The following is a 55914-nucleotide window of genomic DNA, read 5'->3' on the forward strand; positions in this document are numbered from 1 at the left end:
GCCCGATACACCAAAGCGGAACCGGAGATCAGCGCCTGGCTCAAGCGGGCCGATCAGCCGCCTGACTATGAGACGTCCGGGGTCAAGTACCACTACCTGGCCAACCAGCAAGACACCGCCGGCGACTACGGTCTCTACCGCGTCGACATCGCCCCGGCCGGCGGCGGACCCCCGGCGCACTTCCACCGCGCCATGTCCGAGGCGTTCTTCGTCTTGTCCGGAACGATGAAGCTCTACGACGGCACACAGTGGGCGGACGGCCACCAGGGCGACTTCCTGTACGTCCCGCCCGGCGGCGTGCACGGTTTCCGCAACGAGGCGGACGAACCGGCGTCGATTCTGATGTTGTTCGCACCCGGCGCACCCCGCGAGGCCTACTTCGAGGGCTTCGCGGCGCTGGCCAACATGACCGACGACGAGCGCCGGGAATGGTTCATCCGCCACGATAATTTCTGGGTGCAATAAGCTCATTACCCGTCGCGGAAGCGAGGGGCGTAAGTGCTCCGGTGGCGGCCAAGGGCGCGGGCTACGGGCGTAGCAGATAGTCCTCGGCGACCATGCTGCGCGTGCGCTCGAAGAACGTCCGGCCGCTATAGGGCAATTGGGTGACGACCTTCCCGCTGGCATGCCGAAAGTAGTTGGTACAGGCCAGCCAGACCTTGCCCACCATCGCGGCCTGAATCTCGTCGTTGTAGCGGCGCTGCGCCTCGGCCGTCACCTCGACGGTGCGCGCCCCGCGGCCGCCCATCACCTCGAGGATGTGCCGGATGAAGGTCGTCTGCGCCTCGTGGATATAGATGATCGAGTTGACGCCGTTGGTGTTGGGGCCATACAGCACAAAGAAATTCGGATATCCGGTCACCAGCGTGCCCAGGTACGCCTCGGCACCGTCACTCCAATCGTCGCGAAGGCGGCGACCACCGGATCCGTAGACGTCGATGCTGGCCAGGTAGTCGGCGGCGGTGTATCCGGTGCCGTAGATGATGGTGTCGACGCGGTGTTCGACGCCGTCAACGGTACGCACCCCACGCGCGGTCAGTTCCGCGATCGGGGTCGTTTCCAGGCTGACGTTGGGCAGCGCGAACGTCGGGTACCACTCGCGCGACATCAGGGGCCGCTTACATCCGGCGGGATAGTTCGGTGTCAGCTTCGCCCGCAACTCGGGGTCGGCCACCTTGCGGGCCAAATAACTGCGAGCAAGCTCGGTGGCTTCGAGGGTCTGTGGGTGGTCGACGTCGAAGCTGGCCGACTCGTAAGCGTCGAAGGCCTCGTCGCGCAGCTTCTGCGCCGTTGCCGGTTCGCGTTCGAACAGCTCGTGCTGATCGGGGGTGAACGGGAAGTCGAATCGCGGCGCGATCCATATCGGGGTGCGCTGAAACACCGTCAGGTGGGCGGTCTTTCGCGCTATCGCCGGCACGTATTGGATCGCGCTGGCACCCGTGCCGATGGAAGCGACGCGCTCTCCGTCCGTCGACTTGCTGTGATCCCAGCGTGACGAATGAAACCGGCGCCCACGAAAGCGCTTCGCTCCCGCAATGTTCGGGATGTACGGCAGGTCGAGCATGCCGACAGCACTGACCACCACATCGAAGTCGTGCTGCCGACCGTCGTCACTGGTCAGCGTCCAGCGGCGTTGCGAGTCCGACCAGCGCGCGGTGGTGATCGTGGTGTTGGCCCGCAGGTGCCCGGCCAGCTTGTGCTCGGCGGCCACCCTCTCGAGGTAGGCGAGAATCTCGGGCTGGTTGGCATAGGTCTTGCTCCAACGAGGGTTGGGCGCAAAGGAATACGAGTAAAGGTGGGAGGGGACGTCGCAGGCCGCGCCCGGAAAAGTGTTGTGGCGCCACGTCCCGCCGAATCCGTCGGCCCGGTCGAAGATCGTGAACTCGTGGCCGGCGTCGGCGAGCTGGATGCCCATCGCGATGCCGCCGGCCCCGGCGCCGATGATCCCGACCGACGGCTTCGGGGCCACTATGCCCATTGCGCAAAGTACGGTCGCGCGGGCCGGCTCTTTTCCACCAGGATGAACACCACGCCCCAGGGATCGACGAACCAGGTGGTACGAACCCGCGCCACGTCCGCGACTCCGCTGACCAGGAAGCGCACCCCCTTGGACTCCAGTTCCGCTCGGGTGGCGTCGATGTCCGCACAAATCAGTCCGACGTGCGAGAGGCCGGGATCGGTCAGCCTCCGGCCGTCACCGGGAGGCCCGCCTTCGACTCCGAGGTATTCGATCACCTCGAGCACCCTGTCACCGTCGTCGTCGAATCCCAGGATCGCCGCTTTCATGCTGGGATCGGCCACCAACTCGCCCATATCGTCGCGAATGTCGTTGCCAGACATGACATATGGTGGCGACAGGACACGCAGGCCCAACACATCGCGGTAGAACGCCACCGCGGCCTCGCAATCCGGAACGCACACCCCGGTGTGAGCCAGACCGGTTATCACGTTCTCACCTTACGTCGCCGGACCCAACCGCCCATCCGGCGCCAGCAGAAGCGAATGAGTATGTTTTGGGCCATGCCTTCCAACGACGAAGAGACCCGCTCATGGTCGGAGGGTGACGTCCCGGATCAGAGCGGCCGCGTCGTCGTCGTCACCGGCGCCAACACCGGCATCGGTTACGAGACGGCCGCCGTACTGGCCTACCGCGGCGCCCATGTCGTGCTCGCGGTGCGCAACCTGGAGAAGGGCAACGCGGCGCTGTCGCGCATCGTCGCCGCCAGTCCGCGCGCGGATGTCACGTTGCAGCAGCTGGATCTGACCTCACTGGACGCGATCCGCTCGGCCGCCGACGCGCTGCGCGCGGCCTATCCGCGCATCGATCTGCTGATCAACAACGCCGGGGTGATGTGGACGCCCAAGCAGGTCACCCAGGACGGGTTCGAATTGCAGTTCGGCACCAACCATCTGGGGCACTTCGCGCTGACCGGGCTGTTGCTGGAAAGCCTGCTGGTGGTGCGGGATTCGCGGGTGGTGACGGTCAGCAGCCTCGGGCACCGGCTGCGCGCCGCGATCCACTTCGACGACCTGCAGGCCGAACACGGCTACGACCGGATCGCCGCCTACGGGCAATCCAAGCTGGCCAACCTGTTGTTCACCTATGAGCTGCAGCGCCGGCTGGCGGCGAGGGCCGACGCGAAGACCATTGCCGTCGCGGCGCATCCGGGCGGTTCCAACACCGAGCTGGCCCGCAACCTGCCGGGCGTCTTCCGGCCGGTGAAGGCCGTGCTGGCCCCGGTGCTGTTCCAGAGCCCGGCCATGGGCGCGCTGCCCACGTTGCGCGCCGCCACCGATCCGGCCGTCGAGGGCGGCCAGTACTACGGCCCGTCCGGCTTCCTCGAGCAGCGTGGCCGCCCGAAGCTGGTCAAATCCAGTGCCCAGTCCCACGACGAGGAGCTGCAACGCCGGCTGTGGGCCGTCTCCGAAGAACTCACCGGTGTCAGCTTCCCCGTCTGACGCGCGGATAATGGCTTCGATGCGCTCAGTCGCCGAACATCAGCGGGTCGTCACCGAGTTGATTCGTGCGCGCCCGCCGGTCGCGGTCCCGCTGACCGATGCCCAGGGCCTGGTTCTGGCCGAGGACGTGGTGGCGCAGCTGGCGTTACCGGTCTTCGACAACTCCGCGATGGATGGCTACGCGGTGCTCGCGGAAGATACGACGGGGGCCACATCCGAGAATCCGGTGGTATTGCGCGTCGCCGAGGACATTCCGGCCGGCCGCACCGACGAACTGACGCTGCAGCCAGGCACGGCGCACCGGATCATGACCGGCGCTCCGCTGCCGGCCGGGGCGACGGCCGTCGTGCCGGTGGAGGACACCGACGGCGGCGTGGACGTGGTGTCGATCCGCGCGCCCCGCACGGCCGGCAAGCACATCCGCCGCGCGGGTGAGGACGTCTCCCCCGGCACCACGGTCTTGCGCCAGGGTCAGGTCGTGACGCCGGCCGTGCTCGGCTTGGTGGCGGCGCTGGGCATCGCCGAGTTGCGGGTGATCCCGCGCCAGCGCGTGCTGGTGATCTCGACCGGATCGGAGCTGGTGACGCCGGGCACGGCGCTGCTGCCGGGGCAGATCTACGAATCCAACTCGATCATGCTGGCCGGTGCGGTCCGGGATGCGGGTGCCGATCTGGTCGCCGTCGCGACCGAGGAAGACGAGGTGGCTCAATTCAGTTCGATCATCGACCGATATGCCGCCGAGACCGACCTGATCATCACCAGCGGCGGCGTCAGCGCCGGCGCCTACGAGGTGGTCAAGGACGCTTTCGGGCGCGAGGGCGACCAGGGCGTCGAATTCGTGAAGGTCGCCATGCAGCCGGGCATGCCGCAAGGCGTGGGACGGGTGGCCGGCGCGACGATCGTCACACTGCCGGGTAACCCGGTCAGCGCGCTGGTGTCCTTCGAGGTGTTCATCCGGCCCGCGCTGCGAAAGGCGATGGGCCTGCCGGACCCGGAACGCCCGCGCCGCACGGCCGTCCTCGCCGAGTCGCTGACGTCGCCGCGCGGCAAGCGGCAATTCCGGCGCGCGGTGCTCAACGACGACGCCAGCACCGTCACCAGTTACGGACCGCCGGCGTCGCACCACCTGCGCTGGCTGGCGTCGGCGAACGGGCTGCTCGACATCCCCGAGGACGTCGTCGAGGTGCCCGAGGGAACCAAGCTTCAGGTGTGGGATCTGCGTTAGCCGGCGGGCGTGGCCACGTCCCGATGGAACTCGTCGGCCTTGTCGAAAGCCGGGGTGCAACGGATCGCGACGCCGACGATCGCCATCATCACCGGGATGGTGACCAGCGCCGCCGCCAGCCCCACCCGGCCCGACAGGTGGCCGATCAACGGCGGCCCGAGCAGGTAGCCGAGCCAACCGGTCGCGGCCACGAGGGCGATCGCCGATCCGGCGCCGCTCGCCCCGTAGGCCGCGCTGAAGGCGGTGGGCACCAGCAGCGCCACGCCGACGCCCAGCGCGGCGAAACCGAACACGCTGACCCAGGAGTTGGTGACCGACAGCATCACGCTCATGCCCACGACGGCCACCACCGCCAGCGCCGGCAGCAGCCGGCGGCTGGGCACCCGGGCGTGCAGCCGGGGTGCGCCGAACCGGGTGACGACCATCGCACACGTGTATGCGGCGTAGCTCAGCGCGGCGACGCTCGGTCCGGCGCCGACGACGTTGCGCAGGTAGTTGGCCGACCAGTCGGTGGCCGCGCCTTCGCACAGGAACGACGCGAATGACACCGCGGCGAGGATCGCCACCGCCGGCGTCATCCAGGCGGGCCTACCCCGCGCGGGTGCCGACGACGCGGCGGCGTCGGCCGCATCCGGGATCAGGCGACGGGTCAGCGGTTCCACCACGATCAGAACGACCAGCCCAAGGCCCGTGAGCTGGGCAGTCAGGCCGGCGCCCACGCTGACACCCGCCGCGCCGACCAGGGCCCCCACCAACGCCCCGACGCTCCACATGCCGTGGAACCGCGCCATGATCGGAGCCCCGGCGAGCCGCTCGACCGTGCCGGCCTGGGTGTTCATCGCGACATCCAGCGCCCCCTGAAACAGACCCCACAGCGCCAACGCACCGAACAGAGCGGCCGCGGATCCGGCCAGGCCCACCGTCGTTCCGGCCGCGACATAGCCCGCGACCGTGACCGGGATCAGCCGATGGCTGCCCCAGCGGGGCAGCGCCCAGTGGCTGAGCAGCGTGGCCACCACCGATCCGACCGGCGCGCCGAACAGCGCCGTTCCGAGTGCCGCGTCGGACAGGCCGAGCTCGGCCTTGACGTGGGGAATGTGAGCGGCCCAAGAGGAGAACACCAGACCGTGCGCGATGAAAACGGCGGTGACCGCGACTTTCGCGCGGGGCAACTGTGCTACTCGACGATCGTCCGATTGCATGTCGAAGGTGGGCGTTCCCCCTGCCGGCGGCTACGAATCAGCCGCGGGCTCCGTAAGATGGCCGCGTGGCACGACGCCCCCGCACTATCGGCCCCTCTGCTCAGGACCCAGGCTTCAGCCCGCAACACGCGTTGGACCTGGTGCGCTCCGCGATCCCGCCGGTGCATCCGGCCGGGCGGCCGTTCATCGGCGCCGGACTCGGGCTGGCCCTCGTCGGCCGCAAGCATCGATGGGTGCGACGGGCGGGCCTGCTGGCCGCGGGCGCCTGCGCGGGCTTCTTCCGTCATCCACCGCGGGTGCCGCCCACCCGGCCCGGCGCGATCGTCGCACCCGCCGACGGTGAGATCTGCGTGATCGACTTCGCCGCCCCGCCGGCCGAACTGAGCATGGGCGACGCGCCCCTGCCGCGAGTCAGCATCTTCCTGTCGCTGTTGGACGCCCATGTGCAGCGCGCCCCGGTCAGCGGCGAGGTGATCGCCGTGCAGCACCGACCGGGCCGCTTCGGCTCGGCCGACCTGGCCAACGCGAGCACCGAGAACGAACGCACCAGCCTGCACCTGCGCACCGCCAGCGGCGCGGACGTCGTCGCCGTGCAGGTCGCAGGGTTGCTGGCCCGGCGCATCATCTGCGATGCGCACGCCGGGGACAAGCTGTCGATCGGCGACACCTACGGTCTGATCCGGTTCGGCTCCCGGCTGGACACCTACCTCCCGGCGGGTGCCGAACCGCTGGTAAAAGTCGGCCAGCGCGCGATCGCCGGCGAGACCGTCTTGGCCGAGCTGCGATGATCAGCAAGCCGCGCGGGCGCCCGGCGGTCAACCTGCAGATCCTGCCGAGCGCCATGACGGTGCTCTCCGTCTGTGCGGGACTGACGTCGATCCGGTTCGCTCTCGAACACCAGCCCAAGGCCGCGATGGCGCTGATTGCCGCGGCCGCCATCCTGGACGGGCTCGACGGGCGAGTGGCCCGCATCCTGGACGCCCAGTCGCGGATGGGCGAAGAGATCGACTCGCTGGCCGACGCGGTGAACTTCGGCGTGACTCCGGCGATCGTGCTGTACGTGACGCTGCTGACCACGTCGCCGGCCGGGTGGGTGGTGATCCTGCTGTACGCGGTCTGCGTGGTATTGCGTTTGGCGCGATTCAACGCCTTGCAAGACGACGGCAGCCAGCCCTCCTACGCGCACGAGTTCTTCGTCGGCATGCCCGCGCCGGCCGGCGCGATCTCGATGATCGGCCTTATCGGGCTCAAGCTGCAGTTCGGCGACGGCTGGTGGACGTCGCCGCTGTTCCTGTGCATCTGGATCACCGGGACCTCGATCCTGATGGTCAGCAAGATCCCGATGCGCAAGATGCACGCGGTCGCGGTGCCGCCGAGTTGGGCGGCGCCCTTGCTGGCGGTCCTGGCGATCTGCGCGGCCGCCGCGGTCCTGGCGCCCTATCTCTTGATCTGGGTGATCATCGTCGCCTACCTGTGCCACGTGCCGTTCGCCATCCGCAACTCGCGCTGGCTGGCCGCGCACCCCGAGGCGTGGGCTGACGAACCCCGGCAGCGCCGCGCCGCGCGACGGGCGAACCGCCGCGCACAACCCAACCGCCGGTCGGTGGCGCGGCTGGGCCTGCGCAAGCCGGGCAGGCGCTTGCCGTGAGTCGCTCCGGCGACGACGCGGACCGCTCGCGTCAGCTCACCCTGATAGCCCGGCTGAACACCTCCGCCGTCGACTCCCGCCGCGGCGTCATTCGGTTACACCCGAATGCCATTGCCGCACTGGGGATTCGGGAATGGGACGCGGTGTCGCTCATCGGGTCGCGCACCACGGCGGCGGTCGCGGGCCTGGCCGGCCCGGGCACGCCGGTGAGCACCGTGCTGCTCGACGACGTGACGCTGTCCAACGCGGGACTGCGCGAGGGAACCGCGGTGGTCGTCGGCACGGTCACCGTCTACGGCGCGCGGTCGGTGACGCTGTCCGGCTCGGCACTGGCCACCCAGTCGGTCACGCCGGTCACGCTGCGACAAGCGTTGTTGGGCAAGGTGATCACCGTCGGCGACGCCGTGTCGCTGCTGCCCCGTGACCTGGGTCCCGGCACCTCGGCGTCGGATGCCACCCGCGCGCTGGCCACCGCGGTGGGCATCAGCTGGACCTCGGAGCTACTCACCGTCACCGGCGTCGACCCCGAGGGGCCGGTGAGCGTGCAGCCCAACTCGCTGGTCACCTGGGGCGCCGGTGTGCCGTCCGGCGCCGGTGCCCCGCCGCAGATTTCGGTCGAGATCGCCAGGCCGGAGATGGTCGTCGAGGAACTGAAGGGCACTCAGCCGCAGGCGGCCAAGCTCGTCGAATGGCTCAAGCTGGCGCTCGATGAACCGCACCTGCTCAAGACGTTGGGTGCCGGCGCCAACCTCGGCGTGCTGGTCTCGGGCCCGGCAGGCGTGGGCAAGGTGACGCTGGTGCGCGCGGTGTGCGGCGACCGCAGGCTCGTCACGCTGGACGGCCCGGAGGTTGGCGCGCTGGGCGCCGAGGATCGGCTCAAGGCCGTCGCTTCGGCGGTGCAGACCGTCCGCGACGGGGGCGGCGTGCTGTTGATCACCGATGTCGACGCCCTGCTGCCGGCCACCGCCGAGCCCGTGGCCTCGCTGATCCTGAGCGAGTTACGTACCGCGGTGGCCAGCGAGGGCGTCGCCCTGATCGCCACGTCAGCGCGGCCCGACCAGCTCGATGCCCGGCTGCGGGCCCCCGATCTGTGCGACCGCGAGCTGGGCCTGCCGCTTCCCGACGCCGGCACCCGCAAAGCGCTGCTGGAGTCGCTGCTGCGAAACGTGCCCACTGGTGATCTCAAGCTCGACGAGATCACTTCTCGTACACCGGGTTTCGTCGTCGCCGACCTGGCCGCGCTGGTGCGCGAGGCGGCGCTGCGGGCCGCGTCACGGGCCAGTGCCGACGGCCGGCCGCCCGAGCTGAAACAGGAGGACCTGGTCGGTGCGCTGACCGTCATCCGGCCGTTGTCCCGCTCGGGGAGTGAGGAAGTCAGCGTCGGCAACATCACCCTCGACGACGTCGGCGACATGGCCGAGGCCAGACAGGCGCTGACCGAGGCCGTGTTGTGGCCGTTGCAACATCCGGACACGTTCGCGCGGCTGGGTGTGGAGCCGCCGCGCGGGGTGCTGCTGTACGGGCCGCCGGGCTGCGGCAAGACATTCATCGTGCGGGCGCTGGCCAGCACCGGGCAGCTGTCCGTGCACGCCGTGAAGGGCTCCGAACTGATGGACAAATGGGTCGGCAGCTCGGAAAAGGCTGTGCGCGAGCTGTTTCGGCGGGCCCGGGATTCGGCGCCGTCGCTGGTCTTCCTCGACGAGGTGGACGCGCTGGCGCCGCGGCGCGGGCAGAGCTTCGATTCGGGCGTGACCGATCGCGTGGTGGCCGCGCTGCTCACCGAGCTCGACGGTGTCGACCCGCTGCGCGACGTGGTCGTGCTGGGCGCAACCAACCGGCCGGACCTGATCGACCCCGCGCTACTGCGCCCGGGCCGGCTGGAACGGCTGGTCTTCATCGAACCGCCCGACGCCGCGGCCCGCGGCGAAATCCTGCGCACGGCAGGCAAATCCATTCCGCTGAGCGCCGACGTCGCCCTGGACCAGGTGGCGGCCGGGCTCGACGGCTACAGCGCCGCCGACTGCGTGGCGCTGCTGCGAGAGGCCGCACTGACCGCCATGCGCCGATCCATCGACGCCACCGACGTGACGGCCGACGACCTCGCGGCCGCGCACGAAAACGTCCGTCCCTCTTTGGATCCCATGCAAGTCGAGTCGCTACGGGCGTTCGCCAAAGCTCTGTAGCACGGCCCGTGCCGATACCGCCACGTCCCTTTCCAGCCAAGACGGCATCGGATCATCGTGGGCGTGGCGCCGCACCACCGCATAGGGCAGGTCGGCGATTGCCCGCGCGACTGCGTCGATCGATCGCGCCTTGGCGTTCCCATACAGCTGCCGGGCCAGCTCCGCGACGCGCTGGGTCAGCGGGGCGTTCATCGCGGCGAGCGTCTGCTGGAACGCCGTGTCCGGCTCGTCGTCGAGCAGGTCACCGGGCCGGATCGTCAACAACAGCCGGGCATCCTCGGGAAGGGCGCGTGCGAAGCCGACGGCGGACACGGCCATCGCCACTGCGGCGTCCGTCGGGGTGTCGCCGTCGGCGGCCAGCGCCCTGGTCTGAAAGCGTTCCAGCGCGCGCAGCCACGCCGCGGTCAGGATGCCGTCCCGGTTGCCAAATCGGTGATACAGCGTGCCCGCGGGCGCGCCACTGGCTTTCGCGATTGCGGCCACACTGGCCGCGCGCGGACCGCCGTCGAGCACCAGCGCTCGGGCGGCGTCGAGGATCACATCGGTTTCATGCTTCCGCGGAGGTGCCACAATCTAGTACATTCCTTCTATATGGAACGATTACCCTATATCGATGAGCATGCCATAACCATCGGCGCCGGCCGTGAAGACACGTGGGCGGCCCTGCTGCGGGTGATGTGTCGCGATCCGCACGATCCGTCGAGCGTGCCGTTCGGCTTCACCCTGGACGAAGCCCGACCGCCGGCGCGTTTCGCGCTCAAGGGCCGCCACTGGTTCGCGGTCTACCGATGGGTGTTCGAGCTGGACGCACTCGAGGGCCCCGCGCGCACCCGGCTGCGGGCGGCCACCTGGGCGGACTTCCCCGGTATCCATGGCAAGGCGTACCGGGCGCTGGTGATCGGCTCGGGCGGGCACCGCATCGTTGTGCGGCGGACCCTGAAACGCGTTGCGGCAGCGGTGCTCGACGAGCGGGCGCAGACCGGTGAGGCCGCGGCCGATTACGTGGACGTCTTCGAGGTGCCCATCGCCGCCGGCGACGCGCGCACCGCCGAGCAAGCCTTTCGCGACGGGCTCGGCGACAAGCCGGGCGCGGGCGGGAAGCTCGTGTTGTGGATCCACCGCAACGTGCTGAGGTTGCGGCTGGGTCCGCCGCGCTCGGCCGGTCACCTCATCGGCTGGCCGATCGTTCGTTCGGACCCCGACGAGCTGGTGTTGGCGACCCGCGGGCCGCTGATGCGCGGCGAGCTGACGCTGCGCCGCCAGGACGGTCAGCGGGCGGTGCTCACCACCCGGCTGCACTATCGCCGCCGGGTCGCCGCCCGGGCGGTCTGGGCGTTGATCGGTCCGCTGCATCGGGCGGTGGCGCCACGGCTGATGCGGCGCAGCGCGAGCCGGGGCCGCGCCATGGCGGCGATAAGTTAGTCGGCATGACCAAACGAGCGACCGCTGAGCACCGCCACGCCCGAATCGATTTCGACCGTCAGGTCGGTGCTCATGGCAGGGCCGGCACGCGGTGCAGGGCGCCGATCATGCCGGCGACGTCGGCGGGGCGGGGGGTGTAGCCGGGGAAGTAGCAGCACACCTCGTCGACGTGCTCACCGAACCGCGCGGCGATCTGCCGCGCGCATTCCTCGGGCGTGCCGACAACCCCGATACGGGCCACCATCTCGTCGGTGATCAGCCGACGCATCTCGGCGAAGCGGCCCTGCTTGGACAGCGCGTTGAGTTCGGGCTGGACGCCGGCCCAGCCCTCCACTTCCAGCACGGGCAGATAGGCCGGTGTCGAGCCGTAGAACGCGATCAGGGAAGCCACCCCGTCGATCGCGGTCGCCAGGTCGGCCTCGTCGCGGCCGACGGCCACCATGGCCTGTGCGACGATCTGGAACTCATCGAACGTCCGCCCCGAGCGGCGCAGCCCCTCGCCAATCGCGGGCACGGTGCGCTCGGCGAAGTGGTTGGCACTGTTGAACGGCATCACCAAAAGGCCGTCGGCGACCTCGGCGGCGGTGCGCGTCATCACCGGGCCCAACGCACCCAGCAGCACCGGCGGCGGTCCGAACGGGTTGGGACCGGGATTGAAGCTGGGCGCCATGATGGTGTGCGTGTAGAACTCGCCGCGAAAATCCAAGCGCGCCTGACCTTCCCAGGCAGCGAAGATCGCCTTGATCGCGGCGATGGCCTCGGCCATCCGCGGCGCCGGCCTGCCCCAGCTACTGCCATAACGCTTTTCGATGTGCACCTTGATCTGCGACCCGAGGCCGAGGCGGAACCGGCCGCCGCTGTAAAGCTGCAGGTCATAGGCGGAGTGCGCCATGTGCAACGGACTGCGCGGCGGGGCGATCGCCACGTTGGTCATCACGTCCAGGCCCGTCGTTCCGGCGGCGATCAGCAGCGGAAAGAAGACGTCGTGCTGGCCCTCGAAGGTGAACAATCCGTCCGCGCCGGTCGCGGCGATGTCGGCCGCACTCACCGCCGCCTGCGCGGGCGAACCGCTGACCTGAAGCTGTACCTTCATGCACCCGTCCTTCGCAGGTCATTCGGAAAGCTGAAACTCCACCACCTCGGCGACCGCGTCCACGGCTTCGCGCAGCGCGACGAGCCGGCCGGCGGCCCCCGGCGCCGACAGCACCGAGTACCGGTCGGCGGTCCCGATGGGAATGCGAGACGCCAACGCGAACAAGCGCTTCCCCGCCGGGCCGGTCCGGTCCTCCCCCAGGATCACCTCGCGGCCCGGAAGCTTGATGTCGCGCGCCTGCGCGATCCGTTCGAACAGGGCCATGGCACGGTCTTCGACTTCGAGCAGTTGCGCGTCCGACACCGCGTCGCCGGGCTCGTCGGGCCACAGCGCGACCGTCGCCCGCGGATACGGCTCGTCGGGCAGCCATTCGGACACCCGAATGCGTTCTGCGGTACGACAATTCAGAGTGTACCGCCCCGCGCCGTGGTCGACGCAGTCGGCAATCCGGGACAATACGCCGACGTCGCAACGCGCATCACCGCCACCGACCTCGCGCCCGCGCGAGATCAGCACCACCCCGAACGGATCGCCGGTATCCATGCAGTGGCGCACCAGCGCGCCGTAGCGTGGCTCGAAAATCCGCAACGGCAGGTCCTGGTCGGGCAGCAGCACAGACTCCAGCGGAAACATCGCCAGCTCAACGGTTTCCGTCATCAGATATCCAGTTCGGCCACGAGCGCGTCGACGACCGCACGCAGGTCGCCGTCGTGTTCTTCGGCCACCCTGCGCTGCCGCTGGTAGGACGCGCCCTGCCGCGGGATGTCGGCCACCGCGGCCAGCTCGTCGACGCAATTTAACTTCTTGGCGACCGGCTCCAGCCGGTTCAGCACCTCGTCGAGATCCTCGGTGACCAACCGCTCGTTGCTGTCCGCATCGAGGATGATCACCGCGTCCAGGCCGTAGCGGGCGGCGCGCCACTTGTTCTCCTGGTTATGCCAGGGCGGCATGCTCGGCAACGACTCGTCGGCTTCCAGCCTGCGGTCCAAATCGACCACCAGGCAGTGCGTCAGCGCGACCAGCGCCCCCAGCTCACGCAGGTTGGACACGCCGTCGCAGATCCGCATTTCGAGCGTGCCCAAGTGCGGGGAAGGCCTGATGTCCCAACGGACTTCGTCGACATGGTCGATGATGCCGGTCTTCTTCTGGTCGTAGACGAAACGTTCGAACTCCGCCCATCTTTGGAATTGGAACGGCAGTCCGGCGGTGGGCAGCTGCTGAAACATCATCGCGCGGTTGCTGGCGTATCCGGTGTCCACGCCCGTCCACCACGGTGACGACGCCGACAGCGCCAGCAGGTGCGGATAATAGTTGAGTAGCGACGTCATGATCGGCATCACCTTGTTCGGCGAGGAGATGCCGACGTGCACGTGGACACCCCAGATCAGCATCTGCCGTCCCCACCATTGGGTGCGCTTGATCAGTTCGGCATAGCGCGGGGCGTCGGTGAACTTTTGAGAACTCCACTGCGCGAACGGGTGTGCGCCGGCGCAGAACAGCTCCATGCCGCGATCCCGGACGACGCGGCGCGCCGGCCCGAGGGTCTGCCGCAGATCCTCCATGGCCTCGCCCGCGCTGCGACAGATGCCGGTGACCACCTCGACGGTGTTGCGTAGCAATTCCTTATGCACGCGCGGGTTTTCGCCGATCTCGGCGATCACCGCGGTGGCTTCGTTGCTCAGGTCGCGGGTGTGCGCGTCGACGAGCGCGAACTCCCACTCGACGCCCAGGGTCGGCCGTGGTGAACGGGCAAAATCGATGCGCGAGTTGGCCCTGTTAGCCGGCACCGATGACACCGCACGCCACCCGCTTGCCGGGGTCACCGGTACTCGTCGTCATGTCGTTGGGGCCCGGCGTGCCACTGGTCTGGTTGCTGCCCCCCGCATTGACGGAGTTGGCCGCACCGGCGTGAATGATGATCGAGGTCTTCTGCCCGGTGAGCAGATCCTCCATGGCGAAAGCGTCCGTGGTGGTCATCATCGTGCCGGAGCCGTCCTTGCGCGCCTGCAAGGGGGGCAGGGCTCCACTGGCGGGCTCGCCGGTGTGCCCGGGCGCCTGGAAGTGGTCGCCGGCGGACAGGAAGTCCCCCGGCGCGCCGCCATTCGGGGACGCCGAGTTGGGCTCGCACTTGCCGACCTGATGGATGTGCACATCGTGGAAGCCGGGCGTAAGCACACCGTTGGCGGTCGTCTCGATGGTGATAGTGGCGTAGCCGTTGTTGAATTCGAACTTCGCGGTGGCAACCTGAGTGCCGTCCGGCGCCTTCAGGTGTGTGATCATGCCCGGGGCCGTCTCGGCTCCCGGCTCCGAGGCTTTCTCTCCCGCCGGCGACGGCGACCCGGTCCAAACCGCGGGGGTGGTGCCCGGAGCTGACGACGCGTGCTCGGGCGACGAGCAGGCGCCCAACAGCACGACGCAACCGGCCAGAACCAACGGGGGCAGCAGCTTAGGCATAGCCAGCAGCCTATCGCCTACCTAGCCCGCGACGAGGACGATGACACCCGGTGGCTCGCCGCTGAGCGCGGGAATTCGCGGTTCGACGGGTGCGCCCAGGCTCTTGCCCACCGCATCGGCCGTGGCGTGCTCGTCGCCGGCGTCGGTGTAGTAGACCGTGGTGGCCGAGACGTCGGGCACGGTCATGTTGTCGACCTTGGTCACTTTGAATCCGGCGGACATCAGCTGGTCCTTGGTATGCGCGGCGACACCCTCTTTCGAGGAGATGTTGTAGATCTGCACCTCGGCCTGGGTGCTCGCCGGCTTGTTGGTGGCGGACGTCGTCGCCGAACTGGTGGGGCTGGCGCTGGACACCGCCGACGCCGAATCGTCATCAGAGCTCCCGGAAGACCCCAGCGCCTGCCAACCGAGCAACAGGAAAATGACGCCGAGGAACAACAGCACCATCACCATTGCCCGCAGCGGCAGACCGGTGGAGTCGGGAACTCGTTCTTTCATCGAGCCCTACTGTAACGAGTCAGGTCACCTCGAAGCCGAGGCGCCGCGCCGCGCGCGCCTTCTGCCTGCTGGCACGCAGCCGGCGCAGCCGTTTCACCAGCATCGGGTCGGCGGCCAGGGCCTCGGGACGGTCGACGAGCGCGTTGAGCACTTGGTAGTAACGCGTCGCCGACATCGAGAACAACTCCTTGATGGCGTCTTCCTTCACACCGGCGAACTTCCACCACTGGCGCTCGAAGGCCAGGATGTCGTGCTCGCGGCGGGTCAGCCCATCTGCGATCTCAGAGTCGCCCCCCGACCGATTTGCCCGCGCCATGGCGCTGTCCATATCGCTTCCCCTGGACCCTTCCGGCGAATTCCGAACTGCTCGAATGACTTGACTTAGCTATGGGCGTGTTTCGGCGAATATTGAAACACGCGCCAAACCCTCAAGCCGTCATCCAGACCCGCGAGTCGGCCGATTGATCAAGATTGCCCAGGGTGAAGATCGCGGGCTGGGCGGCCCACGGGCGTGCGGTAGCTTAGCCGACCATGGCAGTCGTTGCGATCCGCATCGTGGGAGATCCCGTCCTGCATACCCCGACACAACCGGTGCCGGTCGCTGCCGACGGATCGCTGCCGGCGGATCTGGCCGAGTTGATCGCGAACCTGTACGACACCATGGACGCCGCGCACGGGGTCGGGCTGGCGGCCAACCAGATCGGGGTCGGGTTGCGGGTTTTCGTCTACGACTGCGCCGACGACCGGGGCCGCACCGAGCGCCGCCGCGGTGTCGTCGTCAACCCGGTCCTGGAAACCTCCGAGATACCGGAGACCATGCCCGACCCGGACAACGACGACGAGGGCTGTCTGTCGGTGCCCGGCGAGTCCTTCCCCACCGGCCGCGCCAAGTGGGCCCGGGTCACCGGGCTCGATGCCGACGGCAAGCCGGTCTCCATCGAAGGCAACGACCTGTTCGCGCGAATGCTGCAGCACGAGACCGGGCACCTGGATGGTTTCCTCTATCTGGATCGCCTCATCGGCCGCCACGCCCGCAGCGCGAAACGCGCCGTCAAGGCCAACAACTGGGGCGTTCCCGGCCTCTCCTGGATGCCCGGCGAGGGACCGGATCCGTTCGGTCACTGATGGTCTCGTGGCCCGACCCGGGAACCCGGGTGACGGTTCGCTACCGCCGCCCGGCGGGTTCGGTGCCACCGTTGACCGATGCGGTGGGCCACCTGCTGGCGGTTGACCCGATGGTGCGGGTGCGGACGAAGACCGGCGCGGTCGTCGAGTTCGCGCCCTCCGATGCGGTCGCGCTGCGGGTGCTCACCGACAGCCCGATCCGCACCTCGCAGATCCGCTCGCTCGAGCATGCCGCCGCCGCGGCGTGGCCGGGTGCGGAGCATCTTTGGCTGGACGGCTGGCTGCTGCGGGCCGGTCACGGCACCGGTCTGGCGGCGAATTCCGCAGTGCCGCTTGGTCGTTTCGCTCGAATGGACACCGTCCCGGCGATCGTCGACTGGTACGAACACCGGGGCCTGACGCCACGGCTGGCCGTGCCCGATCAGGTGCTGACGCTGCCGCCCGGCTCGGCGGTCGAACGCACGGAACAGGTTGTGGTGCGCGATCTTTCGGGCGTCCCGGCCCGCGATGCGGGCGCGCCAATCACCTTGTCACCGCGCCCCGATGACGCGTGGTTGCGGGTATCCGGCGGCCAGATTCCGGTCGAGGTGCTCACCGCCGTCATCGATGGCGAGCTCGCATTCGGGATGCACCGCGACATCGCGGTCGGGCGTGCCGCCGTGACCGAGGCACCCGATGGCGCGCGCTGGGTGGGCATCTCGGCCGTACGCTCCGCGACGGACGCCGACGAGCGGTCGGTGGCGGATGTGTGCGAGGCGTTGTTGGCCTGGGGCGCCGAGCGCGGCGCGACGGGCGGCTACATGCGGGTACCCGACACGGGCGCGACGGCGCTTGCCGCGGCGCTGGGATTCCGGCTGCACCACCGCCGTCGCTACGTCGCGGTGTGCCGGGCTAGCGTCTAGTAATGCCCGACGGGACAACTGATGGCGGCGACCCGCCGCTTCGGATGGCCACCTGGAACGTCAACTCGATTCGTTCCCGGCTGCCCCGCGTCACCGACTGGCTGGCCCGCGCCGACGTCGACGTGCTGGCCATGCAGGAAACCAAATGCTCCGACGGCCAGTTCCCGACTCTGCCGTTTTTCGAACTCGGCTACGAGGTGGCCCACGTCGGTTTCAACCAGTGGAACGGCGTGGCGATCGCCTCACGCGTCGGCCTCGACGATGTGCAGGTCGGATTCGACGGCCAGCCCACCTGGAGCAGCAAGCCAGAAGTTGCCGCCACCGCGGAAGCCCGTGCTCTGGCCGCCACGTGCGGTGGCGTCCGGATGTGGAGCCTCTACGTTCCCAACGGCCGGTCCCTGGGCGACCCGCACTACACATACAAGCTCGAATGGCTTGCCGCACTGCGTGATTCGGCATCGAATTGGTTGCGCGACGATCCCAGCGCGGCGATCGCGTTGGCCGGCGACTGGAATATCGCCCCGCAAGACGACGACGTCTGGAGTATGGAGTTCTACACCGGCGCCACGCATGTCTCCCCGCCGGAGCGCCGCGCGTTCCAAGCCATCGTCGAGGCGCAATTCACCGACGTGGTGCGCCCTTTCACGCCGGGTCCCGGTGTCTACACGTACTGGGACTACACCCAGCTGCGGTTCCCGAAGCGACAGGGCATGCGCATCGATTTCATCCTGGGCTCACCGGCTTTGGCAGGCCGCGTGATCGACGCGCAGATCGTCCGCGAAGAACGCAAAGGCAAGGCGGCCAGCGATCACGCACCGGTGCTCATCGATGTGAGGCCTGCCGAGCCAAGCCCATGACGGTCGGTCCGGAGCGCGCCTCACATCAAGCTCAGGCAATTCTCATGCGACTTCTCGTTGTCTGCGCGATCACATGGTGGCAGGCTTTGGAAATCAGAGGCAAAGACAGGGAGTCATCATGAGTGTCATCGGCGGAGCAGTCCGAGGCGTGAGTCAGGCGGTGAACCGCGCGGCGACCGCGACGACCGCGGCCGCCGGTGCCGTGGGTGGCGCGGCGGTCAACGGGGTCATCGGCGGCGTCACCGGAGCCGCGGAGGGCGTCAAGCGCGGCATGAACAGCGGTAGCCACTCGGCGCCCGCGGCGGCGCTGGCCATCGGCGCGCTGGGCGTCGCCGGGTTAGTGGAGTGGCCGCTGCTGCTGGCGGTCGGCGGCAGCGCTCTGCTGTTGCAGAAGTTGAGCCGCAAGCAGCAGGGCGAGACGCCCGCGGTCAAGGCGAACCTCAAGGCGGTGCCCGTGCAGCCGGCGCCGCAGAAATCGGCGCCCGCCAAAACCCCCAGCAAGTCCACGGCCAAGAAAACGGCCGGACGCCGGGCGGGCACCACGAAGTTGCGCAGCACCAATTAGCGGCCGCTGCCGCTCAGCCGGTTGCCCGGCTGTACATCGCGGAGGCCAATTGCGGCAACGGCAGGCGCACCACGCGCTCGTCGGAGTGGGCGGATGGATCCGGGCAAGTCGGGCCCCGAACCACCCGGGAGGGCCCCGTCGCGCCGCGACGAGGCACCTGATCGTTGTGCCGGATCTCGACAACCCCGACGCGCCACAACAGCGCATAGAGTTCGATTAGCGGCACCCTCAGCACCGAAGCAAACGATGTAACTAGCGGATCGCCCCCGGTGCCGGTCATCGTCGACATAAGTCCGACGGTGGACGCGCGAACCAGCGAGATGGGAAACCCTTCGTTACCGAAAGGCAAATGATGGCGGAAAAGAAGTCGCGGCGCGGCACATCCCAGCGCGAGGCGGTGGATAAGGTCCGCGAGGGCGAAACGTTTGTGGTGAACCTGCCGGCGGTTGGCCAGGTGGAAATCCCCAGGCCAGAGCAGCTGGCCTACTTCGGTGGGCTGGCGGCCCTGGCGGCCCTCGAACTCATCGACTGGCCCGTGGCCCTGGTCATCGCCGCCGGACACTTCCTGGCAAGCAACCACCACAACAAGCTGCTGGAGGAGCTCGGCGAGGCAATGGAGGAGGCCTAGCCGGTCAGACTCGCGGCTGAGCTGCCCGCCGCCGCGTGGTCGAACCGCAGGGTCACCCGGGTGCCGGCCGAGGTGCGCCGCGTTTCGACGTCGTCGGCCAGCCCGCTCATCAGGGTGAGCCCGCGTCCACGGCGGCGGCTTCGCAGGCTGGCCGACGAATCGCCGACCCACCGGCCGGTATCACTGACGGTGATCACGACGGTGCCCTGCTGCAGGAACGCCTCGACGGAGACGGTCTGGCGTGGCTCATCGCGGCTGCCGTGTTCGATCGCGTTGGTGACCGCTTCACCGGTTGCCAACAGGATGTCCGTTTCGCGATGCGGCTCGACGACAATGGTCTTCAACCAATCGCGCAGCTGTTTGCGCGCGACGGGAATCTGAGCGGGTGCGGCCGGTACCACGGTGGCGAAGCTGGCCGCCGCCGCGTGGCTTGGCCGCAACGCGAGCACCACGACGTCGTCGCGGTAGCCGGACGGCGGGGCCATGCGGGCCAGCAGCTCCGCGCAAATTCGTTCCACGGGCAGGCCGGCGCACTGCGCCGCGGCTGTCTGCAGCCGGTCGAATCCGTCGTCGAGCGACTCGCCGGACCGCTCGATGAGTCCGTCGGTATAGAGCAGGATCAACCCGCCCGGCGGCAGCTCGGCCCTCGCGGTGTCACCGGGGGGCCGGTCGGCCGCGTCGTGCGCGCCGGTTCCCTTCACCGACACCGGGGCACGGCGACCGGATTCCAGGTAGACCGCCCGCCCGCCGGGCAGCACCAGCAACGGATAGGGGTGCCCGGCGCAGCTGTAGCTGACGGTGGCGGCCCCGCCGCGGGCTTCGATGTCGATCTGCGCGTACGCCACCGTCGCGCAGCGCGCTCCGTCGACGCTGGCGGCGTATCGGTCCAGCGCGCCCAGCACCGCGTCCGGTTCGCCCGTGGTGAGCGCGGAGGCGGCGACCGCGGCGCGCAGCCTGCTCATCACGATCGCCGCCGCCAGGCCGTGCCCGACCACGTCACCGACCGATATCGCGATCCTGCCGGGGCGATCCAGCGGGGTGACCGAATACCAGTCGCCGCCGACGCGCATCGCCTCCCCCGCCGGCTGGTAGACGGCCGACACAACCGCGGCGGTGGAGCTGCGATCCAGGTCGAGCAGGTGTTCTTGGAAGTCGACGGCGATCTCGTGTTCGCGGGCCATCAAACGAACCCGGTCCAGGGCCGAGGAGGTCAGGTCGCTTATGCGGGCAAAGGCTTCGAGTTCGGCGGCGTTGAATTCGCGCGGCGCCGGCCAAAGCAACGCCAGCACACCCAGGGTGCGGTCGGAGCCATCCCGCAGCGGGTGGGCCACGCAGGCGCGGATGCTTCCAGCGCTGTCCTGCACGGCGTGCTCGTAACGCGGGGGCAGCTCCAACGTGTCGGTGACGATCATCGATTCACCCGTGCGCACGACATCGGCTCCGATCAGCGGAGCGTCGAGGGCGACCACGTGGTAGCGGTCGCGGAACTCCGAGGGCAGGTCGCCGGCGTATTCGAACCGCACGGACTTCTCGCCGTCGAGGACTCCGATCGCGACCGCACCAGCGTCGCCCGAACCGAGGGACGAACCCAGCAGGGCGTCCATGATTTCGCCGACCGAGCCGGCGCCCTGCAGCGCCGAGTCGAGGTGCACCAGATCGGCGGCCAGGCCCGACTGTGCCTCGCGACGCTGCCGGTCCCGCTCGCGGCCTACGGCGGACAACCTCGACGCCAGCCGGTCGATCAGCTCTTGGGACCGGAACGGCTTGGGCAGGTAGTCGTCGGCCCCGCCGGCGTAGCCCTCTTTGACGGCCTCGGCGCCGGCGCGGGCGGACAGCATCAGGATCGGCGTCGCCGCCAAGTCCGGGTCGGCGCGTACCGCGGCGACGAATCCGAAGCCGTCGAGCCCCGGCATCATCACGTCGGTGACGATCGCGTCCGGGCGCAGGTTCCGTGTCGCCGCCAGCGCCGACTCGCCGTCGCCGACCAGAGCCGTTTCCCAGCGGGCCGACAGCACCCGGTCCAGGTGCGCCCGCATGTCGGCGTTGTCGTCGGCGATCAGCACCAGTTGGCGGGCCCTTTCAGGTGTGGCGGCGGCGGTTTCGTCGCCCGTCATCACCCACTGACTCGCCTCAGCGACATAGGGATTGGTCTTATCCGGTCCGGCGGGCGACGGATCGACGGCCGTTCCCGAGACCGATCGCGGCACCCGGATGGTCACGGTCGTCCCCCGGTCCAACTCGCTGTCGATTTTCACTGTGCCGCGGTGCAATTCGACCAAACCTCGGACCAGAGACAAACCGATGCCGGTGCCCTCGACGCTGCGGCCACGAACGTTGTCGGCGCGGTAGAAGCGCTCGAACAACAGCTTCAGATCCTCGGTGCCGATCCCGACGCCGGTGTCGCGCACGGCGATCACGCAGTCCCCTGCCTCGGTTCGTACCTGCACCGAAATCGTGCCTCGCAGTGTGTATTTGACGGCGTTGGACAGCAGGTTGAGAAGGATCGTCTCCCACATGCCCGGATCGATGTCGGCCAGGGCCGGCACGCAGTCCAGCTCGAGGTCGAGCCCCGCCCGCCGACACAGCTCTGTGAACGACGACGCGATCTGTGCAGTGAGCGCGCCGACGTCGGTGCGCACCAACTTCGCGTTGGCCCGGCCGGCCTCGATGCGGGAGAAGTCGAGCAGTGAGTCGACCAGGCGCTGCAACCGCCGCGCGTTGCGTCCCGCAGTGGTAAGCCGCTCCGCGAGCACGCTTTCCGGTGCCGCGTCCAACAGCGCGTCGTCCAGCGGTCCGAGCAGCAGCGTCAGCGGGGTGCGGAACTCATGGCTGACATTGGTCAAGAATGCCGTCTTCGCCCGGTCCAATTCGGCCAGCGCATCGGCGCGGTGCCGTTGCTGCTCGTAGGAAACGATCGAGGCGAACGTCGACGTCAACTGGTCGGCCAGCAACTGACAGAAGCCCCGAAATTGCGGGTCGAGGGGGCGCCGCGGGCTGGCGCCGACCACCAAAGCCCCCGCGATCGAGGCCTCCTCCAGCGGCAGCACCAGCATCTGCTGCGGACAGTCGGGGCCCAAAACCTCGTCGGCGCCGGGGATGGCGCTTACGACGTCCTCGATGACCTGCCCCTCGGCCCGGGACCGCGTCGCCGCATCCCAGTCGGTCAACTGCGCCAGCTCGACGGGCAGCAGCGTCTGCACCGATGGCGTCGCGCCCCGCAGCGTGACGTCCCCGGTCTCGCCGGCGGCGGCGTACACGGCGATGAACGACAGGTCGGCGGGCTGCGATGCGCACACCCTGACTGCGACACCGACCGCGTCGTCGATACTGCGGCTCTCAACTATCGCCGTGGCAACGGTATTGAGCAGATGCAGGCGCCGCTCGCTCAGCACCCGCTCGGTGGTCTCGTAAGACGGGCAGAAGATCCCGAAAGGCTTACCGTCGGTGCCGATCATCGGGCTGTAGGTGAAGGTGAAGAACCTTTCGACGCGCCGCCCGGCGGTCACCATCGCCAGCATCAGGTCTCGTGACCACGTCGCCTCACCGGACGCGACGACGCCGGCCAGCATCGACCCGATCGAGTCCCAGATGTCCCACCACACGTCACGACCCGGCTGGCCCAGGGCGGCCGGGTGCTTGTCGCCGAGGATCTCGATGTAGGCATCGTTGTACACCACGAACAGGTCCTCGGTGCCCAGCCACAACACGAGTGGGAACCGCGACGCCAGCGTGGTCGCGACCGCTGCGCGCATCTCGGTGGGCCAGCCCCGCGGCGGCCCCAGCGGATGAGTGTCCCAGTCGAACTCGGCGAACCGCCGGCCCATCTCACCGCCCAGGGAAACAGCGGCGGCCAGGTCGGCCGGCAGTCGCGAATCCGTCACTGGCGTCTTCGCTGCAACGCCGCGGAAAGGGTGGGATAGATGTCGAAGACCCGGTCCAACTCGGTGACCTGGATCGGGCGTAGCACCTGGTCGTGGTCGGCGACCAGGCGAACCGACGTCCCACCGGCTTTCCCGCCTTCGTGACAGTCGAGCACCGCGTTGAGCGCAGCGCTTCCAAAGAAGTCGACAGCCTGCAAATCGATGACCACAGGTCGGACCGGCTGCGCCGAGGCCAGCCCGAGCGCGTTGGTCAGGTGAGCGGCAAGCTCACCGACGGTACTGGAGTCGACATCGCCTTTGACGCGCACAATCACCGCATCGTCGTGGGCCTCGTGTTCGACCGCCAACAACTTCATGCCTTCCGCCGCAGTCAACATCGGGATCTGCAACCGCGAAGACCGATGACGCGGCGGGTATGCGCGGTCGCGCATCGCAGACCACCAGAGATTAGCGTCTTCGCGAACTGCTCGTTCGCCGATTGGCTGGTTACCCGGCGGGCTCGGGGAGGATCCTCTCGTGCACGGTCAGCAGCAGATGGTCGAACTGACTCTGCAGAGCGGCCGCCGGTGCCGGCAGAGTGGCCACTTCTGTGAGCAACTGCTTGGCCAGCGCACGAAGTTTCACGTTGGTCTGCTGCGAGCGCCACTGCAACACGCGAAAAGCCTGCTCGGCGCTGACCCGATAGACGAACATCAGGATGCCCTTGGCCTGCTCGATGGCCGCGCGGCTCTCGAACAGGTCCGGCAGCGCCTCATCGAGCACTTCTTGCCGAGTCTCGTCGAAGGTGTTGGTGAGGTCGATGTAGTAACCCTCGGTGCCCAGCACCGCGCCCGACTCGTCCAGCATGCGGTCGGCGACGACGATGGCGTCGTGCACGGTGCCCGAGGTGTCGAGGAACCGGTGCCTGCTCGAGAACGACTCTTCGGACTGCAACGCGTAGTCGAGTAGCTCCTGCACATGCGCGCGGTCCTCGGGATGTTTGTGCGACATCAGCAGTTTGGTCGTCGGCACGACTTCCCCCGGTTCGTAGCCGTGCATCCTGGCGACCTCGTCGGACCACTCCCAGCGTTGGCCCAGGAACCAGAAGCGGAACGCGCCGATGTTCAGGTATTTGGGAGCCGGCTCGATGGGCTCGGGAAACCCCATGCCGCCCCCATCGGATGACGATTCCCCTGCTCGCCTGCGCTGTTGCACGTTTGCATTTTTCCACCAAGGGAATGTCCTCGGCTACCGCCCCGGCAGAAATGGCCGTCGCTCATGCCACTCGGCGCGGCGTGGGGGTAACGTCGCGTGCGGACCCATCCATACGACGCGGGAGCGCACGCCGAGTGCGCTGAGAGGACGGCTCGGGGCCGTCGACCGTACGAACCTGACCGGGTAATGCCGGCGTAGGGAGATGAAAAATGACTGATGTCCTTTCCGGAACTGCGTCGGGCGCCGCTTCGCCCAGCGTTGAGCCGGCCGTGACCACCGGGCCGATCGCGGGCAGCAGCAAGGCCTACCGCGAGATCGCGGGCCCGGACGGAGGCACCCTGCGGGTGCCGCTGCGGCGCGTGCACTTGTCCACCGGTGACGACTTCGACCTGTACGACACCTCGGGGCCGTACACCGATCCGGACGCGACGATCGATCTGACGGCCGGGCTGCCGGCGCGGCCCGGCGTGGTGCGCGATCGCGGCACCCAGCTGCAGCGCGCCCGCGCCGGCGAGATCACCGCCGAGATGGCCTACATCGCCGCCCGCGAGGGCATGCCCGCCGAGCTGGTTCGCGATGAGGTCGCGCGGGGTCGGGCGGTGATCCCGGCCAACCACAACCACCCCGAGATCGAGCCGATGATCATCGGCAAGGCGTTTGCGACCAAGGTGAACGCAAACATCGGCAACTCGGCGGTGACGTCCTCGATCGCCGAGGAGGTCGACAAGATGGTGTGGGCCACCCGGTGGGGCGCCGACACCATCATGGACCTGTCGACGGGCAAGAACATTCATGAAACCCGTGAGTGGATCCTGCGGAATTCCCCGGTGCCGGTCGGCACGGTGCCGATCTACCAGGCCCTGGAGAAGACCAAGGGCGACCCGACGGAGCTGACGTGGGAGCTCTACCGCGACACCGTGATCGAGCAGTGCGAGCAGGGCGTCGACTACATGACCGTGCACGCCGGCGTCCTGCTGCGTTATGTGCCGCTGACCGCCAAACGGGTCACCGGCATCGTCTCCCGCGGCGGCTCGATCATGGCGGCCTGGTGTCTGGCGCATCACCGGGAGTCGTTCCTGTACACCAACTTCGACGAGCTCTGCGAGATCTTCGCCCGCTACGACGTCACCTTCTCTCTCGGTGACGGCCTCCGGCCGGGCTCGATCGCCGACGCCAACGACGCGGCGCAGTTCGCCGAGCTGCGCACCCTGGGCGAGTTGACCAAGATCGCGAAATCCCATGGTGTGCAAGTGATGATCGAGGGGCCGGGACACGTCCCGATGCACAAGATCGTCGAGAATGTGCGGCTCGAGGAGGAGTGGTGCGAGGAGGCCCCGTTCTACACGCTGGGCCCGCTGGCCACCGACATCGCGCCGGCCTACGACCACATCACGTCGGCGATCGGCGCGGCCATCATCGCCCAGGCCGGCACCGCGATGCTCTGCTACGTGACCCCCAAGGAACACCTGGGGCTGCCGGACCGCAAGGACGTCAAGGACGGCGTCATCGCCTACAAGATCGCCGCGCACGCAGGCGATCTGGCCAAGGGTCACCCGCACGCGCAGGAACGCGACAACGCGCTGTCGACCGCACGGTTCGAGTTCCGGTGGAACGACCAGTTCGCGCTGTCGCTCGACCCGGACACCGCGCGGTCCTACCACGACGAGACGCTGCCCGCCGAACCCGCCAAGACCGCGCACTTCTGCTCGATGTGCGGGCCGAAGTTCTGCTCGATGCGTATCACCCAGGACGTCCGCGACTACGCCGCCAAGCACGGCCTGGACAGCGAGGAAGCGATCGAGGCGGCCATGTCCGAGGGCATGGCGGAGAAGTCGCGCGAGTTCGCCGAGCACGGCAACCGGGTGTATCTACCGCTGGCACAGCAGTGATCGCGAGCGCGCCGCAGCCGGGCGCTGGGGGCACTCCCCCACAAGTGGGAGGTACCCCCACCCGCTGGCGGGGGACGGGTCGCCGCCATTAGCCCAGTGACGTTCCTGCCGCTGCCCGCGCCGGGCACGACGCCGCGGCGGGTGCTGTCCATCGCCGGGTCGGACTCCGGCGGCGGCGCGGGCATCGAGGCCGACATGCGCACGATGGCACTGCTGGGTGTGCACGCGTGCGTCGCGATTACCGCGGTCACCGTGCAGAACACGTTGGGCGTGCAGAGCTTTCACGAGGTGCCCGGTGACGTCGTCGCCGGACAGATCGAAGCCGTGGTCGGCGACATCGGCATCCAATCCGCCAAGACCGGGATGCTGGCGTCGCCGCGCATCATCGACACCGTCGCCACCACCTGGACCCGGCTTGGGTTGACGGTTCCGCTCGTCGTGGACCCGGTGGCGGCATCCATGCACGGCGATGCGCTGATGGCGCCGGCCGCCCTGGATTCGCTTCGCACCCAATTGTTTCCGTTGGCGACGCTGGTGACACCGAACCTCGACGAGGTGCGACTGCTGGTCGACATCGACGTGGTGGACCCGGCGTCGCAGCGGGCGGCGGCAAAAGCGCTGCATGCGCTGGGCCCGCAATGGGTTCTGGTCAAGGGCGGTCACCTGCGGTCATCGGATCGCAGCTGCGACCTGCTCTATGACGGCGCCGATTTCCGCGAGTTCAACGCCCAGCGGGTTGCCACCGGTAACGACCACGGCGGTGGCGACACGCTCGCCAGCGCCATCGCGTGCGCCTTGGCGCACGAGTTCACCGTGCCCGACGCCGTCGAGTTCGGGAAGCGTTGGGTCACTGAATCTTTGCGCGCCGCCTATCCGCTGGGCCATGGCCACGGCCCCGTTTCCCCACCGCATCGTCAGCGGGCGCATGACTCTTGACGAGATCGCGGGCATCGCGCACGAACCGCACGGTACCCCCCAGGGCGTGGCTGTTCTGACCCACGGCGCCGGCGGTAACCGGGATTCCCTTCTGCTGCAACAGATTTGCGACGAGTGGGCGGGGCGCGGCTGGCTGGCGGTGCGCTACAACCTGCCCTACCGACGGCGCCGGCCCACCGGCCCGCCGTCAGGTTCCGCCGCGACCGACCGGGCCGGCATCGTCGAGGCCATCACGGTGTGCCGCGGGCTTGCCGACGGCCCGCTGATCGCCGGAGGGCACTCGTATGGTGGGCGGCAGACCTCGATGGTGATTGCGGCCGGGGAGGCCGCGGTGGACGTGCTGACGCTGTTCTCCTATCCGGTGCATCCCCCGGGGAAACCCGAACGCGCCCGCACCGAGCACCTGCCCGACATCACGGTGCCGACGGTGTTCACGCACGGCACCTCGGATCCGTTCGGCACGCCAGAGGAACTGCGTGCCGCCGCCGCGTTGATCACCGGAACGACGGCCGTCGTCGAGATCGCCAGTGCCCGCCACGATCTACGATCCAAGACGTTGAACGTGCCGGCGCTCGCCGTCGATGCGGCCCTACAGCTGCTCGGGCGGAATTAGACAGTTCAAACTGGACAGTTTCGACTGTCTAATTTAGGCTGGTGTCGTGGATGGCATCAGCGACTCCTCCGTAGCGGCGGCACGCGACATCAGGGTGGTGTTCAGCCGGCTACGGCGCCGGCTGAAGGACATCGCGGTCGACGGTCTGACGCCGTCCCAGACGGCGGTGCTAACCCGGCTGTGGAAAGAAGGGCCGTCGTCGGCCAGCGTATTGGCCGGCGCGGAACAGGTCCGCCCCCAGTCGATGGCCACCATCCTGGCCGCCTTGGGCCAGCGCGGGCTCGTCGAGCGTGCGCCGGACCCCAATGACGGCCGGCGTCAAGTGATCTCGCTGACCCCGGCGGGAAAGAGGCGCGCCGAAAGCGACCGCCGCGCCCGCGAGGAGTGGCTGGCCCGCACCATCCAGGAGCGCTACACCGAGCCCGAGCGGCGCATCATCGTCGATGCGCTGTCCCTGCTCGAGCGCTTGACCGAACAATGAAAGGACCGGTGCCACAATGGAAGTAGGACTGCACTTCATCGACTTTCTACCCGGAGACCCGGCCAAGCTGGGCCCCACGCTGGCCGACGCGGCCAAGGCCGCCGAGCAGGGCGGCGCCACGCTGTTCACCCTCGCCGATCACCTCTTCCAGATGGAAGAGCTTGCACCCGCGCAGAATCCGTTCCTCGAAGGTTACACATCGCTGGGCTTCCTGGCCGCCCAGACGACGACGATCGACCTGGCCCTGTTGGTCACCGGCGTCACCTATCGCTATCCCGGTTTGTTGGCCAAGGCGGTCACCACCCTGGATGTGCTGTCGCAGGGCCGGTCGATGTTGGGTTTGGGCGCGGCCTGGTACGAGCGCGAGCACACCGCGCTGGGCATCCCGTATCCGCCACTGAGCGTCCGCTTCGAAATGCTGGAAGAGACGCTGCAGATCTGCCGCCAGATGTGGAGTGCCGACGACGGGCCCTACGCCGGCACGCACTACCGGCTGAACGAGACGATCTGTGAGCCGCAACCGATTCGGCGACCCCCGATCCTGATCGGTGGGGACGGCGAGAAGAAGACGCTGCGCCTGGTCGCGCAGTACGCCGACATTTGGAACAGCATGTCGAACGATGTCGAGGAGCTCGAGCACAAGGTCGAGGTGCTGAACCGGCACTGCGACGCGGTGGGCAGGGACCCTGGTGAGGTCCGTAGGACGTCCGGCGGGCTGGCTGGTGCCGACCCCTTCGACGACACCGACGAATTCTTGAAGACCGTCGAACGCTACGCCGCGCTGGGTGTCGACATGATCAATATCGGCCCGATGCCCGGCAATCCGGATCCGGTCGGGTTCGTCCGCCGCCTGGGCGATGAGGTGATTCCGCGGCTCGCCGAAATAGGCTGATGCCATTCGGGATTCGTCATCCGGGATAGCGGGAGTAACAGGCATCGGCGTTGCCGGTCACGCCACCGCGGAACGCCGCGATCCGGGTGAAACCGGCCGGCACGCTGGTGCCGTCGGCGTCACTGGCCACCAAATGGTTGGTGAGCAGGCCGGCAACCGCCTCGTCGAGATCACCGGCGGTCAGCAGCAATTGGTTGTGGGAGGGCAGGTCGATCGGCTCGGCCATCTTGCGATGCGCCACACCGGTCAGGCATGCGGTCCGCAACGCGGTCCACGGGCTCTGCATCGGCAGGGCGCGCTCATGCTGCACCGCGAGCGCGTATCTCGACATCACGACGGACAGCGCGGTGTCGTCGCCTTGCGGCAGCGTCTGTTGCTTCTCGTCGGCGACCGCGCCCATGCCGGCGAGCCCGGGCAGGTCGACCACGATGGTGTTGGTGCCCGGACAGTACGACGCCGGGGGCGTCGCCTTGGCGTCCGGACAATCGGCCGGCTGGTAGGACAGCGCCGGCGGGTCGGCAGGTGCGAAGATCTTTCCCAGCAGCTCCATCAAGTTCGACATGGTGTCCTGGTTGATCGGCACCTCACCGGTTTCCGTCGCCCCGGAGTTGTCGACCCGCAAGGCATTTGGCAAATCGCCGCGGCGCTTTTCGATTTCGTTGCGGTTGATCGCCGCGCACGCCGAGGCGCCGTTGAGGAAACCCATCTGAAAGGCGCTGACGCGGTCGAGGGCCGAACCGTGCGCGTCGTCATTTTGCATCTCGCTGTCCATCACCGGGTCGCGGGTGGTGATGATTCCCGCCAGCACGTGGTCGAGACCGTCGGCGGTGCTCAGCGTGAAGCGCGGCGACTTGCCGTCGGCAACCCAGTACAGGTAGACACCCGCGAAGCAATCGGCCTGCTGCTCGCGGATGATGGTCGCGTCCCGTCTGGTCACCAGCTTCGCCATCTGCTGCAGCGCATGCCCGAATTCGTGCGCCAGCACGCCGGTGACGGACATGTCACCGAAGTACTTCTGCGCGGTGGGCATGAATACGCCGCGGTCCCAGGCGATCAGGTTGCATCTGCCGGTGTAGAAGGCGTTGACGAGCTTATAGGTGTCGTTGTGGCACACGATCGGGCTGCTCGGATCGCTCGCGTTGTAAGAGACCGTCTTGCTGACCGGAACGAACTTGCCCTTCAGGGATTGGTCGTACACCGACTGCCAGTAGTCCTCGATGTCGTTGACCGACAGCAACGCCAGGGTGTCGATCGGCCCGTCGTCGGTGTTGAGCACCTTGCCTTTGGGACTGGGTGCGTTCGAACGGATTCCGCTGGGCCCGTTGGTCGCCGGCAGACCACCGACCAGAAAGGGGTCGTTGAGCATCGACAGCGCACGGCCGCCCACGAACGTCGTGCATCCGGCCACCATGAGTACTGTCGCTGCCCAGACGATCGCCGACCTGAGCGCAGCGCTATTCATGACCAACCTCATCCCGACCGGCTACAGGGCAGCATCAAGGGAACTCAGTCTAGAGGCATTGACCCTACCCGGCAGCCGGAATCGAGGGGCCCAGCAAACACGTGCCTTGCGGCAAAGGCATTAGAAGGGCGGCGGCTCCCCGTCGCCAACGGCATGGGTTAAGTCGGAAGCCCAAGTAGACGGAGGCTTTTCGCCGTTTCGAGCCATTCGATTGTGGTGGCGTTCGGTGGCGATGCGCGCGGCCCGGTTTTGTGCCCGGGTACGGCGGCGTTTGGGCATCATCGCGGTGCGGTCGGCGCAGTAATCCGGGGTTGGGTCGGCCTCGGGGGCAGGCAAGCCGCCGGTGGCCAGACACAGGCTGGGAAACAACAAGGCGCTGCCCGGGGTGGTGACATAGGTCTGTCCGGCCGGCGAGGTCAAGATCAGCGTGCCGTCGGGCAGCTGCTGATCGCGCCACCCCCAGAACGTTTTCACCAAATGATGTGTGCGGCAGAGGCATTTGAGATTGGACGCGTGTGTCCGGCCGCCGTCGGCATACGGGATCGTATGGTCCAGGTCGCAGTCGGTGGCCGGGCGATCACAGCCCGGCCAGCGACACGTCAGGTCCCGGCAGCGCACGAAATCGGCCAACGCCCGCGACGGCGCATAACCGGACTCGGCAGGCGCATCCCCGGGATGCACCAGCGCCACCAGCTTGGCCGAGGCGGCCAACTCGGCGAGCAACTCGGGCGGGATCAAACCCTCCGCGCCGATCAGAGCGGCGGGCGTCGCGCCGCGGCCATCCAGCGCGGCCTGCTCGGCGATCACATGAATCCCCACCGGACTCGGCGCGGACCGGTTGCCGGCCGCGCAATCCGCTCGCCCGCACCGACACCCCAACCGATCCGCGTCGGCGGCCAACGCCCCCAACGCATCAGCGCGGCGCTGCTCACGGGTGCGCGGATCGTGCACACATACGGTGGCCGCCAGTGCGTCCAACCGCTGATCCAACGCCTGCGCATCCGGACTCATCAGGCTGCCCTCATAAGCGACATGCCCTCGCCCGCATCGGCGATCCAGACCTCGCGATCGGCCACCCGCTCCTTGCGGCGCCGCACCGCGTCCGCATCGGCGCGAGCCACCACCTTGTCCACCTGCGCGGCCAGCCGGCCCTGACTCAGCGACGGCCACCGGGTGACGTTGGCGGCCAGCGCAACGTCCACCGCACCCAACACGTCGGGATCGGTGATCAAATCGGTGCGGAACACGATCGTCTGAAACATCCGGCAATCGATATCGCCGGCGGAGAACACCGCACCCACCTTCGGCAGCCGCTCACGCATCGCCCGGGCATAGCGCACCCGGCTGCTGGCCAGCCCCTGCCCGATCCGCAACGCCGCGGCCACCTCCGCGCTGACCGCCGCCTCGGTATCAACGGCCCACTCCTCGGTCTCCGCACACCGCGACAACCGGTAGGAAAACAACTCACCGATCGCTACCAGCTGCGCAGCAGCAGCCCGATTCTCCGCGCGCGCCGCCGCACCGATCCGCTCCAACAGACCCACGGACACCGGCGTCACCGACGGGTACTGCCGCTCGACCAGCTCGTCAAAATAGGCGATCACCTGGGGTGGTGACCGATAACCCGACTCGCTTTCGAACATGTGTTCGATTCTATCAGTCGCGGGCGACAAGCCGCACCGTTACGGCACCCGGCTGCGATGCCTCTTGTTGTGCGGCGGCACACCGTTGACCCCGCCGATGGACTCCGCGTAGCTGCCGACGGCGAACCCGACGCCAGACCCCATGACCGCCAACGCATCCCGGTTGATGTTGTCGATGGTATCGCGAGGGCTCTGGAAGTTCGGGTCGAACGCCACGCCGGCCTGGCCGCCCCATAATCGGGCCTGGACGGGAGTCTTCGGCTGCGAGGCCCCGGTGGTCATGCCCCCGACGGGCACACCCGCGATCATGAAGGGGTGGTAGTCGGCCCTGGTGTCCAACGGCATGTCCGCGGGCCGCTTGCCGGCGAGGTACAGATATCCGGCGAGGGTGCGTTCGACACCGGCCGAGCCTTCGGGCACGTCCGCGGCGGACACACCGGGACCGGGCGGGCCGGACTGATCGCCGTCGTCGGTGAAGAATCCAGCATTGGGTGAACCGAGCATGGTGAAGTTCAGGTACAGCGCGATGTCGTTGAGCTGCTCACGGTCCATGCCGAACACGTAATCCAAGACGCCGTTGCGGCCGTCCTCATCGGCGCCCCAGAACACGAACCGCACCGCATTGTTCACCGGCGCCAGCGGGCCCAGTTGCAGCGCCGTCTCCAGCACGGCGGCCGCCCCGGAGCCGTCGTCGTTGATCCCGGGTCCGGCGCGCGAGCCGTCCAGATGCGCACCCACTACGACGACGTCGTTGGCCGACCCGGACTTGGTCTGCGCCACGACGTTTCGGGACGTGATCTTGACGTTCTGCGCATCCAGCACCAGTCGTATCGGTGCGGTCGCTCCCGCCAGCGCGGCGGCGCCGGAGGATCCCAGCACGGCGACCGGCACGGTCAACTGCTTGAAGTAGCCGGTGGTGAACAACGTGGGTGGAGCTCCCCGATCGGTGGGCGAGCTGAGTACGATCAGCGCGCTCGCGCCCTTGGCCACCGCGCTGTTCTGTTTGTCGACGACCGAACATTGGGCGTCGTCGACGACGGCGATCGCGCCGTTGGGCACGACGGCGGGGTAATCGGTTGCCCTGCAACCCGACGGCTGCGCCGGACGGATCGGCTGCCCGGTCAGTCCTCCGGGTGGGGACTGCACCAGCAGCGATGCCTGGTCAACGGGATAGGTACGGCCCGCAACGGTCAGCGCCGGCTTGCCCAAAGAGACGGTGTAGAGCCGGTCGAACTGCGGTGTCTGAACGTCGAAACCCCTGTCGTGCAGGGCTTTAGCGACGTAATCGACGCTGGCGTTGAAGCCCGGCATCCCGTCCGCGCGGTTGCCACCGTTGGCGTTGGCGATGTTCTGCAAGGCACGCAGGTGCGTCAGCATGCCCTCGGCAGTCACCTTCTTGGCCAGGCTGTGCCCAAGGTCCGGTGTCGTTGTCGGCAGCGCCAGCCGCGTCGACGAACAACCGGCCACCATGGCGATCAGCAGCAGAGTCGCGCCCAGCCGGGACATCATGACTTGACGAGTACGTGCCGGGTGCGGTCCGCCATGGCGGGAACGCCGTTGTGCCCGCCGAGGTCTTGCGCGTAGAGACCGATCGCGTAAGCCACGCCGCCACCGTTGATCCCCAGCGCGGTGCGGTCGACGTGGTCGAGGGTGTCGGATTTCTGGTGGTAGTTGGGGTCGAACGGTTGATCGGCGGTTCCACCCCACAACTTGGCCTGGTCGGCGGACATCTTTCCCTCGGCGCCCGAGAACAGGCCGCCGGCGGGAATCCCCGCCAGGGTGAATCCGTCGTAGTCAGACCGGCCGTCGAACGAAGTGTCCTGCGCGGTCTTTCCGGCTGACTTCAGGTAAGCGACCAGCGTTCGCTCGATGCCCGCCGAACCCTCGGGCACCACCGGCTGGCCACGAGCGTCCAGTGGCAGTGACTGGTCGCCGTCGTAGGTGAAATAGCCGGGGTTCGGCGACGCGAGCATATCGAAGTTCAGGTACAGCGCAATGTTTTTCAGCGCCGTCACGTCCAGGGACTCGACATAGTTGCGTGACCCGATCAGCCCGAGTTCCTCCGCACCCCAGAAGCCGAACCGCAGCGCGTTGTGCACCTGCGGCGAACTCCCCAGCCGCACAGCGGTTTCCAGTACCGCGGCCACACCCGATCCATTGTCGTTGATGCCCGGCCCCTCCGGCACGCTGTCCAGGTGCGCCCCCGCCATCACCACGTCGGTCGCCGAGCCGGTTTTGGTTTGCGCAATCACGTTGCGCGCCCGGAAGCTTTGGGTGCTGGCATTGAGCGTGATTGTGGTGGGTCCCGGCTGCCCACGCAGCTGCAGCCCCACCGATCGGGTGACGCTCAGCGCCGGAATCTTCACCTCGGTGGTCGGCCCCAGCGTGCCGCCCATCTGTTGTTCGTCGACGTTGTCGGCGATGATCATCGCCACGGCGCCCCGCTGCGCCGCGGCCTCTTCCTTCTGAGCGAACGGGCAGGTTCCGCGATCGACCAGCACCACGGCGCCCTGCAGCGGCAGGTTCGCGTAATCGGAGGCCGCGCAGCCGAGGTTGTTAGCCGGCGCGGCGACCAGCGGCCCGCTCACACCGTCCGGCGCGGTGCCGAGGCTGAAGTCCAGCGCGTGCGCCTCCACCGGCTTGCCGCCGACGGTGACGGCCGGCTTGTCGCCGTGAAACACTCGCGCCGAGAATTCGGGAGTCTGCACGTCAAATCCACTGCCGCGCAGGATATTTACCACGTAATCCACGCTGGCCTCATACCCGGGTGTGCCCACCGCCCGGGTACCGTTGTTGGCGTTGGCGATGTCTTGCAGCTTCGACAGGTGTGCCATCATCGCGTCCATCGTGACCTTGTCGTGCAACGCGGAGGCGAATTCGGCCGCCAAGGGGTGTGTTCGCTGCGAGTCCGACGACCGATGGAAGCAGCTGGTTGAGAATGCGGTCAGCGCGACCGCGGCGAGCAACGCCGCAGTCGTCGTGGATTTGTTCACCATCGCGCCCCAGGTTAGACCGCGGCCCAGGCCGCCGGGATCAGGACACGGCGGTATCAAACATACAGTGCGTTGAAGGGGGCAACGGGGATGTTGCGCACCACGAACCAGGCCAGCACCAACGACAGTGTCACGACGGCGGCCCAACGTCGGTGCTGCCAACTGCGGATCCGCCGACCCACTAGACGCCCGTAGGTCCAGGACGCATACGCCCACACCAACAGCACGACAGCCGCTAAGCCCAACGCATTGAACCTGGCGGCCGCCGGGAGATCGCCGTGCATCAGCGAATACAGCATGCGCAGGCTGCCGCATCCGGGACAGTCGATACCCAGTAATGCCTTGGTTGGGCATACCGGCAGCGGGCCGTTCGGGGTGGTCGGATCGCCCGCCCAGATGGCGGCGCACATCAGCGTCGTGGATGCCGCCACCACAAGTGGTGCACCCAGATTCGCGTGCGCCGCCCCCCAGCGGGTCACCATGATCAGAGGTTAGAACATCGCGGCGAGTGCCGCGTTGGTGTTCGTGTTCAGCGCACCGATCGCCATCAAAATGCCGTAGATGATGCCTACGGCGACGCCGATGACCGCAGACCAGATCACCCATCTCTTGGCGCTCTCGGCGGACGCTTGCGCCTCGGCGTAGCGGCCCTGCGCCCACAACCCATTGACCTGGCTCGACTTGACGATCGCCACGATTCCGAAGGGAAGGCAGCAGAAGAGGGTCGCCAGAATCGACCACACCAGATAGTTATTCGGCGCTTGGCCTTCCGGCTGCTGCGGCGGGTAACCCGGAGACGGCGGCGGATAATCGGGCGGCGGGGGAGGGGGGGGTGTCATGGATTCTCCAGTCAAGAGAAGTTAGCTGACGTAAAGCGGTGCTAACCATACCCGAGCAGGGTCTGATCGGCACTAGCAATGAAAAAATCATGTTTAGGCCACCGCAGGCACAATGGGGCGGCGGGGCGCCTTCTCTACAGAAGACCTCGATTATCGATGCGTCTCAACATAATTCGAAATTCTGTGCCTCGATAGGCGCGTCGCCATCGTTTCCCTGGTCATCCGCCGGTTCAGCCAAGGAAGGATGCCCACACAGACAATTGCCAACGGAATGTGTTGCATTACCACGACATATCCCTAATATCCGTGTTTAGAAGCGGCCGTTAAGGAGCCATTCATGTCTGATTTCAGCAACGCGCTGAGGGCGGCGACCCTAACGACGCTCACCGCAGGTTTGGCCTTAGCCGGCGGCGCCCCAGCGAGCGCGGATCCCGTCACCACCGGGAGCTCTTCGGATATCAACACGCTTGCGGCGGCGCTGTCGAAGGGCTACGGCCTGAACAACTGCACCGCTCAGAACATCGACCGCAGCACGCAACTGGCCGTGCTCACCTGCGGGCAGAGCCCCGATCCACGCGGACCGGTACAGGCCAAATACGTGCTGTTCACCAACGCCGACAATTTGGCCACCTCGTTCAAGGCGACCATCAATGAGGACGTGCTTACCCCATGCGGTGACGCCAGTCAGTCGCCGTCAAACTGGCACAAGGACGGTTCGGCAGCCAGCGCCGGGCAGGCGGCGTGCGGCACCTACCGAAACGGCGCCGAGATCATCTGGACTACGGACGCCAACAACACATTGAGTTACCTGCGCGCGTCCAACACCGACGTTGCTGCGCTTTACCAGTGGTGGCGTGCGAACGGGTGACGTTCCCGCTGTGCCGCAACCGATTCCGTCGACGGATAACCGAGAAGCGTTCGGCCCTCTTTATTTCCATCAACCGCAGGGAGTCAGAAAAATGTCACATCGGAACACCGCGCTGCGAGTCGCGTCGGCAGCTATAACGGGCAGTTTGGCTTTCGCGGGTGTTGGCGCCGCGAACGCCGAGCCCAACACCGGCAACGCGACGGACATGAATACGTTGGCCGCCTCGCTGTCGAAGGGCTACGGCCTCAACAACTGTAAGCCGCAAGAGCTCTCCGAAACCGGCGAACTGGCCGAACTGGTGTGCGGGCAAAGCCCCGACTCCAGCGGACCGGGCTCCGGCGTTTACGCCCTCTTCTCCAACAGCACGAACCTGGGCTCCGCCTTCAGCTCGACCATCAAAGACGTATCCCTGGCCGCGTGTGGAGACGCCGGGGCGTCGCCGGGAACGTGGAAACAGAACGGCCAGACGGGCGGCCAGATCGCCTGCGGCACCTACAAGAACTACGCGACGTTGACCTGGACCACCGATGCCAAGAATGTGTTGGGGCACCTGACGTCATCCAATTCGGACGTCAACGCGCTCTATCAGTGGTGGCGCACGAACGGCTGACGTTTACAGCTGAGCCGCGATCAGATCCGCCACCGCCCGCATCCCGGCCGCGTTCGGGTGTAAGGGCGCGGGGCGGCCCGGCAGTGGAATACCGAGGCGTGCCGGCAACGTCGTCCAGGGGTCTGTCGACCACGCGTGGTGTTCGCGACCCGCCGCGCCGGCGCGGATGACTTCGCAACCGGTCGCCGCGGCGGCGTCGGCCGTCATCGTTTCCAGCGTGGCGGCCACGTGCCGACCCAGGTCGGCATCGGGCGGCGAGAGTGGCGCGGCCGGTACTCCCGGGGGCGGCAGCAGCCTCAGGTAGTCGACGAAGAAGATCCGTGCCCGCGCCGATCGCTGACGCAGCGTGCGGCCGACCGCGCACAGCGATTCAAACACCGCGTCCAGGGCGCGATCTCGCGCCCCGCGATCCAGCAGTTCGGAGATGCGCTCCCCCAGCAGCGGCAGGTGGCGCAGCGGATGCGGAACTGCCGCCGCCATCAACAGCGGAATGTAGCCGACGTCATTGCCGCCGATGGTCACCGTGACCAGGCTTTCGGTGCCGTCCAGCGCGGCGATTTGGGGTGGTGCGCCGTGTTGGCGCTCGGTGAGCACATGCTCGGTGGTCGCCCCGGAGAAGGTGACGTCGACCAAGTCGTGCTGGTATTGCTGCGCGATCAGATGCGCGTAGTTGCGCGCGGATCGGCCCGACCAGCGGGGGGCCCCGGCCGCCCGGGGCCGGATGCCGGGACCGGCGGCCATCGAACTACCCAGCGCCACATAGCGACTCATGCTTGCGGGCTCGAAGCCTGCGCCCAGAACCGCTTCGGGATCCGTCCGGCGCGCCGCGCCAGATATCCGGCGGTGACCGCGGCGGCCATCGCGGCGGCCATCGAGGCCGGATCGGCCGCCCTGGTCACCGCGGTGGCCAACAGCACGGCGTCGCAACCCAACTCCATCGCCAGCGCCGCGTCGCTGGCCGTCCCGATGCCCGCGTCAAGCACCACCGGAACGCCGGCCCGGGCGACGATCATCTCGATGTTGTGCGGATTGGTGATGCCAAGGCCGGTGCCGATCGGCGAACCCAGCGGCATGACCGCCGCGCAGCCGGCGTCCTCGAGCCGGCGCGCCAGCACCGGGTCATCGTTGGTGTAGGGCAAGACGACGAACCCGTCGTCGACCAATTGCTCTGCGGCTCGTACCAATTCGACCGCATCGGGCAGCAGCGTGCGTTCGTCGGCGATCACCTCGAGCTTGATCCAGTTGGTGCTCAGCGCTTCGCGCGCCAACTGCGCGGTGAGCACCGCCTCGGCAGCGCCCCGGCATCCCGCGGTGTTGGGCAACGGGGTGATGCCCAACCGGTTGAGCAGATCGAGCAGTCCGGTGCCGCCCTCGGTGTCGACCCGGCGGATGGCGACGGTGGTCAGTTCCGTGCCCGAGGCCACCAGCGCCTCTTCGAGCACCGCGAGGTTGCTCGCTCCCCCGGTCCCCATGATGAGGCGCGACGCGAAACTGCGGTCGCCAATGGTCAGTTTTGCGTCAGCCACCTTGCACCGCCGTCACTATTTCGAGCCGGGCACCGTCGAAAAGCTCTGTGGTCCAACGGGATCGCGGTAACACCGCGTCGTCCATGGCCACCGCGACACCGCGGTCCGGAAAACCCATGGAATGCAGCAGCGCGGCTACCGTGATGCGCGCGTCGACGTCGACCTTCTGCTCGTTGACCACGACGATCATTGGCGCCACTCCTCTTCGCTTCGCCGAGGCATCGTCACGGCGCGGATCATCGGTGCGCTCCCACCGGGGACAGTTCGGCAACGATCTGTTCTGCCGTCCAGGGCGCCAACAGGAATCCCGACCGGCCGTGGCCGGCGGCGACCAGCGTTCGCGCATCCAGGCGATGGACCAACGGCAGATTATCGGGTGTCATCGGGCGCAGCCCGGCGGCGCACTCGGCCAGCTCGTATTCGCCCAGCGCCGGCAGCACCGCGCACGCGTCATCGAGCAGGTCACGCACCCCCGAAACGACCGGGGCGGTGTCGCGACCGTGTTCGTACTGCGTGGCTCCGACCACCACCCCGTCCGCGCGCGGCACCAGATACACCTGCCGTCCGTGCACCCGGGCGCGAACAACCCGCTGCGGCAACGGCATACAACCCTTACGCCACCGCAATCGCAGCACTTCGCCCTTCACCGGGCGCACCGGCAGACCGGGCCACAACCCCGGCGCATCGATGCCGTTGGCGATCACCACCGCGTCGGCCTCGACGCGCGACAACTCGCGCACCGGCGGCGCCCACGACACCCCGAGGCGCTCGCACTCCGCGGTCAACGCGTCCAACACCGCCCTGTTGTCCACGGCCAGCTCGGTGGGCGCCCGAAAGCCGTGCCGGATGCCCTGCGCCAGCAGCGGTTCGACATCGCGGGCGGCCGACTCCCAGACCACCGGGTGCCCCTGGGCGGACAACCACTCCGCGACCGTGCGCAGATCGGTGGCATCGGCGCGGTCGACGGCAACCACCAGCGACTCGCGCGCCGTGATCACTTCGGGCGGCAACCCGTCCAGGAAACCGCCCTCGCGCCACAGCCGCAGCGACTCCAGGCCCAGCCGCAGCAGTCGCTCTTCGCCGGGCCAGCCCTCGCTGTGCGGTGCCAGCATGCCGCCGGCGACCCAGGATGCGCCCTTGTGGTCGCTGCGGTGTACCCGTACCGACCACCCGGCCTGCGCGGCGCGGCGCGCCACCGCGAGCCCGATGACGCCGCCCCCGATCACGGCCAAGGACCCCGGCGGGGGCCCCGAGGGCATCCCGGTCATTCGTGAGCCTCCCTTCGCCGGCATTACCCGGATCAGGTGTGACGGTAAGGGCAGGTCCGGGTGGCTCCGGCTGTGCCCACTCTCAGCCCCGCAGTCAGGCGACTACCCGGGACTCCCGTGTCTAGTGGTTCTCTTCGGCTCCACGCTAGCGCGCTAGCGTCTCGGTGTGCATCAACGTCTTACCCGGCTAACCGCCGCGCGGCTGTATCTGTGCACCGACGCGCGCCGTGAACACGGCGATCTGGCGGAGTTCGCCGATGCCGCCCTGGCCGGCGGCGTGGACATCATCCAGCTGCGCGACAAGGGATCGGCCGGTGAGCAGCGGTTCGGCCCGCTCGAAGCGCGTGACGAGCTGGCGGCGTGCCAGATCCTGGCCGACGCGGCCCGCCGGCACGGCGCCTTGTTGGCCGTCAACGACCGCGCCGACATCGCCCGCGCGGCCGGCGCCGACGTGCTGCACCTCGGGCAGGGCGACCTGCCGCTGGAGGTCGCCCGCGACATCGTCGGGACGGACGTGCTGCTCGGGTTGTCCAGCCATGACCCAGAGCAGGCAGCCGCCGCGGCCGCCGGCCGGGCCGACTACTTCTGCGTCGGACCGTGTTGGCCGACGCCCACCAAACCCGGTCGCCGGGCGCCGGGTTTGGGATTGGTGCGCGCCGTCGCCCAGCTCGGAACCGACAAACCGTGGTTCGCGATCGGCGGCATCGACGAGCAGCGACTGCCCGAGGTGCGCAGCGCAGGTGCCAGGCGCATCGTCGTGGTGCGGGCGATCACCGCGGCGGCCGACCCGCGGGCCGCGGCCGAGCGGCTCAGTTCGGCGCTGGCAGCAGCGAGCTGATCCGGCGGGTCAGCTGTGAGGGCTGCTGGCCGGCCTCACCGGGCATACACCAGACAAAGACGCCGGCTTCGATCTCGATCGTGCGCGGCAGGTATTGGCGTCGTTCGTCGCCGTGATCCAGCGGCAACAACGCCGGCGCGGTGCGCAGCCGCTGCCAGCTGGCCGCGAAGCCGGGATGCAGTGGCAGGTCGGCCACCTCGTTTTCGGCAACCCAACGCATCTCGGCGCTCTCCCGGTTGGGCACGGTGTGCAGCAACTCCTCGGCGTCGGCGACGACGGTGGTGTAGCTCCAGTGCCCGCCGGCCATCCCGGCAACCTCCGCCGTGACGACGGTCGCGCGCACGGCGAGTCGCTCCCCCGGCAGCCCGGCCTCTTCGTTGGCTTCCCGGACCGCGGTTTCCTCCGGCGTTTCGTGGCTGTCCCGGGCGCCGCCCGGCAACCCCCAGGTCCCGCCCTGGTGACTCCACACCGCGCGATGCTGCAGCAGCACCGCGGGCGTGCCGTCGGGCTGCGGGGCCCGCAGCAGCAAACCCGCCGCGCCGAAGCGACCCCAGTAGTGGGCGCCGCTGTCGGAGATCACCCAGCCGTCACCGTCGCCCTGCACCGATTCAGGATATGCAGACTTGGTTGGGGCGTCGCGAATTGCGTCCGCCTCCACCCATCCACCCGAACATGCTCTTAGACTTCGCTTATAGAGGTCCGTGCAGCGAAATCCGGTGGCCGAGAGACGAGGGCTGATAAGACGTGACGGTTGAGCTGGCGCACCCGTCGACCGAGCCGCAGGGATCGCGGTCACCGGCCGAACCAGCCCATCCACGCTGGTGGTTCGTCTCGACGACGCCGGGCCGCATCTTGACCATCGGCATCGTGCTGGCCGCACTCGGCGGGATCAGCGCCTTCGCCACCTCGACCACCATCAACCACCGGCAGCAGGTGCTCACCACGGTGCTCAACCACACCGAGCCGCTATCGTTCGCCGCCGGGCGCCTCTACACCACCCTGTCGGTGGCCGACGCCGCGGCGGCCACCGCGTTTATCGCCGAGGCCGAACCACAGCCCGTTCGCCAGCGCTACGAGCAGGCCATCACCGACGCGTCGGTGGCCGTGACCAGGGCGTCCAGCGGGCTCACCGACGAACCGCTGGTGCAGTTGCTGGGCCGGATCAACGCCGAGCTGGCCGTTTACACCGGCCTCATCGAAATCGCCCGGACCAACAACCGGGAGGGCAATCCGGTCGGCTCGTCGTACCTGTCGGAAGCATCGGGCCTGATGCAATCGACGATCCTGCCCGACGCCGCGCGGCTCTACAAGGCGACGTCGGAGCGAGTGGACGCCGAAACCACCGCGTCGACCCAGATCCCGGCGCCGGTCATCATGGTGGTCGCCGCCACCGTGATATTCGGCGCGTTCTCCCACCGCTGGCTGGCGCGCCGCACCCGGCGCCGAATCAACCCCGGTCTGGTGGTGGGCGCGCTCGCTATCCTCGTCATGGTGGTTTGGGTTGGGACTGCGCTGACCATTTCTACGACGGCCAGTCGTAGCGCGAAGGACACTGCCGCGGAATCCCTCAAAACCGTCACCAACGTCGCGATCACCGCCCAGCAGGCGCGCGCCGACGAGACGCTGTCGCTGATCCGTCGCGGGGACGAAGAGAAACGCAAGCAGTCGTTCTACCAGCGCATCGACTCGATGCACCGACAGCTCGACCAGTACATGTCCCGCAGCGACGCCGTGGACAAGCCGGACCTGGAAGGCGCCGATCAGCTGCTACTGCGCTGGCGTCAGGCCAACGACCGGATCACCTCGTACATCTCGGTGGGTAACTACCGGGCCGCCACCCAGGTGGCGCTGGGCAGCAGCGAAGAAGATTCCACCCCGGCGTTCGACAAACTGGACGGCGAGCTGGTCAAGGCCATGGATCAGGGCCGCATCACCCTGCGCAACGACGTCATCAACGCCCGCAGCGGGTTGTCCGGCGCCCAGGTGGGTGGCGTGGTGCTCAGCCTCGGCGCCGCCATCGCGGTGGCGCTGGGGCTCTGGCCGAGGCTGAAAGAGTACCGATAATGGCCCGGCTGTCCCCGCTTCGCCGGGCGTGCACCGTGGCCGCCGCGGCGGTGGTGCTGGCGGGTTGCGGTCACACGGAATCGCTGCAAGTGGCCAGCGTGCCGACGTTGCCGCCCCCGACACCGGTCGGCATGGAGCAGCTGCCGCCGCAGCCGCCGCTGCCGCCCGACGGCCCGAACCAGAGCTGCGATCTGACGGCCAGCCTGCGGCCCTTCCCCACCAAGGCGGAGGCGGACGCGGCGGTCGCCGACATCCGGGCCCGCGGTCGGCTGATCGTCGGGCTCGACATCGGCAGCAACCTGTTCAGCTTCCGCGACCCGATCACCGGCGAGATCACCGGATTCGACGTCGACATCGCCGGCGAGATCGCGCGCGACATCTTCGGGGCGCCTTCGCACGTCGAGTACCGGATCCTGTCGTCGGACGAGCGGGTCACCGCGTTGCAGAACTCCGAGGTGGACGTCGTGGTGAAGACCATGACCATCACCTGCGACCGGCGCAAGCTGGTGAACTTCTCGACCGTCTACCTCGACGCCAATCAGCGCATCCTGGCCCCGCGCGACTCGTCGATCGTCAAGATCTCCGACCTGTCCGGCAAGCGGGTCTGCGTGGCCAAGGGCACCACGTCGCTGCACCGGATCCAGCAGATCGATCCACCACCGGTCGTGGTCTCGGTCGTCAACTGGGCCGATTGCCTGGTGGCGATGCAGCAGCGCGAGATCGACGCGGTCAGCACGGATGATTCGATCCTGGCCGGGCTGGTCGAAGAGGACCCCTACTTGCACATCGTCGGGCCCAATATGGCCACTCAGCCCTATGGCATCGGGGTCAATCTGAACAACACGGGACTGGTGCGGTTCGTCAACGGAACCCTGGAACGGATCCGCCGGGACGGTACGTGGAACACGTTGTACCGCAAGTGGTTGACGGTGCTGGGGCCCGCGCCGGCCCCACCCACGCCGAGGTATCTGGACTGATGGCCGAGCCGGACAAGCAAACCGAGCAGCCGGAAACCGGCTCGGAGGACGTGGCCCCGGGCACCCAGGCGGCCGACGTCCAGACCGGCGCGGCGACCGGGCGGCTGCAAGCCACCCAGGCGCTGTTCCGTCCCGATTTCGACGACGACGATGACGACTTTCCGCACATCTCGTTGGGTGCCCTGGATACCGATCCGCAGGACCGCTTGACGGTCGCGACGCGATCGCTGCCGGCGGTCCGGCAGCTCGGCGGTGGCCTGGTCGAGATCCCGCGCGGGCGCGACATCGATCCGCTCGAAGCCCTGATGACCAATCCGGTGGTGCCGGAGTCCAAGCGTTTCTGCTGGAACTGCGGAAAGCCGGTGGGCCGGTCCAGCAAGAAAGCCAAAGGCACGTCGGAGGGTTGGTGCCCGTCCTGCGGCAGCCCGTATTCTTTTCTGCCGCAACTCAATCCCGGCGATATCGTCGCGGGTCAGTACGAGGTCAAGGGCTGCATCGCGCACGGCGGTCTGGGTTGGGTCTATCTGGCGGTCGACCACAACGTCAACGACCGGCCGGTGGTGCTCAAGGGTTTGGTGCACTCCGGCGACGCGGAGGCGCAGGCGATCGCGATGGCCGAACGTCAGTTCCTGGCCGAGGTGGTCCACCCGCAGATCGTGCAGATCTTCAACTTCGTCGAGCACAAGGACCAGCACAACAATCCGGTCGGCCTCATCGTCATGGAGTACGTCGGTGGGCAGCCGCTCAAGCACGGCAAGGGCGAGAAGCTACCCGTCGCCGAGGCCGTCGCCTACCTGCTGGAGATCCTGCCCGCGCTGGGCTATCTGCACTCCATCGGCCTGGTCTACAACGACCTGAAGCCGGAGAACATCATGCGCACCGAAGAGCAGCTCAAGCTGATCGACCTGGGTGCGGTGTCGCGGATCAATTCCTTCGGATACCTTTACGGCACACCGGGTTTCCAGGCGCCCGAAATAGTGCGCACCGGCCCGACGGTCGCCACGGACATCTACACCGTGGGCCGCACACTGGCCGCGCTCACGCTCAATCTGAAGACCCGCAACGGCCGCTACGTCGACGGCCTGCCCGAGCACGACCCGGTGTTGGCCACCTACGACTCCTTCCGCCGGTTGTTGCGCCGCGCCACCGACCCCGACCCGCGGCGCCGGTTCCGCAGCACCGAGGAGATGTCCGCCCAGTTGATGGGGGTGCTGCGCGAGGTGGTCGCCCACGACAGCGGGGTGCCGCGGCCCGGCCTGTCGACCATCTTCAGCCCCAGCCGCTCGACGTTCGGGGTCGACCTGCTGGTCGCCCACACCGACGTGTACCTGGACGGTCAGGTCCACTCGGAGAAGCTCACCGCCCGCGAAATCGTTACCGCACTGCAGGTTCCGCTGGTCGATCCGGCCGACGTCGCCGCTCCCGTCCTGCAAGCGACCGTGTTGTCGCAGCCGGTGCAGACGCTGGACTCGTTGCGCGCGGCCCGGCACGGAACGCTGGACGCCGAGGGTGTCGAGGTGTCCGAGTCGGTGGAACTGCCGCTGATGGAGGTCCGCGCGCTGCTGGATCTCGGCGACGTGGCCAAGGCCACCCGCAAGCTCGACGACCTGGCCGAGCGGGTGGGCTGGCAATGGCGGTTGGTGTGGTACAAGGCGGTCGCCGAGCTGCTCACCGGCGACTACGATTCGGCCACAACACATTTCACTGAAGTGCTGGACACGTTCCCGGGCGAACTGGCGCCCAAGCTGGCGTTGGCCGCCACCGCCGAGCTGGCCGGGGACGTCGACGTGCAGAAGTATTACCAGACGGTATGGAAGACCAACGACGGGGTGATCTCGGCGGCTTTCGGGTTGGCCAGATGGCTTTCCACCGCGGGTGATCGGGCCGCCGCGGTGCGCACGCTGGACGAGGTGCCGGCCAGCTCACGCCACTTCACCACAGCGCGACTGACCAGCGCGGTAACGCTGCTGTCCGGACGGACCAAGAGCGAGATCACCGAGGAGGACATCCGCGACGCGGCGCGGCGGGTGGAGGCGCTGCCGCCCACCGAGCCGCGCGTGCTGCAGATCCGCGCCCTGGTGCTGGGCTGTGCGATGGACTGGTTGGAGGACAACAAGGCCAGCACCAACCACATCCTCGGCTTCCCGTTCACCGAGCACGGGCTGCGGCTCGGCGTCGAGGCATCGCTGCGCAATCTGGCCCGCGTCGCCCCGACCCAGCGGCACCGCTACGCGCTGGTGGACATGGCGAACCGGGTGCGCCCCACCAGTACGTTCTAGGGGTTTTGGTTGTCGGGCACGCGGCGAGCCGACTTTTCGGACCCGCCTTCGTCGGAACGGAAAGTGAACTCAGCTCTCACCCAAATCACAAGAAAACACAGCTAAATCTCAGCTGCAGGACGCACAGTTATCAAATGGCGGGCCAGTCCACCGCATGGGTCAGCACGGCCCGCATGCTGCGCCGGGCCGGGTTCGGGGTGACCGGGTCCGAGGTCGACGCAGTCGTCGGCCTGCACTGGCCCGGCTACGTGGACGCGATGCTGGCCACCAATCCCGGTACCGACCCGGGCGTGGCCGCCACGCCGATGCCCGCCCTGGACGCACCCAAGCCGCCGGGCAAGCGCTCCACGCCGGCCGCGCGCAAGCAGTACAACCAGCAGATGACCCAACAGCTGGACATGCTGTCGAATTGGTGGATACGCCGCATGGTCGGCGTGCGGCAGCCGGTGCACGAAAAGCTGACCCTGTTGTGGCACAACCACTTTGCCACCTCGGCGCAGAAGGTGCGGGTCGCCGCGTACATGGCCGCGCAGAATCAGAAACTGCGCGCGGGATCGCTGGGTGATTTTCGCGCCCTGGCGTACTCGATGCTGACCGACGCCGCGATGCTGCGCTGGCTGGACGCGCCGCGCAGCACCGCCAAGGCGCCCAACGAGAACCTGGCCCGCGAGTTCATGGAGTTGTTCGCGTTGGGACATGGCAACGGCTACACCGAAAGCGACGTGCGCAACGGTGCGCGGGCACTGACCGGATGGGTGATCGGTCCCGGTGGCAAAACCTCCATGACCCCCAAACGCCATGACGCGAGCGCCAAGACGCTGTTCGGGCAGAGCCGCGACTTCGATGCCGCCGGGTTCTGCGACACCGTGCTGGCGCAACCCAGATCGGCCGGGTACGTCGCGGGACGCCTGTGGCAGCAATTGGCATCCGACGATCCGCCGTCACCCGCAGTGCTCGACCGACTGGTCGCCGCCTACGGATCCAACCGCGACCTGCGCACGCTGACCCGGGCGATCCTCACCGACAGCGAATTCACCAGCGGCCGCGCCGCGGTGGTCAACACGCCGGCCGAGTGGCTCGTCGGGGTCGTCCGGGCGCTGCGAGTGCCGGTCGACGACCCCAAACGTCTGAAGATGATCGACACGACATTGCGCACGCTGGGCCAGCGACCGTTCTATCCGCCCAGCGTCGGAGGCTGGCCCAGCGGGCAGCTGTGGCTGTCCACCGCCAGCGCAGGGACCCGCCTGCGCGCCGCCACCGAGCTGGCACACGCGGGCGACATCTCCGGCATCGAGGACACCGGTGCCGGCGACCGCGTCGACGCCGTCGGCTATCTGATCGGCGTCGGCTCCTGGTCGGATCGCACCGTGAAGGCGCTGCGGCCGCTGGTGCGCCAACCGGCACAGTTGGTCGCGGCCGCGGTCAACACTCCCGAATACCTGACGTCTTAGCGAGACGGCCATGCCCGAGATCAACCGTCGCCGATTCCTGATCGCCAGCGCGGGCGTCGGCGCGGCCGGCCTGATGTCGGCGGTCAGTTGGCCCGACCTGATGCGCGCGGCCCGGGACCGGCCGCTGGCCCCAGGCGCCGGTGTGCTGGTGATCGCCACGCTGTATGGCGGCAACGACGGCATCAACACCGTGATCCCGTACGCGGACAACGCCTATCACGACGCTCGGCCCGAACTCGCCTACGCGCCGGGCGATGTCCTGCACCTGGATCAGCAGCTGGGGCTCAACCCGGCGATGAAGGGGTTGGCGGGGCTGTGGAACCGCGGGCAGCTCGCCGTCGTGCGCGGCGCGGGCTACCCGAAGCCCGACCACAGCCACTTTCGCTCGATGGACATCTGGCAGACGGCGTCACCGGCCGAACCGGTGTCGACCGGTTGGATCGGCCGCTGGCTCGACGCGACCGGAGATGATCCGTTGCGGGCGGTGAACATCGGCGCCGTCCTGCCACCTCTGGCCGTCGGCGCGAAGTGCACGGCCGCGGCGCTTTCGCCGGGCGCCGCGCCGGGTCAGGCGGAGAAGTTCGACGCGGTGATGACCGCACTGGGCAACGACGATCCCGACGACACCCCGGCAATGGCCGCGGTGTGCAAGGCCTACCGCGCCGCGCGCACCGCCGACGCCGCATTTGGGTCGGTCAAACCCCCTGCCAAGGAACGCAATTCACTATCAGCCCAGCTGAACACGGTGGCTCAGGCCATCAAGGCCCGCGTCCCCACCCGGGTCTACACGGTGCAGCTTGGCGGCTTCGACACCCACGCCGGCGAACGCGGGACCCAGGAGCGCCTCCTGCGAACATTCGACGAGGCGGTGACCGCGTTCGTCCAGGAGATGGCCGGCCGTGACGTGGTGCTGCTGGCGTATTCGGAGTTCGGGCGCCGGGTGCGCGCCAATGCCTCGCAAGGCACCGATCACGGCACGGCCGGTCCCGTTTTCATTGCCGGCGCACCCGTCAAGGGCGGCTTCTACGGCGAACAACCCAGCCTCACCGACCTCGACAACGGAGACTTGAAGTACAGCACCGATTTCCGTGACATCTACGCCGAGCTGCTGGCGCGAACGATCGGGACCGATCCCACCCCGGCCGTGGGCGCCGGACGAAACAGCCTGGGCTTCCTATCCGCCTAGCACGTTCACGCAATCGCGCGCGATGGCCAGCTCTTCGTTGGTCGGAACCACCAGCACGGCGATCGGTGAATCGTCGGCGGAGATCTGGCGCGCACCCTTGCCGCCGCCGAGGTTGCGGCGCTGATCGAGGACGATGCCCAGTTCCTCCATGCCGGCGACCGCGTCGCGGCGCACCGCCGGGTCGTTCTCGCCGATCCCGGCGGTGAAGCTGATGACGTCGGTGTGCCCCAGCACCGCCAGGTAGGCGCCGATGTACTTGCGCAGCCGGTGCGTGAACACGCTGTACGCCAGTTTCGCTGTCTCGTCGCCGGATTCGATCATCGTCCGCAGCCGGCGAAAGTCGCGCTCACCGGACAGACCCAGCACCCCGGAGCGCTGGTTGAGCATGGCTTCGACGTCGTCGACGCCCATCTCGGCCGTGCGGCACAGGTAGCCGATGACGCTGGGATCGATATCGCCGCTGCGGGTCCCCATCACCAGGCCTTCCAGCGGGGTCAAGCCCATCGAGGTGTCCAGCGGCCGCGTGCCGGCGATCGCCGAGGCGGAGCAACCGTTACCAAGGTGCAGCACAATCTGTTTCAGGTCGCCGACCGATCGGTCGAGGAATGCGGCGGCCTGCTCGCTGACATAGTGGTGCGACGTCCCGTGAAACCCATACCGGCGGATCTGATACCGCTGCGCCAGGTCGCGATCGATCGCGTAGGTGGCCGCCGCGGGCGGCAGGTCGTGGAAGAACCCGGTGTCGAACACGGCGATGTGGGCGAGGTCGGGCAGCAGCTTGCGTGCGACCTCGATTCCCTTGAGTGCAGGCGGATTGTGCAGCGGGGCCAGCTCAGACAATTCGTCGAGCCTGCCGATCACCGCGTCGTCCAGCAGCGTGGGTTGATAGAAAGCGTTGCCGCCGTGCACCACTCGATGGCCCACCGCGACGATGCCGCTTGTCCTCAGGTCGATGCCGTCGTCGGAAAGCGTGTCGAACGCGCAGCGCAGCGCCGCGTCATGATCGGAAACCGGCGACGATTCCTCTCCGATCCGCTCGACGAGACCGGTCGCCCGGGCTTCGCCCGAATCGGGGTCGACCACTTGATATTTCAAGGATGACGAGCCGGAGTTGATCACCAGCACCAGGCGGGCGTCCCCATTGTCCGTCATCGCTGCCCCTGGGCCTGGATCGCCGTGATGGCCACGGTGTTCACGATGTCTTCCACCAACGCACCCCTGGACAGATCGTTCACCGGCTTGCGCAAGCCCTGCAGCACCGGCCCAATGGCAAGCGCCCCGGCGCTACGCTGCACCGCCTTGTAGGTGTTGTTGCCGGTGTTGAGGTCCGGGAAGATCAGCACGGTGGCCCGGCCCGCTACCGGCGAGTCGCGCAGTTTGGTGGCAGCGACGGACGGTTCGATCGCGGCGTCGTACTGGATGGGGCCCTCGACCGGCAGGTCGGAATTCCGTTTCCGCACCAATTCGGTTGCCGTCCTTACCTTTTCGACGTCCGCACCGGTACCCGAGTCGCCGGTCGAGTACGACAGCATCGCCACCCGCGGTTCGATGCCGAACTGTGCGGCGGTGCGCGCCGACGAGATCGCGATGTCGGCCAGCTGCTCGGGTGTCGGATTGGGGATGATCGCGCAGTCGCCGTACGCCAGCACGCGATCGGGCAGGCACATCAGGAAGATGCTGGACACCGTCGAGACATCCGGGACCGTCTTGATGATCTCGAACGCCGGCCGAACGGTGTGCGCGGTGGTGTGCGCGGCGCCGGACACCATCCCGTCCACCTGCGAATTCTGCACCAGCATGGTGCCGAAATACGTGCTGTCGCGCATGGCCTCGCGGGCCTGCTCGACGGTGACGCCCTTCGCCTTGCGCAACAGTGCGTACTGTTCGGCGAACTCTTGGCGCAGCGGGCTGCTGCGCGGGTCGATCACCGTGACGTCGCCCAGGTCGACGCCGAGTTCTGCTGCACGGTGCCGGATTTGGGCCTCGTCACCCAGGATGGTCAGGTCGGCGACGCGGCGCTGCAGCACCCGGCCGGCGGACCGCAGGATCCGGTCGTCGTCGCCTTCGGGAAGCACGATGTGTTTGCGATCCGACCGCGCCTGCAGCGTGAGCTGGTGGATGAACATCTGCGGCGTGATGACGGTGGGGATCGGAATGGCAAGCTGCGCGAGCAGATCGGTGATGTCGACATATCTGTCCATCAGCGCCAGCGCGGTGTCGATTTTGCGTTGGGAGGTCGCCGTGACCCTGCCCCGGGCCGACGCCGCGGCGCTGGCGGTGTCGTAGGTGCCCAGTGTGGTGGCGACGATCGGCAGCCGCAGCCGCAGTCCGGCGACCAGCGCGGCGATGGACGGGTGCAGCGCGAAGCCGCCGTTGAGCACGATGCACGACAGCGACGGAAAGCCTTCCGCGGCATGGGCGCTGGCGACGGCGAGCACCACGTCCGAACGGTCGCCGGGGGTGATGACCGCGATGCCGTCGCGCAGCCGCTCCAGGACGTGGTCGGCGGTCATACCGGCGACCAGAACGCCGGTGACCTCGCGTTCGCGCAGCGACTCTTCGCCGCTGACCGGCGTCGCGGCGACCGCCTTTTCCAGCTCGGCCACCGTCGGCGCCGACAGCAGCGGCTCGTCGGGCAGCACGTAGCTGCGCTGCGCGAATTTGCCCAGCGCTTCGGCCACGTCGGCCAACTCGGCCGGCTCGCACCGGTTGGCAACCACTGCGGCGGTGTGGGCGTGCTGGGCGTCCAGCTCGGCCAGACACACGTCGACGACGCTGGCGATCTCCGCGGCGGTGCGCCCCTTACCGCTGACCGTGAGCAGCAGCGGCGCACCGAGGTTCACCGCGATGCGCGCGTTGGTCGTGAGTTCCGCGGGCCGAGTCACGTCGGTGTAGTCGCTGCCGACGATCACCACCACGTCGCACGCCTCGGCCACCGCGTGATAGGCGTCGACGATGCGGGCGATCGCGGCGTCACCGTCGGCGTGCAGCTGCTGATAGGTGACGCCGACGCACTGATCGTAGGACAGACCCGCGGTGGTCCGCGTCAGCAACAGTTCCAGGATGTAGTCGCGGTCGTTCGATTCGGAGCGCGTAATGGGTCGGAACACACCGACTTTGGCGACCGTCGCGGTCAGCCGGTGCAGTAGCCCCAGCGCGATCGTTGACTTGCCGGTCTCCGGCTCGGGGGCGGCGATATAGATCGCGGACACGGAACCAGTGGCCACCCCGTGCGCCTATCCGGCCAGCCGTCGCAGCCGCGGCGCCAGGTCCTTCTCGAAGAGCTCCAGGAACCGGCGCTGGTCATGGCCGGGCGCGTGGAACACCAGGTGGTTGAGGCCCCATTTCACGTACTGGCCGACCTTTTCCACCGCCTCGTCGGGGTCGGACGCGACGATCCAGCGCTTGGCGACCTGTTCGATGGGCAGCTCGTCGGCGGCCTTCTCCATCTCCAGCGGGTCGTGAATGCTGGTCTTCTGCTCGGCCGTCAGCGACAGCGGCGCCCAGAACCGGGTGTTCTCCAGGGCCTTGTCCGGGTCGGTGTCGTAGGAGATCTTGATTTCGATCATTCGGTCGATGTCGTCGGGGTTCTTGCCGGCCGCCTCCGCGCCCTCCTTCATGGCGGGCATCAGCTTGTCCTTGTACAGCTCCTCGCCCTTGCCGGAGGTGCAGATGAAGCCGTCGCCGGCGCGACCCGCGTATTTGGCCACCTGTGGGCCGCCAGCGGCGATGTAGATCGGGATGCCGCCCTCGGGGACGTCGTAGATGGAGGCGCCCTTGGTGTGGTAGTACTCGCCCTCGAAGTCGACGCGGTCGCCCAGCCACAGTTCACGCATCAGCCGCACCGATTCGCGCAGCCGGGCATAGCGTTCCTTGAACTCCGGCCACTCGCCCTCGTATCCGGTGGCTATTTCGTTGAGCGACTCGCCGGTGCCTACGCCGAGGAAAATGCGGTCCGGGTACAGGCAGCCCATCGTGGCGAACGCCTGCGCGATGACGGCGGGGTTGTACCGGAAGGTCGGCGTGAGCACCGAGGTGCCCAGCACCAGCCTCCTGGTCCGCTCGCCGACGGCGGTCATCCAGGCCAACGAGAACGGTGCGTGTCCGCCCTCGTGCCGCCATGGCTGGAAGTGGTCACTGACGGTTGCGCTGTCCATGCCGTGCCCTTCGGCGGCGACAGCGAGTTCGACGAGCTCGCGCGGTGCAAATTGTTCGGCGGACGCTTTGTATCCGAGTTTCAGTTCAGCCACTCGTTCTTTCTACTCCTCTGCCGATGGTCGCGACTGGCTGGCTTCTACACTCGCGGCATGGGATCGGCGCCAACTCTCGTTCAAGTGACCGACACGGTCTACCTCGCCCAAGGCGAGGCCGTGAACTGGACGCTGGTCGTCGACGGCACCGGCGTGCTGCTGATCGACGCCGGATATCCCGGCGACCGCGAGGACGTGCTGGCCTCGCTGCGGGAGCTCAGTTACGGGCCCGGCGACGTGCGCGCCGTCCTGCTCACACACGCCCACATCGACCATTTGGGCTCGGCGATCTGGCTTGCCAACGAATACGGCACGGATGTGTATTGCCACGCCGAGGAAGTGGGTCACGCCAAACGCGAGTACCTGGAACAGGCGTCGGTTTTCGATGTCGCCCTGCGCATTTGGCGGCCGCGCTGGGCCGCCTGGGGGCTGCACGTGCTGCGCGCCGGGGGGCTGATTCGCGACGGCATCCCGTCCACCCAACCCCTGACCGACGAGGTGGCCGCTGGGCTGCCCGGCCACCCGAAGGCGGTGTTCACCCCCGGGCACACCAGCGGGCACTGCTCGTACGTGGTGGACGGCGTGCTGGTCAGCGGCGACGCGCTGATCACCGGGCACCCGCTGCTGCGCCGCGGTGGGCCGCAGCTGCTGCCGGCGGTGTTCAGCCACAGCCAGCAGAATTCGCTGCATAGCCTGGACACCCTGGCCCTGCTGGACACCGAGGTCTTGTTGCCCGGGCACGGCGACGTGTGGCGCGGCCCGATCCGCGAAGCGACCGCGCGGGCCATCTCGTTGGCCGGCGGCAACTGAATTCGGGCGCTGGGTCGAGAATCGCATCGTGATTGAAATCCGTTGCGGCGAAACTGAATCAGGTCAGCCACTTCTCGAAGGCGATCGGAAGAAACGGGCCCCACGACGGTAGCGGGTCCGGCGGTATCCGGGTATACCCCGTCGCGTCATAGAGCGCCTCGGCCTCGGGCTGGCGATTGCCGGTGATCAGATAAAGCCGCCGGTACCCGCGCGCCAGGGCCTCGGCCTCCAGCGCCGCCAGCAGCGCCCGGGCGTAACCGCGGCGCCGATGAGCACCGTCCGTCCAGATCCGCTTGAGCTCAGCGGTATTGGCGTCGTAACGCCGAAACGCCCCGCCGGTCACCGGCACGCCGTCCAGCACCCCGATCAGCAGGCCACCGTCCGGCGGCGCCAGCTCCGCCTGCGGCACCGGCAACCAGGTCAGGTGGGTGCCCGGCGTGCCGCCGTATCGCTGCGCGTACTCGACGGCCAGTTCGGCCAGCAGCGGTTGAGCCAGCGGATCGTCGTGAGTGGCCGACACGAACCGCAGTTGTAGAGAGCTTGATTCCGCCATCACGACAACTCAAACACGTGTCGCGGTGATGTATTCCGGGACGAATTCCGCGTCGCCGTTCCCCGTGTGCCGCCGCCTGCCCAGCCCCATCGCGCCCAGCAGTTCGGTGATGCCGAGCCTGGCCGTCCGCCAACCCTTCGACGCCAAATACTCTGGCACATAGTGATATTCGCCGGGATAGGTCAGGCTGGCCAGGTCGACGTCCAGGCCGCGCCGCCGCCAGCCGTCGACGAAAGCGCGCTCGGCCCCGAGCCGCAACGGATTCCAGGTGGGCATGTGATCGGCGGTGAACCGGCTGCCCGCCGCGCTCGCTGCGGTGACGCCGTCCAGCAATCGATTCTGCTCCCCGGGCGGCAGGTACCCGACGAGCAACTGCTCGGCGACCCATACCGTGGGTCGGGCGGCGTCGAACCCGACCCTGCGCAGCGCCTCCGGCCAATCCTGGCCCAGGTCAATGCCGATCGCACAACGGTGGGTGGCCAATTCGGCGCCCAGCCCGCGCAGCACCTCGGCCTTGAGATCGAGCACTTGCGGCTGATCGATCTCATACACCGTGGTCCCGCGGGGCCACCACAACCGGTAGGGCCGGGTGTCCAGACCCGACGCCAGGATCACCACCTGCCGAATGCCCGCCCGGACGGCGTCGGCCAGGAATTCGTCCACGAACCGCGTGTGCGCCGCCAGCGCGTCCAGCAGCGCCGTAATCGCCGGGTCGTCGCCGTCGTCCTCGGCGAACACGTGGTCCCTGATCGCCCGGGTGAGAAAGTCGATCCCGACGGCGCAAAGCAGCGGCTCGGCGAACGGATCGTTCAGCAGCCCCTTGTCGGTGGCCACCGCCCGCGCGGCCGCGCCGAACGTCGCGGTTACCGCCACGTCGGCCGCCTGCACCATTGGTCGCCTCAGACGCCGGAGCGACGCCGCAGGGTCAGCCCGGCGGCCACTCGCCAGCCCAGCAACAACAGCGCGGTGACCGTCGTCGCGACCACCACGAAGCTGGCCGCCACCCCCGCCGAGATCGCCTTGCGCAGCAGCATGCCGATGACCACGGTGCACAACCACACGACGACCCCCGTCGGGGCCAGCGCCGTCGGCCGCCGCCACCCGCGAGAGACGAGCCATCCGATGACCGTGCCGGTGAGAAACGGCCAGG

56 protein-coding genes, 1 pseudogene and 2 riboswitches (1 of these 59 only partly in view) are annotated in these 55914 nt (G+C 68.1%); of the genes and pseudogenes, 26 read left to right on the forward strand and 31 right to left on the reverse strand.

Annotated features, from left to right (window positions below):
* Nucleotides 1-465, forward strand: a 465-nt coding sequence (locus tag A5753_RS04145) for a cupin domain-containing protein (protein WP_067123719.1), incomplete at its 5' end; no start/stop codon positions are given.
* 61 nt (nucleotides 466-526) lie between these two features.
* On the opposite strand, the gene A5753_RS04150 is transcribed toward A5753_RS04145, so the two are convergent.
* Together A5753_RS04150 and A5753_RS04155 are read right to left on the reverse strand one after the other, a co-directional pair.
* Nucleotides 527-1978 carry an NAD(P)/FAD-dependent oxidoreductase gene (locus tag A5753_RS04150; protein WP_082971165.1) on the reverse strand — a complete coding sequence of 484 codons (1452 nt, stop codon included), beginning with the start codon at nucleotides 1976-1978 and terminating at the stop codon, nucleotides 527-529.
* Nucleotides 1969-2448 carry a VOC family protein gene (locus A5753_RS04155; RefSeq protein WP_067123723.1) on the reverse strand — a complete coding sequence of 160 codons (480 nt, stop codon included), beginning with the start codon at nucleotides 2446-2448 and terminating at the stop codon, nucleotides 1969-1971. Before A5753_RS04155 ends, A5753_RS04150 begins: the two co-directional genes overlap by 10 nt.
* Before the next feature lie 72 nt (nucleotides 2449-2520).
* Here A5753_RS04155 and A5753_RS04160 point away from each other — a divergent pair, with 72 nt between their 5' ends.
* Both A5753_RS04160 and glp read left to right on the forward strand, forming a co-directional pair.
* Complete coding sequence (locus tag A5753_RS04160) at nucleotides 2521-3459, forward strand: SDR family NAD(P)-dependent oxidoreductase (RefSeq protein WP_067123870.1); 939 nt, start codon at nucleotides 2521-2523, stop codon at nucleotides 3457-3459.
* 19 nt (nucleotides 3460-3478) lie between these two features.
* Complete coding sequence (gene glp, locus A5753_RS04165; RefSeq protein WP_067123872.1) at nucleotides 3479-4684, forward strand: gephyrin-like molybdotransferase Glp; 1206 nt, start codon at nucleotides 3479-3481, stop codon at nucleotides 4682-4684.
* Here glp and A5753_RS04170 read toward each other — a convergent pair.
* Nucleotides 4681-5886, reverse strand: coding sequence for an MFS transporter (locus A5753_RS04170; protein ID WP_067123725.1), 1206 nt, complete (start codon nucleotides 5884-5886; stop codon nucleotides 4681-4683). The two genes, glp and A5753_RS04170, sit on opposite strands and share 4 nt — an antisense overlap.
* 65 nt (nucleotides 5887-5951) lie before the next feature.
* Here A5753_RS04170 and A5753_RS04175 point away from each other — a divergent pair, with 65 nt between their 5' ends.
* The 3 genes from A5753_RS04175 to A5753_RS04185 are packed head-to-tail and all read left to right on the forward strand — an operon-like array spanning nucleotide 5952 to nucleotide 9717.
* Entirely contained in the window at nucleotides 5952-6674 is a 723-nt protein-coding gene (locus tag A5753_RS04175) for a phosphatidylserine decarboxylase (protein WP_197694580.1), read from the forward strand.
* Complete coding sequence (gene pssA, locus A5753_RS04180) at nucleotides 6671-7534, forward strand: CDP-diacylglycerol--serine O-phosphatidyltransferase (RefSeq protein ID WP_067123727.1); 864 nt, start codon at nucleotides 6671-6673, stop codon at nucleotides 7532-7534. Before A5753_RS04175 ends, pssA begins: the two co-directional genes overlap by 4 nt.
* Nucleotides 7531-9717, forward strand: coding sequence for an AAA family ATPase (locus tag A5753_RS04185; protein WP_067123729.1), 2187 nt, complete (start codon nucleotides 7531-7533; stop codon nucleotides 9715-9717). Before pssA ends, A5753_RS04185 begins: the two co-directional genes overlap by 4 nt.
* Here A5753_RS04185 and A5753_RS04190 read toward each other — a convergent pair.
* Nucleotides 9691-10287 (reverse strand): TetR/AcrR family transcriptional regulator, encoded by a 597-nt coding sequence (locus tag A5753_RS04190; RefSeq protein ID WP_067123731.1) that lies wholly within the window; start codon nucleotides 10285-10287, stop codon nucleotides 9691-9693. The two genes, A5753_RS04185 and A5753_RS04190, sit on opposite strands and share 27 nt — an antisense overlap.
* Before the next feature lie 21 nt (nucleotides 10288-10308).
* Here A5753_RS04190 and A5753_RS04195 point away from each other — a divergent pair, with 21 nt between their 5' ends.
* Nucleotides 10309-11139, forward strand: a complete 831-nt coding sequence (locus A5753_RS04195) for a DUF2867 domain-containing protein (RefSeq protein WP_067123733.1) — start codon at nucleotides 10309-10311, stop codon at nucleotides 11137-11139.
* Nucleotides 11140-11209: 70 nt separating this feature from the next.
* Here A5753_RS04195 and A5753_RS04200 read toward each other — a convergent pair whose 3' ends face one another.
* From A5753_RS04200 to A5753_RS04225, 6 genes are read right to left on the reverse strand one after another with little or no spacing between them, the layout of a single operon-like run.
* Nucleotides 11210-12232 carry a TIGR03617 family F420-dependent LLM class oxidoreductase gene (locus tag A5753_RS04200; protein WP_067123735.1) on the reverse strand — a complete coding sequence of 341 codons (1023 nt, stop codon included), beginning with the start codon at nucleotides 12230-12232 and terminating at the stop codon, nucleotides 11210-11212.
* An 18-nt stretch (nucleotides 12233-12250) separates the two neighbouring features.
* Nucleotides 12251-12889 carry an LON peptidase substrate-binding domain-containing protein gene (locus A5753_RS04205; protein WP_067123737.1) on the reverse strand — a complete coding sequence of 213 codons (639 nt, stop codon included), beginning with the start codon at nucleotides 12887-12889 and terminating at the stop codon, nucleotides 12251-12253.
* A complete protein-coding gene (locus A5753_RS04210) occupies nucleotides 12889-14019 on the reverse strand; it encodes a glutamate--cysteine ligase (RefSeq protein ID WP_067123739.1) in 1131 nt (376 codons plus the stop codon). The genes A5753_RS04205 and A5753_RS04210 overlap by 1 nt, the downstream gene beginning before the upstream one ends.
* Nucleotides 14009-14686, reverse strand: a complete 678-nt coding sequence (locus A5753_RS04215; protein WP_067123741.1) for a superoxide dismutase family protein — start codon at nucleotides 14684-14686, stop codon at nucleotides 14009-14011. Before A5753_RS04215 ends, A5753_RS04210 begins: the two co-directional genes overlap by 11 nt.
* A 21-nt stretch (nucleotides 14687-14707) precedes the next feature.
* On the reverse strand, nucleotides 14708-15184 hold the full coding sequence (locus A5753_RS04220) for a LytR C-terminal domain-containing protein (protein WP_067123743.1): 477 nt from the start codon (nucleotides 15182-15184) through the stop codon (nucleotides 14708-14710).
* A gap of 19 nt (nucleotides 15185-15203) precedes the next feature.
* On the reverse strand, nucleotides 15204-15512 hold the full coding sequence (locus A5753_RS04225; RefSeq protein ID WP_067123745.1) for a DUF3263 domain-containing protein: 309 nt from the start codon (nucleotides 15510-15512) through the stop codon (nucleotides 15204-15206).
* Between the two features lie 203 nt (nucleotides 15513-15715).
* Between A5753_RS04225 and A5753_RS04230 the strand changes: the two genes are divergently transcribed.
* The 4 genes from A5753_RS04230 (at nucleotide 15716) to A5753_RS04245 (ending at nucleotide 18633) form a co-directional block, all read left to right on the forward strand.
* Entirely contained in the window at nucleotides 15716-16309 is a 594-nt protein-coding gene (locus A5753_RS04230; RefSeq protein WP_067123747.1) for a peptide deformylase, read from the forward strand.
* The gene (locus A5753_RS04235) at nucleotides 16309-17211 is read left to right on the forward strand and encodes a GCN5 family acetyltransferase (RefSeq protein WP_067123748.1); all 903 of its coding nucleotides are present in this window, start codon (nucleotides 16309-16311) and stop codon (nucleotides 17209-17211) included. Before A5753_RS04230 ends, A5753_RS04235 begins: the two co-directional genes overlap by 1 nt.
* 2 nt (nucleotides 17212-17213) lie before the next feature.
* Nucleotides 17214-18068 (forward strand): exodeoxyribonuclease III, encoded by an 855-nt coding sequence (locus A5753_RS04240; RefSeq protein ID WP_067123750.1) that lies wholly within the window; start codon nucleotides 17214-17216, stop codon nucleotides 18066-18068.
* A gap of 118 nt (nucleotides 18069-18186) precedes the next feature.
* Nucleotides 18187-18633 (forward strand): hypothetical protein, encoded by a 447-nt coding sequence (locus A5753_RS04245; protein WP_067123752.1) that lies wholly within the window; start codon nucleotides 18187-18189, stop codon nucleotides 18631-18633.
* A 13-nt stretch (nucleotides 18634-18646) separates the two neighbouring features.
* On the opposite strand, the gene A5753_RS04250 is transcribed toward A5753_RS04245, so the two are convergent.
* Entirely contained in the window at nucleotides 18647-18922 is a 276-nt protein-coding gene (locus A5753_RS04250) for an Rv1535 domain-containing protein (RefSeq protein WP_231989990.1), read from the reverse strand.
* Between the two features lie 63 nt (nucleotides 18923-18985).
* On the opposite strand from A5753_RS04250, the gene A5753_RS04255 reads away from it, so the two are divergent.
* A complete protein-coding gene (locus tag A5753_RS04255; protein ID WP_156655941.1) occupies nucleotides 18986-19261 on the forward strand; it encodes a hypothetical protein in 276 nt (91 codons plus the stop codon).
* Here A5753_RS04255 and A5753_RS04260 read toward each other — a convergent pair.
* The 3 genes from A5753_RS04260 to A5753_RS04270 all read right to left on the reverse strand — a co-directional run bounded on the left by A5753_RS04260 (nucleotide 19258) and on the right by A5753_RS04270 (nucleotide 24288).
* A complete protein-coding gene (locus A5753_RS04260; protein ID WP_067123758.1) occupies nucleotides 19258-23142 on the reverse strand; it encodes a SpoIIE family protein phosphatase in 3885 nt (1294 codons plus the stop codon). The genes A5753_RS04255 and A5753_RS04260 overlap by 4 nt on opposite strands.
* Complete coding sequence (locus A5753_RS04265; protein ID WP_067123876.1) at nucleotides 23139-23498, reverse strand: STAS domain-containing protein; 360 nt, start codon at nucleotides 23496-23498, stop codon at nucleotides 23139-23141. Before A5753_RS04265 ends, A5753_RS04260 begins: the two co-directional genes overlap by 4 nt.
* Nucleotides 23499-23628: 130 nt before the next feature.
* Nucleotides 23629-24288 (reverse strand): PAS and ANTAR domain-containing protein, encoded by a 660-nt coding sequence (locus tag A5753_RS04270; protein ID WP_067123759.1) that lies wholly within the window; start codon nucleotides 24286-24288, stop codon nucleotides 23629-23631.
* Nucleotides 24289-24443: 155 nt separating this feature from the next.
* Nucleotides 24444-24554: riboswitch (TPP riboswitch) on the forward strand.
* On the opposite strand from A5753_RS04270, the gene thiC reads away from it, so the two are divergent.
* The 5 genes from thiC (at nucleotide 24546) to A5753_RS04295 (ending at nucleotide 29147) form a co-directional block, all read left to right on the forward strand.
* On the forward strand, nucleotides 24546-26225 hold the full coding sequence (gene thiC / locus A5753_RS04275; RefSeq protein WP_067123761.1) for a phosphomethylpyrimidine synthase ThiC: 1680 nt from the start codon (nucleotides 24546-24548) through the stop codon (nucleotides 26223-26225). Its footprint overlaps the riboswitch before it by 9 nt.
* 96 nt (nucleotides 26226-26321) lie before the next feature.
* Nucleotides 26322-27161, forward strand: coding sequence for a bifunctional hydroxymethylpyrimidine kinase/phosphomethylpyrimidine kinase (gene thiD / locus A5753_RS04280; protein WP_067123763.1), 840 nt, complete (start codon nucleotides 26322-26324; stop codon nucleotides 27159-27161).
* Complete coding sequence (locus A5753_RS04285) at nucleotides 27151-27774, forward strand: alpha/beta family hydrolase (protein ID WP_067123878.1); 624 nt, start codon at nucleotides 27151-27153, stop codon at nucleotides 27772-27774. Before thiD ends, A5753_RS04285 begins: the two co-directional genes overlap by 11 nt.
* A 46-nt stretch (nucleotides 27775-27820) precedes the next feature.
* A complete protein-coding gene (locus tag A5753_RS04290; RefSeq protein ID WP_067123765.1) occupies nucleotides 27821-28255 on the forward strand; it encodes a MarR family winged helix-turn-helix transcriptional regulator in 435 nt (144 codons plus the stop codon).
* Between the two features lie 16 nt (nucleotides 28256-28271).
* A complete protein-coding gene (locus A5753_RS04295; RefSeq protein WP_067123767.1) occupies nucleotides 28272-29147 on the forward strand; it encodes an LLM class F420-dependent oxidoreductase in 876 nt (291 codons plus the stop codon).
* A 16-nt stretch (nucleotides 29148-29163) separates the two neighbouring features.
* Here A5753_RS04295 and A5753_RS04300 read toward each other — a convergent pair whose 3' ends face one another.
* The 6 genes and pseudogenes from A5753_RS04300 to A5753_RS04325 all read right to left on the reverse strand — a co-directional run bounded on the left by A5753_RS04300 (nucleotide 29164) and on the right by A5753_RS04325 (nucleotide 36084).
* A complete protein-coding gene (locus A5753_RS04300; protein ID WP_067123769.1) occupies nucleotides 29164-30609 on the reverse strand; it encodes a peptidase in 1446 nt (481 codons plus the stop codon).
* A 120-nt stretch (nucleotides 30610-30729) separates the two neighbouring features.
* Nucleotides 30730-32252, reverse strand: a pseudogene (locus A5753_RS04305) (HNH endonuclease signature motif containing protein).
* 39 nt (nucleotides 32253-32291) lie between these two features.
* Nucleotides 32292-33761: a M28 family peptidase gene (locus A5753_RS04310; protein ID WP_067123771.1), complete on the reverse strand. Its 1470-nt coding sequence runs from the start codon at nucleotides 33759-33761 to the stop codon at nucleotides 32292-32294.
* On the reverse strand, nucleotides 33758-35248 hold the full coding sequence (locus A5753_RS04315; protein WP_067123773.1) for a M28 family metallopeptidase: 1491 nt from the start codon (nucleotides 35246-35248) through the stop codon (nucleotides 33758-33760). The genes A5753_RS04310 and A5753_RS04315 overlap by 4 nt, the downstream gene beginning before the upstream one ends.
* Nucleotides 35249-35301: 53 nt before the next feature.
* Complete coding sequence (locus A5753_RS04320) at nucleotides 35302-35727, reverse strand: DUF2752 domain-containing protein (protein WP_067123775.1); 426 nt, start codon at nucleotides 35725-35727, stop codon at nucleotides 35302-35304.
* Between the two features lie 9 nt (nucleotides 35728-35736).
* Nucleotides 35737-36084 carry a CD225/dispanin family protein gene (locus tag A5753_RS04325; RefSeq protein ID WP_067123777.1) on the reverse strand — a complete coding sequence of 116 codons (348 nt, stop codon included), beginning with the start codon at nucleotides 36082-36084 and terminating at the stop codon, nucleotides 35737-35739.
* Between the two features lie 337 nt (nucleotides 36085-36421).
* Here A5753_RS04325 and A5753_RS04330 point away from each other — a divergent pair, with 337 nt between their 5' ends.
* Together A5753_RS04330 and A5753_RS04335 are read left to right on the forward strand one after the other, a co-directional pair.
* Entirely contained in the window at nucleotides 36422-36952 is a 531-nt protein-coding gene (locus tag A5753_RS04330) for a serine/threonine protein kinase (RefSeq protein WP_067123779.1), read from the forward strand.
* Between the two features lie 91 nt (nucleotides 36953-37043).
* Nucleotides 37044-37562, forward strand: a complete 519-nt coding sequence (locus A5753_RS04335; RefSeq protein ID WP_067123781.1) for a serine/threonine protein kinase — start codon at nucleotides 37044-37046, stop codon at nucleotides 37560-37562.
* A gap of 3 nt (nucleotides 37563-37565) precedes the next feature.
* Here A5753_RS04335 and A5753_RS04340 read toward each other — a convergent pair whose 3' ends face one another.
* From A5753_RS04340 to thiO, 4 genes are read right to left on the reverse strand one after another with little or no spacing between them, the layout of a single operon-like run.
* Nucleotides 37566-38333, reverse strand: coding sequence for an SGNH/GDSL hydrolase family protein (locus A5753_RS04340; RefSeq protein ID WP_067123782.1), 768 nt, complete (start codon nucleotides 38331-38333; stop codon nucleotides 37566-37568).
* Nucleotides 38330-39088, reverse strand: coding sequence for a thiazole synthase (locus tag A5753_RS04345; protein WP_067123784.1), 759 nt, complete (start codon nucleotides 39086-39088; stop codon nucleotides 38330-38332). The genes A5753_RS04340 and A5753_RS04345 overlap by 4 nt, the downstream gene beginning before the upstream one ends.
* Nucleotides 39081-39278, reverse strand: coding sequence for a sulfur carrier protein ThiS (thiS, locus tag A5753_RS04350; protein WP_067123786.1), 198 nt, complete (start codon nucleotides 39276-39278; stop codon nucleotides 39081-39083). Before thiS ends, A5753_RS04345 begins: the two co-directional genes overlap by 8 nt.
* A 46-nt stretch (nucleotides 39279-39324) precedes the next feature.
* Nucleotides 39325-40347 (reverse strand): glycine oxidase ThiO, encoded by a 1023-nt coding sequence (gene thiO / locus A5753_RS04355; RefSeq protein ID WP_067123880.1) that lies wholly within the window; start codon nucleotides 40345-40347, stop codon nucleotides 39325-39327.
* 1 nt (nucleotide 40348) lies between these two features.
* Nucleotides 40349-40485: riboswitch (TPP riboswitch) on the reverse strand.
* Nucleotides 40486-40522: 37 nt separating this feature from the next.
* On the opposite strand from thiO, the gene thiE reads away from it, so the two are divergent.
* Nucleotides 40523-41194, forward strand: a complete 672-nt coding sequence (gene thiE / locus A5753_RS04360) for a thiamine phosphate synthase (RefSeq protein WP_067123788.1) — start codon at nucleotides 40523-40525, stop codon at nucleotides 41192-41194.
* On the opposite strand, the gene A5753_RS04365 is transcribed toward thiE, so the two are convergent.
* Complete coding sequence (locus A5753_RS04365; protein ID WP_067123790.1) at nucleotides 41166-41798, reverse strand: NUDIX hydrolase; 633 nt, start codon at nucleotides 41796-41798, stop codon at nucleotides 41166-41168. The genes thiE and A5753_RS04365 overlap by 29 nt on opposite strands.
* 140 nt (nucleotides 41799-41938) lie before the next feature.
* Between A5753_RS04365 and glnX the strand changes: the two genes are divergently transcribed.
* From glnX to A5753_RS04390, 5 genes are all read left to right on the forward strand, one after another.
* Nucleotides 41939-43258, forward strand: a complete 1320-nt coding sequence (gene glnX, locus A5753_RS04370) for a protein kinase G-activating protein GlnX (RefSeq protein ID WP_067123791.1) — start codon at nucleotides 41939-41941, stop codon at nucleotides 43256-43258.
* Nucleotides 43258-44235, forward strand: coding sequence for a glutamate ABC transporter substrate-binding protein (locus A5753_RS04375; RefSeq protein WP_067123793.1), 978 nt, complete (start codon nucleotides 43258-43260; stop codon nucleotides 44233-44235). Before glnX ends, A5753_RS04375 begins: the two co-directional genes overlap by 1 nt.
* Nucleotides 44235-46514, forward strand: coding sequence for a serine/threonine-protein kinase PknG (locus A5753_RS04380; protein WP_067123794.1), 2280 nt, complete (start codon nucleotides 44235-44237; stop codon nucleotides 46512-46514). The genes A5753_RS04375 and A5753_RS04380 overlap by 1 nt, the downstream gene beginning before the upstream one ends.
* Nucleotides 46515-46648: 134 nt before the next feature.
* Nucleotides 46649-47965 (forward strand): DUF1800 domain-containing protein, encoded by a 1317-nt coding sequence (locus tag A5753_RS04385; protein ID WP_067123796.1) that lies wholly within the window; start codon nucleotides 46649-46651, stop codon nucleotides 47963-47965.
* 10 nt (nucleotides 47966-47975) lie between these two features.
* Nucleotides 47976-49151: a DUF1501 domain-containing protein gene (locus A5753_RS04390; RefSeq protein WP_067123798.1), complete on the forward strand. Its 1176-nt coding sequence runs from the start codon at nucleotides 47976-47978 to the stop codon at nucleotides 49149-49151.
* Here the strand turns inward: A5753_RS04390 and A5753_RS04395 are convergent.
* The 3 genes from A5753_RS04395 to fgd are packed head-to-tail and all read right to left on the reverse strand — an operon-like array spanning nucleotide 49140 to nucleotide 53401.
* Nucleotides 49140-50303 carry an acetate kinase gene (locus tag A5753_RS04395; protein WP_067123800.1) on the reverse strand — a complete coding sequence of 388 codons (1164 nt, stop codon included), beginning with the start codon at nucleotides 50301-50303 and terminating at the stop codon, nucleotides 49140-49142. The two genes, A5753_RS04390 and A5753_RS04395, sit on opposite strands and share 12 nt — an antisense overlap.
* Nucleotides 50300-52363 (reverse strand): phosphate acetyltransferase, encoded by a 2064-nt coding sequence (gene pta, locus A5753_RS04400; protein ID WP_369829290.1) that lies wholly within the window; start codon nucleotides 52361-52363, stop codon nucleotides 50300-50302. Before pta ends, A5753_RS04395 begins: the two co-directional genes overlap by 4 nt.
* Before the next feature lie 24 nt (nucleotides 52364-52387).
* Nucleotides 52388-53401, reverse strand: a complete 1014-nt coding sequence (fgd, locus tag A5753_RS04405) for a glucose-6-phosphate dehydrogenase (coenzyme-F420) (RefSeq protein WP_067123804.1) — start codon at nucleotides 53399-53401, stop codon at nucleotides 52388-52390.
* 57 nt (nucleotides 53402-53458) lie between these two features.
* Between fgd and A5753_RS04410 the strand changes: the two genes are divergently transcribed.
* Entirely contained in the window at nucleotides 53459-54211 is a 753-nt protein-coding gene (locus A5753_RS04410; protein ID WP_067123806.1) for an MBL fold metallo-hydrolase, read from the forward strand.
* 58 nt (nucleotides 54212-54269) lie between these two features.
* Here the strand turns inward: A5753_RS04410 and A5753_RS04415 are convergent, their stop codons facing one another.
* The 3 genes in view from A5753_RS04415 to A5753_RS04425 are tightly spaced (at most 9 nt apart) and all read right to left on the reverse strand, a layout consistent with a single transcriptional unit that may run on beyond the window.
* The gene (locus A5753_RS04415) at nucleotides 54270-54764 is read right to left on the reverse strand and encodes a GNAT family N-acetyltransferase (RefSeq protein WP_067123808.1); all 495 of its coding nucleotides are present in this window, start codon (nucleotides 54762-54764) and stop codon (nucleotides 54270-54272) included.
* A gap of 9 nt (nucleotides 54765-54773) precedes the next feature.
* Nucleotides 54774-55655 (reverse strand): SAM-dependent methyltransferase, encoded by an 882-nt coding sequence (locus tag A5753_RS04420; protein WP_067123810.1) that lies wholly within the window; start codon nucleotides 55653-55655, stop codon nucleotides 54774-54776.
* A gap of 8 nt (nucleotides 55656-55663) precedes the next feature.
* Nucleotides 55664-55914, reverse strand: partial view of a DUF3054 domain-containing protein gene (locus A5753_RS04425; RefSeq protein WP_067123812.1) — the 3' portion only. The gene runs 121 nt beyond the window's last position; 251 of the gene's 372 nt are visible here — the last part of the coding sequence; the start codon falls outside the window, past its right edge; it ends in the stop codon at nucleotides 55664-55666.

The organism is Mycobacterium sp. 852002-51971_SCH5477799-a, assembly GCF_001667145.1.
Lineage (GTDB): Bacteria > Actinomycetota > Actinomycetes > Mycobacteriales > Mycobacteriaceae > Mycobacterium.

Coding starts and splice junctions, on each gene's coding strand:
- A5753_RS04150 (WP_082971165.1), bottom strand. CDS start 1,978: ATGGGCATAGTGGCCCCGAAGCCGTCGGTCGGGATCATCGGCGCCGGG.
- A5753_RS04160 (WP_067123870.1), top strand. CDS start 2,521: ATGCCTTCCAACGACGAAGAGACCCGCTCATGGTCGGAGGGTGACGTC.
- glp (WP_067123872.1), top strand. CDS start 3,479: ATGCGCTCAGTCGCCGAACATCAGCGGGTCGTCACCGAGTTGATTCGT.
- A5753_RS04170 (WP_067123725.1), bottom strand. CDS start 5,886: ATGCAATCGGACGATCGTCGAGTAGCACAGTTGCCCCGCGCGAAAGTC.
- pssA (WP_067123727.1), top strand. CDS start 6,671: ATGATCAGCAAGCCGCGCGGGCGCCCGGCGGTCAACCTGCAGATCCTG.
- A5753_RS04195 (WP_067123733.1), top strand. CDS start 10,309: ATGGAACGATTACCCTATATCGATGAGCATGCCATAACCATCGGCGCC.
- A5753_RS04200 (WP_067123735.1), bottom strand. CDS start 12,232: ATGAAGGTACAGCTTCAGGTCAGCGGTTCGCCCGCGCAGGCGGCGGTG.
- A5753_RS04205 (WP_067123737.1), bottom strand. CDS start 12,889: ATGACGGAAACCGTTGAGCTGGCGATGTTTCCGCTGGAGTCTGTGCTG.
- A5753_RS04215 (WP_067123741.1), bottom strand. CDS start 14,686: ATGCCTAAGCTGCTGCCCCCGTTGGTTCTGGCCGGTTGCGTCGTGCTG.
- A5753_RS04220 (WP_067123743.1), bottom strand. CDS start 15,184: ATGAAAGAACGAGTTCCCGACTCCACCGGTCTGCCGCTGCGGGCAATG.
- A5753_RS04225 (WP_067123745.1), bottom strand. CDS start 15,512: ATGGACAGCGCCATGGCGCGGGCAAATCGGTCGGGGGGCGACTCTGAG.
- A5753_RS04230 (WP_067123747.1), top strand. CDS start 15,716: ATGGCAGTCGTTGCGATCCGCATCGTGGGAGATCCCGTCCTGCATACC.
- A5753_RS04235 (WP_067123748.1), top strand. CDS start 16,309: ATGGTCTCGTGGCCCGACCCGGGAACCCGGGTGACGGTTCGCTACCGC.
- A5753_RS04240 (WP_067123750.1), top strand. CDS start 17,214: ATGCCCGACGGGACAACTGATGGCGGCGACCCGCCGCTTCGGATGGCC.
- A5753_RS04245 (WP_067123752.1), top strand. CDS start 18,187: ATGAGTGTCATCGGCGGAGCAGTCCGAGGCGTGAGTCAGGCGGTGAAC.
- A5753_RS04250 (WP_231989990.1), bottom strand. CDS start 18,922: ATGTCGACGATGACCGGCACCGGGGGCGATCCGCTAGTTACATCGTTT.
- A5753_RS04255 (WP_156655941.1), top strand. CDS start 18,986: ATGGCGGAAAAGAAGTCGCGGCGCGGCACATCCCAGCGCGAGGCGGTG.
- A5753_RS04265 (WP_067123876.1), bottom strand. CDS start 23,498: ATGAAGTTGTTGGCGGTCGAACACGAGGCCCACGACGATGCGGTGATT.
- A5753_RS04270 (WP_067123759.1), bottom strand. CDS start 24,288: ATGGGGTTTCCCGAGCCCATCGAGCCGGCTCCCAAATACCTGAACATC.
- thiC (WP_067123761.1), top strand. CDS start 24,546: ATGACTGATGTCCTTTCCGGAACTGCGTCGGGCGCCGCTTCGCCCAGC.
- A5753_RS04285 (WP_067123878.1), top strand. CDS start 27,151: ATGACTCTTGACGAGATCGCGGGCATCGCGCACGAACCGCACGGTACC.
- A5753_RS04295 (WP_067123767.1), top strand. CDS start 28,272: ATGGAAGTAGGACTGCACTTCATCGACTTTCTACCCGGAGACCCGGCC.
- A5753_RS04300 (WP_067123769.1), bottom strand. CDS start 30,609: ATGAATAGCGCTGCGCTCAGGTCGGCGATCGTCTGGGCAGCGACAGTA.
- A5753_RS04310 (WP_067123771.1), bottom strand. CDS start 33,761: ATGATGTCCCGGCTGGGCGCGACTCTGCTGCTGATCGCCATGGTGGCC.
- A5753_RS04315 (WP_067123773.1), bottom strand. CDS start 35,248: ATGGTGAACAAATCCACGACGACTGCGGCGTTGCTCGCCGCGGTCGCG.
- A5753_RS04320 (WP_067123775.1), bottom strand. CDS start 35,727: ATGGTGACCCGCTGGGGGGCGGCGCACGCGAATCTGGGTGCACCACTT.
- A5753_RS04325 (WP_067123777.1), bottom strand. CDS start 36,084: ATGACACCCCCCCCTCCCCCGCCGCCCGATTATCCGCCGCCGTCTCCG.
- A5753_RS04330 (WP_067123779.1), top strand. CDS start 36,422: ATGTCTGATTTCAGCAACGCGCTGAGGGCGGCGACCCTAACGACGCTC.
- A5753_RS04335 (WP_067123781.1), top strand. CDS start 37,044: ATGTCACATCGGAACACCGCGCTGCGAGTCGCGTCGGCAGCTATAACG.
- A5753_RS04340 (WP_067123782.1), bottom strand. CDS start 38,333: ATGAGTCGCTATGTGGCGCTGGGTAGTTCGATGGCCGCCGGTCCCGGC.
- thiS (WP_067123786.1), bottom strand. CDS start 39,278: ATGATCGTCGTGGTCAACGAGCAGAAGGTCGACGTCGACGCGCGCATC.
- thiO (WP_067123880.1), bottom strand. CDS start 40,347: ATGCCCTCGGGGCCCCCGCCGGGGTCCTTGGCCGTGATCGGGGGCGGC.
- A5753_RS04375 (WP_067123793.1), top strand. CDS start 43,258: ATGGCCCGGCTGTCCCCGCTTCGCCGGGCGTGCACCGTGGCCGCCGCG.
- A5753_RS04380 (WP_067123794.1), top strand. CDS start 44,235: ATGGCCGAGCCGGACAAGCAAACCGAGCAGCCGGAAACCGGCTCGGAG.
- A5753_RS04385 (WP_067123796.1), top strand. CDS start 46,649: ATGGCGGGCCAGTCCACCGCATGGGTCAGCACGGCCCGCATGCTGCGC.
- A5753_RS04390 (WP_067123798.1), top strand. CDS start 47,976: ATGCCCGAGATCAACCGTCGCCGATTCCTGATCGCCAGCGCGGGCGTC.
- A5753_RS04395 (WP_067123800.1), bottom strand. CDS start 50,303: ATGACGGACAATGGGGACGCCCGCCTGGTGCTGGTGATCAACTCCGGC.
- A5753_RS04410 (WP_067123806.1), top strand. CDS start 53,459: ATGGGATCGGCGCCAACTCTCGTTCAAGTGACCGACACGGTCTACCTC.
- A5753_RS04415 (WP_067123808.1), bottom strand. CDS start 54,764: ATGGCGGAATCAAGCTCTCTACAACTGCGGTTCGTGTCGGCCACTCAC.
- A5753_RS04420 (WP_067123810.1), bottom strand. CDS start 55,655: ATGGTGCAGGCGGCCGACGTGGCGGTAACCGCGACGTTCGGCGCGGCC.